Consider the following 56,198-nt stretch of genomic DNA (forward strand, 5'->3'; position numbering starts at 1 on the left):
AGCTCGGCGGCGAACCGCGCGAAGCGGCCGACGCGGCGCGGCGCATCGCCGCCGGGGACCTGACCGGCGGCCAGCGCCTGCGCCGGCGTGGCGCGCGCGGGCTGCTGCAGGACCTGGCCGCGATGCGCGACGCGCTGGCCGCGATGCTCGCGCGCATTCAATCGTCGGCGCGCCAGATCCATGGCGCCAGCGAGCAGATCGCCGCCGCCAACCGCGATCTATCCGAACGCACCGGGCGCCAGCTGGCGGCAGTCGACGAGGCAGCCACCAGCATCGGCGAGTTGCGCGGGCTGGTCGAGCAGATTCACGTGCGGGCGCACGAGTCCAGCGCGATGGCCAGCCAGGCGCGCGACGCCGTCGGGACGGGCAGCGCGGTGGTGCGCAGCATGCGGGCGTCGATGGATGCGGTGCAGGCGCGCTCGCGCGACATCTCCGAAGTGGTCGGCGTGCTGCAGGGCATCGCGTTCCAGACCAATCTGCTGGCGCTCAACGCGGCCGTCGAAGCGGCGCGGGCCGGCGCCGCCGGCCGCGGTTTCGCCGTGGTTGCCAACGAAGTGCGCGCGCTGGCCCAGCGCAGCGCGCAATCGGCCCGCGATATCGGCGGGCTGCTGGGCGAAGCGACGCGCGACATCGAGGCCGGCGCCAGCCTCAGCGGCGAGGTCGAACAGGCGATGGCGGCGATCGAGCAGGCGGTGGTGCGCAGCCATACGCTGGCGGAACGGCTCAATGGCCTGGCCGAGCAGCAGGCCGCGGGGATTGCGGTGGTCGACGGCGCCGTCGCGCGCCTGGACGGCACCAGCCGGCAGAACGCGGAACTGGTGACCACGGTGGCACGGCAAGCCGAAGCGCTGGACTGGCAGGCCGGCGAACTGGCGGCCGATGTGGGGCGCTTCCGCTTCTGAGCCGGTTCCGCCGGTCCCGCCGGTCCGGCCGTTCCGGTCGTTCCGGTCGTTCCGGTCGCCGCGGTCATTCTCGAAGTTCTGCACTGCAGAACGTCGATTCTGCATTGCGGTTGACGACACCATCGAACGGTGCAACCATCGCGGATAGACCAAGCCGGCCACCACGCCGGCAACGCCATTCCGGAGACTTCGATGAGCAGCACCTTCCGCGCCGATTCCGGCGACGCCTCCCGCCCCGGTTCGCAGCCCGCCACCGCCACCCCGCCGTTCGTGCCGCCCTATGCACGGCTGCACCAGGTCATCGCGCCCTGGGTCGCGGACCGTCCCGACGTAGTCGCGCTGATGGACGGCGAACGTTCGATCCGCTATGGCGAGCTTGACAGCGCGGTGCGCCAGACCGCGGCCACACTCGCGAAGGCCGGCGTGCGCGGCGGCGACCGCGTGGTGCTGGTGACCGAGAACAGCGTGGGCTGCGCGGTGCTGATCCTGGCGCTCAGCTCGCTGGATGCCTGGGCGATTCCGGTCAACGCCCGCCTGTCGGCGCGCGAGATCGACAACATCATCGAGCACGCGGGCGCCCGCCTGGCGCTGTACCTGGACAACGCCTATCCCGAAGCACGCGAGCACGGCCTTGCGCGCGGCGCGCAGTGGGGCGAATGGCCGCATGTGGGCCGCCTGCTGATCGGCAGGCTCGATACCGGGGCGGTGCCCGAGCCGGTGCAGGCGGACGCGCGCGAGCAGGTCGCCGCGGTGATCTACACCACCGGTACCACGGGCGCGTCGAAGGGCGTGATGCTGACGCATTCGAACCTGATGTTCATCGGCCACAGCAACCGCGTGCAGGCGCGCGTGCAGCCCGGCGACCGCGTCTATGGCGTGCTGCCGATCTCCCACGTCTACGGCCTGTCGGTGCTGCTGGTCGGTCCGTTGTCCAACGGCGCCACGGTCTACTACGAGCCGCGCTTCCGTCCCGAGCGGCTGGCGCGCGCGCTGGTCGAGGAGAACCTGTCGGTGCTGCACGGCGTGCCGGCGATGTACGCCAAGCTGATCGAATGGGGCCGCAGCCAGCCCACGCCGCTGCGTGCGCCGGCGCTGCGCATGGCGCAATCGGGCGGCGCGCCGCTGACCGCCACGCTGAAGGCCGCCTTCGAACAGACCTTCGGCATCACGCTGCACAACGGCTACGGCATGACCGAAACCTCGCCGACGGTCAGCCAGACCCGCGTCGATGCGCCGCGCCGCGACTGTTCGGTGGGCCAGGCGGTGCCGGGCGTCGAGGTGCGGCTCGGCGATCCGCTGCCGGACGGCAGCGGCGAGCTGCTGGTGCGCGGCCCCAACGTGATGAAGGGCTACTACAAGCGCCCCGACCTGACCGCGCAGGCGATCGATGCCGACGGCTGGCTGCATACGGGCGACCTGGCCAGGATCGACGACGACGGCGCGATTTCCATCGTCGGCCGCTCGAAGGAAATCATCATCCATTCGGGCTTCAACGTGTATCCCGAGGAAGTCGAGCAGTCGATCAACGCCTACTCGGCGATCGTGCAGTCGGCCGTGGTCGGGCGCGCGGTCGAGGGCAACGAGGAGGTGATCGCCTTCGTCGAAGTCCGCGCCGGCATGGAGCTCGATCCGGCCGCGCTGAAGGCCTTCCTGCGCGAACGGCTGTCGCCGTACAAGATTCCGGCGGAAATCAAGGTGGTCGCGCAATTGCCGGCCGCGCCGTCGGGCAAGATCCTGAAGGCCCGACTGCGCGCGATGCTGGCGGCCGGCGAGTTTTGAGTCCGCACCTGGGGACCACCATGGCGAGCGACGATCAGGCGCACGGCATGCCGGCCGCCTCGGTGGACGAGGCCGAAGCCGGCCGGGCTGGCGCCGGCGACGATGGGCCTCGCCACAAGGAGGACCGCCACTTCGTCACCGCGCTGGCGCGCGGCCTCGATGTGCTGGCGTGCTTCCGCGGTTTCGACGCGCAACTGGGCAATGCAGAACTGGCGCAGCGCTGCGGCCTGCCCAAGTCGACCGTGTCGCGGCTGACCCATACGCTGACCGAGCTCGGCTATCTGCGCCTGGAACCGGACGCCGGCAAATACCGCCTCGGCAGTTCGGCGCTGGCCCTGGCGCCGACCGCCCGCGAAGGCGCCGATGTGCTGGCGGTGGCGCGGCCGCACATGCAGCGCCTGGCCGATCTTTCGCAGGGCGTCGCCTCGCTGATCCTGCGCGACCGCGGCCGCATGCTGATCTTCGAGAACTGCCAGGCCGAGAGCTATCTGACCCTGCGGGTGGCCGTCGGCACGCGCATCTCGGGCCTGACCACCGCGGCGGGCCGCGCCTATCTGCAGGCGCTGCCGGCTGCAGATGCGCAGCAGGCGCTGGCCGCGTTCCGCGCGAACGACACGCTGTCCGATGCCGATGCGCAGGCGGTGCTCGCGCGCAGCCGCGAGGAAGTCCAGCGCATCGGCTGCACGACCTCGTTCGGCGAATGGCTGCCGGACATCAATTCGATCGCGGCCGCCTTCCATCCGGGCCCCTCGCTGCCGCCGATGACGTTGAGCTGCAGCGGCCCCAACGCGGTCGTGCCGCCGCGGCATCTGCTGGACGTGGTGCGGCCCGTGCTGATCGAATGCGTCGCACGTATCGAACGCGAACTGGGCGGCGCGGGAGCGGACAGCGCAAGAACCGGCAGCGCAAACACCGGCGGCACGCGGCGGCGCTGAGCGAAGGCCGACCAGCGGCGCGCATCGAACGGGCTACCGTTTGCCACACTGACCGCACCAAATTCGCAAGCATGCCGGCAGCACGCCGCCATGATTCCGGTGTCCCGCAAAGCGATCGGCCGGCCTGGCGGGCACGGCCGATCGGAAGCGGCAATCCCGCGGCCGCGCGCCGACGCGGCCTTCACCGGACAGACCCTCGCATGCCCACTCCGCTCTGCTGTGCGCGCCGCTTCCATGCGGCGCACTATCCGACCCCACGCGATTTCTTCGACGCCGTCGCCAAAGGCACCGGCGAAACCACTCTGCGGCGGATCGTCGTGGATCGCGCTCCGTTCTTCGTCGGCGGCCGGGGCTACAGGCTCGTCGCCGAGAATGTCGAACGTCCAGGCAGCGGCCGGCATGCCGACATCCGGCTGGAGCGCAACTGGCGCGAATTCGGCTGGTTCCGCCGCGTCGTGCTGACACTGCTGAGCTGCGTCGTGCCGCGCGACAGGCAGCGCTGCGAGCGGCCCACTCGCGGTCAACTTTGCGCGGTGTCGCACACCATCGCGCGGCTGCGACAGGAGGCCAGCGTCGCGGTGCCCGTTGCGGCGCGTCCCCGGGACACGCCGCCGCAGGCGGTCGAGCCGGAACCCTGCGCCGCGGAACCACGACCGCCGATTTCTCCGGTGCTGACGCCCGAAGCCGGCCGCGCAAGGATCAGGTTGTTGCTCCAGCGCATCGACAAGGCCAACTGTTGCAAGCTGTTCGCGAACAAGTCGAAGTGGTGCAAGGTCGTTCGCGCGATCGCCGGCAACGACCCGCCGGAGTGCCACGACGTCGTCGCTGCAACGGTGCTGGCGCAGATGGCGGCCGTGGTTACCTACCTGCGTCGCCACCGCATGGGGAACGCATCGGCCTATGCCGAGGTGATGGGCATTCTGCAGGCGCTGCACGACGCGGCCGAAGCCAACGACGACAAGCTCGCCGACCTTGCCGCTCGCCTGACCGCCGTATGGAAGCAGCACTGGTGGCGCGGGGAGATTCCGCCGTATTCGGCGTTCGCCGCCTTCCGGCTGCCCGGCGCCGTGGCGCGGCGCATCGGCGCCTTCTTGCGCGCCGACGCGCTGCTCTTCGCCAATGAACTTTGCACGCTGGAGCTGCGCGACCGCCAGATCAAGCGTCTGATCGCCGCCGCGTCGGCAAAGCCGGCTCCCGCCGTCCCGGCCGACGGCGCCGACCGCGCCGCTCCCGCCGTCGCTCCGGCGGCCTCCTCGGCCGCTACGGCTTGAGCCGCATCGCCGGCGTGATCTGGCGCGGGTCGGTGCAAAGTTCGAGCAGCGCCGGCCTGCCGGCGGCACAGGCGCGGGCGAAAGCGTCGGCAAACCCGTCGGCACTGGTCAAGCGCTCCGCCCAGGCCCCACAGGCCTGCGCCAGCGCGACGAAATCCGGATTGACGATGCCGGTGCCGCTGACGCGTCCCGGATAGCGCCGCTCCTGATGCATGCGGATCGTGCCGTACATGCCGTTATTGACGACCAGCACCACCACATTGGCGCCCACCGCGGCCGCGGTGGTCAGCTCCTGCGGATACATCTGGAAGCAGCCATCGCCGGCGAAGCAAACCACGGTGCGTTCGGGATGGCGCAGCTTGGCCGAGATCGCGGCCGGCAGCCCATAGCCCATCGCGCCGCAGGTCGGCGCCAGCTGCGTGCGCGGCCGGCGATAGGCGAAGTAGCGATGCAGCCAGACCGCATAGTTGCCAGCGCCATTGGTGACGATCGCATCGTCGGGCAGCGTGCGGTTCAGATGGTCGACCACCGCCGTCATGTCGACACCGGTGGCATCGGCGTGCGGCGCGGCCGGCGCGACGAAGCCCTGATGGTCGGCGCGCGCCGCGGCGGTCCATTCGCGCCAGCGCACCGCGGCCGGCGCCTGCAGGCCGGCCAGCATCGCGGTGCCCGGACCGATGCCGGCGTGGATCGCCAGCTCGGGCTGGTAGACACGGCCCAGTTCCGCCGCATCGGCATGGATATGCACCAGCCGCTGGCGCGGCCGCGGCGGCTCGAGCAGCGTATAGCCGTCGGTTGCGACGTCGCCGAGCCGCGTGCCGAAGGCCACGACCAGATCGGCGCCGCGCACGCATTCGGCCAGGCGCGGATTGACGCCCAGGCTCAGATGGCCGACGTAGTGCGGATCGCGATTGTCGAGCACGTCCTGGCGGCGAAAGGCGCAGGCCACCGGCAGATCCCAGGCATGCACGAAGCGCGCAAACGCGGCCGCGTCTTCGTCGCGCCAGTTGGCGCCGCCGGCGATCACCAGCGGACGCTGCGCCGCCGTCAGCAGTTCGCACAGCGCAGCGGCATCGGCCGCGGACGGCGAGGCGACCACCGGCCGATACGCGCCGGTGTCGCGGCAGACCGCATCGCCATCGAGCACGTCTTCTGGCAGCGCCAGCACCACCGGCCCGGGGCGGCCCGAGGTCGCGACCTGGAAGGCGCGCGCTACCAGCTCGGGGATGCGTGCCGGGTCGTCGATCTCCGCCACCCATTTCGCCATGCCGCCGAACATCGCCGCGTAATCGACTTCCTGGAAGGCTTCCCTGCCGCGGTGCTCGCGGGCAATCTGTCCGACGAACAGGATCATCGGCGTCGAATCCTGCGCGGCAATATGGATGCCCACGCTGGCATGCGTCGCGCCGGGCCCGCGCGTGACGAAGCAGATGCCGGGGCGGCCGGTCAGCTTGCCGTCGGCCTCGGCCATGTTCGCGGCCGCGCCTTCATGCTTGCAGACGATCAGATCGATCGCGGGCTGATCGTGCAGCGCGTCCAGCACGTCGAGGAAGCTCTCGCCCGGCACGCAAAACACGCGCTCGATGCCGTGGATGCGCAGCGCATCGACCAGGATGCGGCCGCCGCTGCGCGGCACGGGCGGCTGCGTGGCGGCGGAAGGATCCGGGGCATCCGGAGACAGGGACGAACGGAGATCGGCGGTAGGCTGGGTCATCGGCGGGCTCATCGAATCGCATCGGAAACGGAAACGGAAGCGGCCCCATTGTGCAGGCGATCGCCCAACGGGGTACGAGACAGGACCGATTATCGCGCCAAAATTTCGGGCCGCCGCGGCGCACCGCCGCCCGGGCAATGGCCGCGCGACGGCACGGCGCTTATCATGACTGCCCCGGGCCGCGCCGATGCCGGCAGCAAGCACGGGCGACAACAGAACGACGAGAGCGAGACGATGAACGACGCGAAGACCGAACCCCTGCTTCCGACCGCGGACCTGCACCGATGGGTCGCCGAACTCTGGCTGGCCGCCGGCTCCGACGCGCGCGAGGCAACGCTGACCGCGGACCATCTGGTCGGCGCCAACCTGAGCGGGCACGACTCGCATGGTGTCGGCATGATCCCGAAGTACGTGCTGTCCTGGCAGGCCGGAGAACTGCAGCTGAACCGCCAGGTCAGCGTGGTGCAGCAGGCCGGCAGCCTGCTGAGCCTCGATGGCAACCGCGGCATGGGTCAGGCGGTGACCGAGCAGGCCATGGCGATGGCGATCGAACGCGCACGCGAGCATGGCGTCTGCGTGATGGGGCTGCGCCATTCGCATCATCTGGGCCGCGTCGGCCATTGGGCCGAACAGGCCTGCGCGGCCGGCATGATCTCGATCCACTTCGTCAACGTGCTGTCCAAGCCGATCGTCGCGCCGCATGGCGGCTACGAGGCGCGCTATGGCACCAACCCGTTCACGATCGGCGTGCCGGTGCCCGACGCGCCGCCGCTGGTGCTGGACTTCGCCACCAGCGCGATCGCGCTGGGCAAGGTCCGCGTCGCGCACAACAAGGGCGTGCCGGTGCCGCCCGGCTGCCTGGTCGATGCCGAGGGCCGCCCCACCACCGACGCCAGCGTGATGTACCCCGCCGATGGCGCCGCGCGCGGTGCGCTGCTCGGCTTCGGCGAGCACAAGGGCTACGTGCTGGCGATGATGTGCGAGCTGCTGGGCGCCGCGGTGACCGGCGGCCATACGATCCGTCCCGAGACGCTGACGCACCGCCACGCGGTCTGGAACAATATGCTGGCGATCGTGTTCGATCCGGCCCGGCTTGCCGACAGCACGGCGTTCGGCCACGAGGTGCAGGCCTTCGTCGACTGGGTGCGCGCGTCGCGCCGCCAGCCCGGCTGCGATGCGATCCTGCTGCCGGGCGAACCCGAACGCGAGGCGCGCCGCCGCCGCGCCGAGGCCATCCCGATCGATGCCGGCACGCTGGCCGAGCTCGACGACGCGGCGGCGCGGGTGGAAGCCGCGACCGGACGGTCGCCGGGTCCGTTGTCGCGGCTGTGCGGGCGCTGAGGTCTGCCGACGCTTCCTTTTCCAGACTGGCAAGCCATCGTCCGCTGTCTTTTTCGCTTCCCCTCTCTACCCAACGGAGCCCCCGATGCCCCATCTCGTCATCGAAATCACCGAAAACGCGCGCCTGAACTGCTCGCCCGAGGAACTGCTGGATCAGGCCAACGCCGCGCTGCTGGCCTCCGGCCAGTTCCAGGAGCCCGACATCAAATCGCGCTGCATCACGCTGCAGACCTATCGCCAGGGCACCGAACCGGTCGAACGCGCCTTCGTCCATGGCCGGCTGTCGATTCTCGATGGCCGCGATCTCGCGACCCGGCAGGCGCTGGGCCAGGCGGTCTGCGAGGTGCTCGCCGAAGCCGTGCGCTCCGGCGCGAACAACACGCCGGTGCAGATCAGCGTCGAGGTGCGCGAGATGGAGCGGGCCAGCTATGCGAAGCAGGTGATCGGGAGCTGAGGCTCCGCCCGCCACGATGGCCGGCGGCGTCCGCTACTGCGATCTGATCGGAGCTACCGTCGGAGATGCCGTCGAGGATGCCGCAGGGGATGCGGTCGCCGCGGCAGTCGCCGGCGCGGATCCCGGCGCCGGCGCAGCGCTTCCATCCAGCCCCAGCACCGACAACATCACGCCGGTCTGCCACGCGAAATACGGGTTATAGGTGAGCCGCGCGTGCACCTTGCCGGGCTCCCGATAGCCCCAGTCCGAATACCAGACCTCGCCGCCGTCGACGCAGCGCCGGTACTCGGCCGGCTCCTGCCCGTTCAGGCACAGGCGCAACGATCCCTGCCGGCCATAGAGCGGATTGGCGTCGGAAAACAGCACGCCCATGTGCGAGAACTGGCTGATGCGCTCGGCCGGCAAGCGGTCCGGACGGACCAGCACGCGGCCGGCACTGGCATCGACCACCGCATCGGCGCCTGCGTTGCCCTCCCCCGCCCCATACCAGATCAGCCGGCTCGACGGATGCGTGAAGCGCGTGCCGAACACCTGCCTCACGTAGTGCGAGTCGACCACCGAATCGTGCTCGGCGACGATCAGCAGCGCCGGCTTGTCGTAAGGCCGTGCATTCAGCGCGGCGCGCGCCGCGACATTGCTGCGGTAGTACCGGCGCCAGCCACGGCGTCAGCCACTCCCACCGGCTGCCGGAGCGCAGCGCCGGCGACACCAGCAGCAGCCCGGCGACCTCCGGGTGTGCCTGCGCATAGTCCAGCACCAGATTGGCACCGGTGGAAAAGCCGCCCAGATACAGCGGCCCCTCGCCGACGGTGTCCCGCAGCGCCGCGACCTGCTCGCGCAGCACGCGCTGCCAGTCTTCCAGCGTGACCCCCATCAGGTCCGCCGGCGCGGTGCCATGGCCGGGCAGCAGCACCGTGCGCACCAGCAGGCCGCGTTCGGCCAACCGCGGCGCGATATCGACGAAGGACCACGGTGAATCGCCGAGCCCGTGCACGAGCAGCGCGCCACCGCGGGGCGGGCCGGCCGGGCGCCATTCGCGCGGCAGATTCCATTCGGTCTCGGCGCGCATGTCGGCCGACACATAGCGGCGCCGGCCTTCGAGCGCGGCCAGCGCTTCCGCGCGATGGGCGGCGAAGGTCGGTGCGATCGAAGGCCGGGGCGCCACCGCCTCGTGCCGCGCGGTGACGCTGCAGGCCGAAGCGAGCACGATCAGCCCGGCGGCGACCGGGATAATCGCGGCGGTCCCGAGGCGGCGGACACGGCTTGCCATGCGCACGCTCCGCGGCGTGCGCGTGCTGTGCCTGCCGATCATGCCGTAGCCGCCTGTGCCAGCGGAGGCAGGCTGTCGGACGTCGGCGCCTGCGGCGGCAGTGCCGGCAGCGTCAGGCCGATGCAGACCACGCCGCGCGACTGGCGCGCGAACACGGCGCCGCCGTGCATCGTGGCGATCGCCTTGACGATGGCCAGGCCAAGTCCGTGGTTCTGACGGCTGTCGGCGCGCGCGGTGTCGACGCGATAAAAGCGGTCGAACAGGCGGTCCATCTGCGCGGTCGACAGCGGATCGGCCTCGTTGCGCACCGCGATGGTCACCGTGCCGGCATCGTCGCCGATCTCCACCGCAACCGGCCGGCCGCGCAGGCCATGCTGAAGCGCATTGCCGAGCAGATTGGTGATTGCCCGCTGCAGCAGCGAGGCGTTGACGCGCGCACGGGCGTCGCCGACGATCTCCAGCGTTGCGCCGGCGTCCTCGAACAGCATGTCGAGAAAGTCCGCGCTGCGCCGCACCTCGTGCGCGACCGACACCTCGACCAGATCGCGCGCCAGCGCGCCGCGGTCCGACTGCGCCAGGAACAGCATGTCGACGACGATGCGGCCGAGCCGCTCCAGGTCTTCCAGGTTCGACTGCAGGATGTCCTCCAGCTCCCGTACGCTGCGCGGGCGTGACAGCGCCACCTGGGTCTGGCCGATCACGTTGCCGAGCGGCGTGCGCAGTTCGTGCGCAACATCGGCATTGAAGGCCGACAGTTGCACGTAGGCGCGTTCGAGCTTGTCGAGCGCGCCGTTGAAGGCCAGCACCAGGCCCGACAGTTCGGCCGGCAGGTCGGTATCGGGCAGCCGCTCGAGCTTGCGCGGATTGAGCTCGCCGGCATGGCGCGACAGCGCCTCGATCGGCGCCAGCCCGACCTTGGCGATGCGCCAGCCCAGCACCGCCACCGCCAGCACGCCGAGCGCCGAGCAGACGATCAGCGCGATGCCCAGCACGCGGCTGGTCTGGTAGAACGGCGCCTGGTCGACCGCGACCACCAGCGCCAGCGCGGGGCGCTCGTCCAGCGCGGGAATGATCCGCTTGAGCATCAGGAAGCTGCGGTCGTCGAACTGCACCGTCCAGACGTCCGGCGCACGCTGCTCGGTCACCGCGTCGCGCGGAAACGGCTTGCCGAAGCGGAAGCGCGGGTCCGGCGTGTCGACGAAGTAGCGCAGGCTGTCGTCCTCCGGCGTCATGCCGGTCAGCACCGCGCCGAAGCGCTCCCATTGCGGCTGCGTGCCGTAGTGCGCCGCCTTCGGGCCGATCAGCTGGAAGCGCGCCTCGAGCTCCTCGAGCTGGCGCTTCTCGAGCTCGACGCACTGGACGTAATACATCACGAAGCCGGTGACCGAGAACACCAGCGCCGCCGCGAGAGCAAACATCGCGGCCAGCCGCGTGGCGATCGAACGGCGGCGGCTCATGCGACTTCCTCGGCGCGGCACTCGAGCACATAGCCCATGCCGCGAATCGTATGCAGCAGCTTGGGCTCGCCCGGCCAGTCGAGCTTGGCGCGCAGCCGCTTGATCGCGACCTCGACCACATTGGTATTGCAATCGAAGCTGATGTCCCAGACCAGCTCCGTGATCGCCGTCTTCGACACGATCTGCGACTGGCGCCGCGCCAGCACCGACAGCAGCGTGAATTCGCGCGCGCTCAGATCGAGCCGCCGTGTGCCGCGCATCGCGCGCCGCGACAGCAGATCGATGCGCAGGTCGCCGACCGTCAGCTGCGACGGCTCGCTCTGGCGGCCGCGGCGGGTCAGCACGTTCAGGCGGGCCAGCAGTTCGAGAAAGGAAAATGGCTTGGCCAGGTAATCGTCGGCGCCGGCATCGAAGGCGTTGAGCCGGTCGTCCAGGTCGTCGCGCGCGGTCAGCATGATGACCGGCGTCTGCTGCTCGCGCCGCAGCGACTTGAGCATCGACACGCCGTCGAGGTCGGGCAGCATCACGTCGAGCACGATCGCATCGTAGGGCTCGGTACAGGCCATGTGCAGGCCGTCGACGCCGTTGGTCGCGGTGTCGACCACATAGCCGTTTTCCGACAGTCCACGGCGCAGATAGTCGACGGTCTTGATCTCGTCCTCTACCAACAACAGTTTCATGTGTCCGGCCCTCCCGTATCCGGAAAACTCGCGGAAAACCCGCGGAAAGCTCGCGGAAAAAACGGCGGCAAGCGCGCGGCAAGGTCGTTGCCCGCCATGTCCGCGCCAACGGCGCGGGCCCGCCATTTCCGGACTATAGGTGAAAGCCGCCGGCCGAACCTGTCAGCGTTGTCAGCTTGCGGGCCGCACGCCGATGCTGTCCGGGGCTGGCATTGCCGCTGTCGCGTGCGATGCACCGCGCCGGCGGCATCCTGACGCAATTGTCAGGCTGGCGTCACCGCCGCGTCCGGCCCGGTTCGTAGACTGCTAACCGTGCTTGGCCAAGCCGTCTCCCCTCGTCAAGGTTCCCAGAACCGCCCCGGATCCCAATCTGAAGGAGTGTTGCCATGACTCGACCGACACCAATCGCCGTTCCTCACCGACCGTCCGGCGCTCCGCCCCGTCCGCGTCCGCCGCTGGCCGCGCAGCGGCTGCGTGCGTTGCGCCAGCGCTGGCAGGCGCGCCGCCGCGCAATGCTGGCCGCGCTGCTGCCCACCGTCGCGATGATGATCGGCGCAACCGTCTCGCTGTCGGCCAAGGCCGCCCCGCGCACCGCCGACCCGTACACCGACGGCGCGCGCAGCGCGACCCAGCGGTTCGATGTGTTCACCGAGGGCGCCAACCGGCTGGGCCCGCGCGACAGCTTCACGCAGGGCGGACATGCGCCGGACCATCGCGACCGCTTCAGCGACAGCGCGCATACGCAGGAAACGCCGGGCGACCATAGCGCCTGAGGCCGCCAGTACGCGGCCCCCCCCTGCTTGCCGCGAACGGCGGGTGGGGCAAATGCCTGGCAGTTAATTGCAAACAGCAAAGGCGTCGTGCCGCAACGCGCCAACGAAAAAGGGAGCCGCAAGTGGCTCCCTTCTTCACTGCCTGCCGCGTCAGGCGTTTGCCCGTCGCGGCCACGTCGATGACGGATTACAGCGCAGCGTCCTTCAGCTTCTTCAGCGGACGGACCTTGACCTTGACGCTGGCCGGCTTGGCCGGGAACCAGCGCTCTTCGCCAGTGAACGGATCCTTGCCGAAGCGCTTCTTCTTGGCCGGCACCTGTTGCGCGGTGATCTTCAGCAGGCCGGGCAGCGTGAATTCGCCGGCGCCCTTCTTGTGCAGCGCGCTGACGATGGTGTTTTCCAGATGGGCGAGCACCGTCTTCACGGCCTTCGGCTCGACTTGCGTCTGCGCGACCAGGTGAGCGACCAGGCTGGATTTGTTGAAGGTGTCCTTCAGCGGACGCGGGGTTGCGGTTGCGGGCGCAGCGGCCTTCTTCGCGGCAGCCTTCACGGGCGCCTTGGTTGCCGGTGCCTTCTTGGTCGCGGCGGTCTTGGTTGCAGCTTTCGCGGTCGATTTCGCTTTGGTCGCCATATTGGTCAGATAGAGTTGAACGGTTGGCGCCGCAAACCCCGCGAAAACAGCGTACGGCTGCGGCGGCCACCGAATCATAGCGGAAAGTGACGCATTTCCAAGGGGGTTTGGCCCGTTACCCCCCTGAAACCCCGTAAAAACCCGGTGAAAAGTCCCGCCATCTGTCGCGCCGATGCATCGACGCATGGGCGTGGCATCGCGCGGCATCGCTTCGGCCAGGCCGATGCGATGGCGATTCAATGCGCGTGCGCATCCATCCGGTCGCGCGTATCGCGTGCCAGCCCCAGCGCAAACGCTGTCTCGGCGACCAGGAACAGGGGCCCGATCAGCAGCCCCACGAGGTCATCGACGAAGGCCGGCTTGCGCCCTTCGTAATAGTGGCCGATGAACTGGATGACCCAGCCGAGCACGAACAGCCCGATGCCGATCGCCAGCCAGGCGGCCGTCGACAGCTGGCCCAGCAGATGGCCGGCGTAGACGAACAGCGCGAGGATCAGCGTCATCGCGATGCCGAAGCCGGCCGACAGCCGCAGATAGAACAGGCACGACAGCAGGTAGACCACGATGGCGGGCGTCAGTACCGCGGCACCGTCGCCGAGCGGCATCTGTGGCCGCGCCAGCAGCGTCGTGACGGCCAGCACGATCATCGGGATGCCGACGAAGTGCGTCGCCACGTTGCGGCGGTCGCGGTGATAGGCGGCGTATTGGGAGAGATGGTCGACCAGCGTTTTCATGGCGTCTCCTGCTGTCTGCGAACATGGCGAACGGCATGCCGCGGCGCGTAGCGAGCGCGTTACGGCCAGGCACGATCGATTTATAGTAATGGCCACGCCAGACGCGGTCTGTCCGAATTTTGACAGTCCGGCTTTCGCCCCCTGGCCCCACCGACGCAGCGCGGCCTCGGCTCGCACGTTGCGCTGCGTCGCGATGACGATGGAGACCACCATGGGCGTCCCGCCCCTCGCCTGCCCCACGCGCGCTCCCGCCGACGCCGCCGAAGGCGTCGATGCGCTCTCCCCGCTGCGCAGCGGAAGCTGGTTTCGCGGCCTGCCCGCGGACATGCGCGCGGCCCTGCTCGAGGCCGGCACGATACGCCGGCTCGAACCGGGCGAGGTCCTGTTCCAGCGCGGCGATCCGTTCGACGGGCTGTACGCGGTGATCGCCGGCGCGGTGCTGGTGCATGCGCACGATGCCGACGGCAAGGCCGCGCTGCTGGGTCTGCTCGAAGCGGGCGCATGGTTCGGCGAGATCTGCCTGTTCGACGGGCTGCTGCGCACGCATGACGCCCGCGCAGCGACGCGTGCGGCGGTCTGGCACGTGCCGCGCGCCCGGCTCGACGCCATGCTCGCCGCGCAGCCGTCGTGGTGGCGCGAGTTCGGCAAGCTGCTGGCCGGCAAGACGCGCGAGGCGTTCCGCTATGTCGAGGAGGCCCAGCTGCTGCCGCCGCTGGCGCGCACCGCGCGGCGGCTGGCGGCCATCGCGCGCTCCTACGGCGACACGCCCGCCGCCGCGCCAGATCGCACGCGGCAATCCCACCGCTCGATCCATCTGCCGCAGGAGCAGCTGGCGCAGATGCTCGGCCTGTCCCGGCAGACCGTCAATCATGCGCTGCGCGAACTGGAGGCACGCGGCCTGCTGAGGCTGCGCTATGCCGATATCGAACTGCTCGACCTGTCGACCCTGGAGACCTTGACGTGACCACACCGGTGAACCCGTCCGGCCAACCGGCCCTGGATGCCGCTCGGCTCGACGCCTATCTGCATCGCATCGGCCTGCAAGAACGCCCTGCGCCCAGCCGCGAGGCGCTCGACGCGATCGTCGCCGCGCATCTGCGGCGCATCCCCTTCGAGAATGTCGACGTGCTGCTCGGACGTCCGATCGATATCGCGCTCGACGCGGTCTTCGACAAGCTGGTGACGCGCGAACGCGGCGGCTACTGCTTCGAGCACAACACGCTGCTGGCCGCCGCGCTGACCGCCCTCGACTTCGAGGTCGTGCCGCTGGCCGCGCGCGTGCGCTACGGCGTCGACGAAGGCGTGCCGACGCCGCGGTCGCATCTGCTGCTGCGCGTGCGCGTCGGCCATCGCGACTACATCGCCGATGTCGGTTTCGGCGGCCCCAATCCGCCGTGCGCGCTGCCGCTGTCCGAACCGGCGCCCGAGGGGCTGCCGTACCGGCTGGTCGGCGCGCCGCCCGGCGCGGCATCGAGCGGCGCCTTTCATCTGCTCGATCTCGAACTGGCCACCGCCGACGGCTGGGCCAAGCTCTATCGCTTCGACCTGTCGCCGCAGGCCTGGATCGATTACGCGGCGCGCAACTGGTATGTCTGCACCCATCCGGACAGCGTGTTCCTGCATCGCCTGATGGCGGCGCGCACCGACGGCCAGGTCCGCCTGACGATGACCAACGGCGAGCTGACCGAGCGCGATGCCGATGGCGCCAGCCGCCACGTGCCGCTGGAAACGCCAGCGGAGATCGTCGCCACGCTGCGCGAACGGATCGGCGTGCGGCTCGACGACGAGACGGCGGCCGGCTTGCGGGAATGGCTGGCGCGGCGCGCCTGAGGCACGGGGGCGCGCACCGCGCACCGTGCAGCGCTCACCATGGACCATGCACGCCGTGAATCCCCCGCAGAAAGAATGCTGATAAGGGCCGAACAACGTGCGCCGGCCTGTGGACGCGGCCCGACCCACCGACCATAATGTGCCGATCGCCGCCGCCCTGGCATCGCGGGCGCGGCGCCACACCAACATCAGAATCCACCGGAAAACGGGATCGGTAGAGGAGACACCCCATGTCATTGTTCGATCTGAGCGGCAAGGTCGCCATCGTCACCGGCTCCTCGCGCGGCATCGGCCGTGCGATCGCCGAGCAGATGGCGGTCCAGGGCGCCAAGGTGGTCATTTCGTCGCGCAAGGCCGAGGCCTGCCAGGAAGTCGTCGACGCCATCAACGCGAAGCACGGCGACGGCACCGCGATCGCCGTGCCGGCCAACATCTCGTCAAAGAGCGATCTGCAGCACCTGGTCGACGAGACCAATCGCGTGTTCGGCAAGATCGACGTGCTGGTCTGCAATGCCGCGTCCAACCCCTACTACGGCCCGATGGGCGGCGTCACCGACGAGCAGTTCCGCAAGGTGCTCGACAACAACGTGATCTCGAACCACTGGCTGATCCAGATGGTCGCGCCGCAGATGATCGACCGCAAGGACGGCTCGATCATCATCGTGTCGTCGATCGGCGGCCTGCGCGGCTCGCCGACCATCGGCGTCTACAACATCTCGAAGGCCGCGGATTTCCAGCTCGCGCGCAATCTCGCGGTCGAATTCGGCCCGCACAACGTGCGCGTCAACTGCATCGCGCCGGGCCTGATCAAGACCGACTTTGCCCGCGCGCTGTGGGAAGACCCGGTGCGCTACAAGCAGTCCACCGAGAATGCCCCGCTGCGCCGCATCGGCGAACCGATCGAGATCGCCGGCGCGGCGGTCTACCTGGCCTCGAGCGCCAGTTCCTTCATGACCGGCCAGGCGCTGGTGGTCGACGGCGGCGTGACGATCTGAGCGGCGCCCCGCTCGCCGTCCGATGGCAACGCCGACCCTTGGCTCGCAGGGCAGTGCCGACGGCAGTTCGCCGGCCTGGCCGGCCATCTCGCTGGCCGAAGCCCATGCCCGCCTGACCGCTGCGGGCGCACCGTTCGAAACCGAGGTGCGCGAGATCCGCGGCATTCCGACCACGGTGTGGAAGCACGCGCCGCCGACGCTGCGCGACCTGTTCCTGCAGGCCCGCGCGCGAGGCGAGCGCACCTTCGTCGTCTACGAGGACCAGCGCGTCTCCTATGCGGGCTTCGCGCGCGCGGCGCTGGCGATCGCGCATGCGTTGATCGAGGACGGCGTGCGCCCCGGCGATCGCGTCGCCGTGGCGATGCGCAACCTGCCCGAATGGCCGGCCGCGTTCTACGGCGCGCTGCTGACCGGCGCCATCGCGACACCGCTGAACGCCTGGTGGACCGGCCCCGAGCTGCAATACGGCTTGAGCGATTCCGGCTGCAAGGCCGCGATCGTCGACCACGAGCGGCTCGAGCGGCTGCGCCCCCATCTGGCCGACTGCCCCGCGCTGGTGCGCATCCATGTCTGCCGTGGCGGCGGCGATGCCGGCGATGGCGCCATTGCCGTGGTTGGCGACCCGCGTGTGGTGCCGCTGGAGCGGACCACCGGCGACGTGATGGCCTGGGACCGGCTGCCCGAGCTGCCGTTGCCGGACGTGGCGATCGACCCCGACGACGATGCGACGCTGTTCTATACCTCCGGCACCACCGGCAAGCCCAAGGGCGCCATCGGCACGCACCGCAATGCGACCACGGTGGCCTTCTGCGGCGGCTTCGGCCCGGCACGCAATTTCCTGCGCCGCGGACAGCCGATTCCCGAACCCGACCCGCTGGCACCGCAGAAGTCGACGCTGCTGTCGGTGCCCTTTTTCCATGTGACCGGCTGCATGTCGGTGCTGAACGGCGCGCTGCACGCCGGCAGCAAGATCGTGCTGATGCGCCGCTGGGACGCGCTGCGGGCGATGGCGCTGATCGAGCGCGAGCGCTGCACGGTGGCCGGCGGCGTGCCCACCATCGCCTGGCAACTGGTCGAGCATCCCGAGCGCGAGCGCTTCGACCTGTCCTCGCTGGAGAACGTCAACTACGGCGGCGCGCCGGCTTCGCCCGAGCTGGTCCGCCGTATCGTCGAGGTGTTCCCGAAGTCGATGCCGGGCATCGGCTGGGGCATGACCGAGACGTCGGCCACCTTCACCAGCCACAACGCCGAGGAATATCTGCATCGGCCCGACAGCAGCGGCCCCGCGCTGCCGATCGGCGAGATGAAGGTCGTCGATGGCCGCGGCCGCGCGCTGCCGCCCGGCGAGGTGGGCGAGTTGATGGTGCGCGGCGCCAATGTCGTGCGCGGCTACTGGAACAAGCCCGAGGCCACCGCCAGCACCTTCGTCGACGGCTGGCTGCGCACCGGCGACATCGCGCGGCTGGACGAGGAAGGCTTTCTCTATATCGTCGACCGTGCCAAGGACATGCTGATCCGCGGCGGCGAGAACATCTATTGCATCGAGGTCGAGAGCGCGCTGTACGCGCATCCGGCGGTGATGGACGCGGCCCTGGTCGGCATTCCGCACCGCACGCTGGGCGAGGAGCCGGGCGCGGTGGTCGGCGTCAAGCCGGGCGCCAGCGTCACCGAGGCCGAGCTGCAGGCCTTCGTCGCGCAGCGGCTGGCGGCGTTCAAGGTGCCGGTCCGCGTGATCGTGCGCAACGAGACGCTGCCGCGCAATGCCAACGGCAAGATCCTGAAGTCGGAGCTGCGCAAGCTGTTCGACAATGGCGCGGCCGTGTAGCCGCGCGCAACGCGCCCCATCACGACCACCGGGAGCCCCGATCTTGGCCACTGCCGCTTCGCCAATCCGCGCCGCCTGGCGCGGCACGCTGTCCTTGTTCGTTGTCGCCGCCGCGCTGGCGGGTGCCGCCGGTTGCGCCAGCCAGGCGCCCATCAGCCGGGCCGGCCACGTGCCGGAACTGCGGCCGGGCGTCCTGGCCGGCTATCTGCAGGCGGACCAGCGTCCCGACAGCCTGCGGCTGGTGCCGCCACCGCCTGCGTCCGGCTCCGAGGCATTCGCCGCGGACGAGGAAGCCGCACGCGCGAACCTGGCCAGGGCCGGCAGCCCACGCTGGCAAGTGGCCGTGGAAGACGCCAACCTGAAATTCCCGCAGGCGGCCGAGACCTTCTCCTGCGCATTGGGCGTGCCGATCAACGAGCGCGATACCCCGCAGCTCTACATGCTGCTGCGGCGCAGCCTGGTCGATGCCGGCCTGTCGACCTATCGCGCCAAGGACCACTACCGGCGCCAGCGCCCCTTCCTCGTCAACCATCTGCCGACCTGCACCCCGGACGAGGCCGCCAGGCTGTCCAGGGACGGCTCCTACCCGTCCGGCCACAACGCGGCGGGCTGGGCCTGGGCGCTGATCCTGACCGAGGTCGACCCCGAGCGCGCCGACGCGATCCTGGCGCGCGGACTCGCCTACGGCCAGAGCCGCCTGGCCTGCAACGTGCACTGGCAGAGCGATGCGAACCAGGGCCGCGTCATGGGCGCGGCGACGGTCGCGCGCCTGCATGCCGATCCGACTTTCCGCGCCGACCTCGCCGCGGCCCGCACCGAGGTGGCGGCCGCGCGCGCCAAGGGCTTGAAGCCGGCGCGCGACTGCGCGGCCGAACGCGCTGCGCTCGGTCAGTAATGCCGCGCGCGCGTCAGCGCAGCGGGATCGGCGTGGCGGCCTCCACCGGCACCGCCGTCACGCTGTTCTTCGGACTGCCCGACACGATGCGGTCCGAATAGGTCAGGTAGACCAGCGTGTTGCGCTTGCGGTCGACCACGCGGACCACATGCAGCGTCTTGAACAGGATCGACATGCGTTCGGAGAACACGTTGTCCTGCTGGCGCAGCGGCCCCTTGAAGCCGATCTTGCCGACCTGGCGGCAGGCGATCGACGCCTCGGCCGGGTCCTCGGCCATGCCCAGCGAGCCCTTGATGCCGCCGGTGCGGGCGCGCGAGACGTAGCAGGTGATGCCATCGACTTCGGGATCGTCGTAGGCCTCGATCACGACGCGATCGGAACCTGTCACGCGGAAATGCGTGTTGACGCTGCCGATCTCTTCGGCATGCGCGGGCGCGACCGAGACAAACGCCAGCGCACCGACCAGCGCGGCAACCAGCGATGCCGCCGAACATGCGGTCATCGGACGACGGGATGCACGCGCCATGATCAGCTCACCGCGCCCTGGATCTGGTCGTGCCGGCGCTCCATCTCCTGGCGCAGCTGGCGGCGCAGTTGTGCGGCGGCGAAGCGCTGGCGCTCGACCTCGTCGCGCGGCACCAGCGTCGGCACCTCGGCCGGCTTGCCGTCGTCGTCGACCGCGACCATCGTGAAATAGCAGCTGTTGGTATGGCGCACGAGCTTGCTGCGGATGTTCTCGGTGATGACCTTGATGCCGATCTCCATCGAGCTGCGGCCGGTGTAGTTGACCGCGGCGAGGAAGGTCACCAGTTCGCCGACATGGATCGGCTGGCGGAACACCACCTGATCGACCGACAGCGTGACGACATAGCGGCCCGCGTAACGGCTGGCGCAGGCATAGGCGACCATGTCCAGATATTTGAGGATGGTGCCGCCGTGGACATTGCCGGAGAAATTGGCCATGTCCGGCGTCATCAGCACGGTCATCGACAGTTGATGCGAGAGGTCGTTCATCGGGAGCGGCGCGAGGAATCGGCGCGGGTGGGTTGAGAATGCGATGGAATCCGGCGGTGGCGCAATGCGCTTGCAGGATGCGAGTGTAGCGCGGCGCGGCGACGGCGGCGCCAAATGAAAAAAGCGGCCCACATGGGCCGCTCTCCCGGTTGGCATCCGCTGGATGCCCGCTCTTACTTCTTCTTGTTCACAGCGTCCTTGAAACCCTGGCCGGCAGAGAACTTGACCGTCTTGGCGGCCGGAATCTTGATCGTTTCGCCGGTGCGCGGGTTGCGGCCGGTGCGGGCGGCGCGCTTGCCGGCGCCGAAGCTGCCGAAGCCCACCAGCGTGACCGAATCTCCCTTGGCAACCGCCTTCTTGATGTTTTCCAGCGCGGCGTTCAGGGCGCGCTCCGCTGCAGCGTTGCTCAGTTCCGCGTCTGCGGCGATGGCAGACACCAGTTCACCTTTATTCATGGCTGTATCCCTTGTTGGTCGTCGTCACCGGTGACCAGCCTGAGCCGTTTCACCGACCGGCGCAGTCTAATCCGCCGCTTGCGCATTGGGCAATCCCCAGTCGCACCGACGCAACGAAAATGCCGGAAATCCTTCCGTCAAGCGGCTTTCGGGGAGATTTACCCCCTCAATTCCGCGCTTTGGCGCGGCGCCGACAGCGGGTTATCCCCAACCCGCGGGGCGACCGGCAAACGGCCGACGGCGGGACCCGCCTGCCCTCTTCTACTCGGCGGCGGCTACCGCGGCCGATCGGCGGCCGAGCATCCGCATCAGCACCGCCCCGATGCCGCCGATGGCCATCACCACGCCCAGCGGCAACGCGGTGCCGTCGTGCCACAGGCTGACCGCGGTGCCGGCCAGCGTGCCCATGCCGAATTGCAGCGTGCCCATCAGCGCCGACGCGGTGCCGGCGCGGTGGCCCTGATGCGCGAGCGACAGCGCCGATGCGTTGGGCATGATGCAGCCCAGCGCTGCCACGTAGACGAAGAATCCGATCAGCAGCACCGGCAGCGTCGCCACGCCGGCGAGATTGGCCAGAGCCAGCAGCAGGCCCGCTGCGCACGGCGCGGCCAGCGCGAGCCGCAGCACGCGATCGAGCGAACGGCCGCGCACCAGTGCGGCATTGAGCTGCGACATCGCGATCAGGCCGAAGGCATTGGCCCCGAACACGAAGCCATAGTGGGAAGGATCGATGCCGTGCAATTCGATCAGCACGAAGGGCGAGCCGGCGATATAGGCAAACATGCCCGATTGCGCAAAGCCGGCGCACAGCGAATAGCCAAGGAATTCCCGGTCGCGCAGCAGCGCGCCGTAGTTGCGGAAGACCTCGCCCAGGCGCAGCGGGATCGCGCGTCGCGGATCGAGCGATTCTTCCAGCCGGAAATGCACCAGCAGCAGGATCATCGCGCCGACCGCGGCCATCACCCAGAAGATCGCGCGCCAGCCGAGCGCGGTCAGGATCGCGCCGCCGAGGATTGGCGCCAGGATCGGCGCGAGACCCATCACCAGCATCAGCGACGAGAACGCGCGCGCGGACTCGTGCGCCTCGAGCCGGTCGCGCACCATCGCACGCGCCATCACCATGCCGGCGCAGCCGCCGGCGGCCTGCACGAAGCGCCAGGCCATCAGCGCCTGCGCGTCGCCCGCCAGCGCGCAGGCGACCGAGGCCAACACATAGAGGCTGAGCCCAACGTACAGCGGAGCCTTGCGTCCGAAGCGGTCGCTGACCGGACCGTAGAACGACTGCCCGATTGCCAGGCCGACCAGGAAGGTGCCAAGGGTCAGTTGCACGCTGCCGATATCGACGCCGAGATCGGCGGCCAACGTCGGGAACGCCGGAAGGTACATGTCGATCGACAGCGGCGCCAGCGCGGTCAGCGATGCGCAGATCAGCAGCCAGAGCGGGAAGCGCGGCGTCGTGGCCGCGCGGGAGGATTGGGTCATTGCAAAGGGGAAGATGTCGTCCGCGCCGGCATGCGACAGAGCAGCGAACAGCCGCGCGGCAAGGCACTGACGGACGAGGGAAACGACGTCAAGCGAAAGGCGCAATTGTTGCACACCGTGATGTATCGCGCGCCGGCGGGTTCCGCCTCAGGGGGCCGGCAGGTACAATGCACCCGGTCGACACACTGCCGGTCCATCTTCATCGCCGGTCTCGATCGCGGGACTTCAGCGCAGCCCCAGCCCCGTGCCGTTCCAGGCGTTCTTTCCCTGCATGCGAACCAAATCGAACCACACGACTGCATCGATCGCCCGAGGAATGTCGGCCTCCATCGGGATCGCTACCGCCACCGGATTGCTGTGGGCCTCGCCGGCCTGCGCGGCGCCGGTCACGGCGCGTACCATCGCGGCGCATCCGGCCGCGAGCGCGGCCGTGGTCGTCGATGAAGCCGATTCGCTGACCCGCATGCTGCGCGGCGCGGCCACCGGCCAGAACACCGGCGCGGCCGGCGTCCCCGAATTCCTGCGCAGCTCGCGCCGGCCCGACACGGTGCTGGCGCGCGCCTGCCGGCAGCTCAACGATGCGCTGCCGATCGAGATCGACAAGGAAACGCGTCTGCGCCGCTGCCAGGCGGTGCCCGGCAAACACATCCTGTTCCAGCTGGAATTGACCAACTACAGCGGGCCGATGCTCGATCTGGCCAGCTTCGAGGTCAGCTATGCCGCGCCGCTACAGCGCAATATCTGCGCGAACCGCGACGTCGAGATCCTGACCAAGCTGGGCGTCAGCATGATGTTCCGCTACATGACACGCAAGGCCCGCGGCGAACGCCGCGTCGGCGACGTCTATATCAACGGGCCGATCTGCACGGCGGCGTTGCGCTGAGACGATTCGTCCCGCGCTGGCACTTCCCGCGCTGACACTGTTTCGGCCTGGGGTGTTCTCCCTCCCCCCCTTCAGGGGGAGAGGGCTGGGGAGAGTGCTGGGGAGAGGGATGGTTTCAAGCGCGATCGCATCACGCATCACCATCGCCCTTGCCTTCCCCAACCCCTCTCCCGCAAGCGGAGAGGGGAATCATCGGCAAACGTGAATCACCGATCTTTCAAGCCGCCGCGCTGCCCCGCGGGCGCAGGGGCACGACGTTGGCCGCGCGGCGCAGCAGCGCGCGCGTGGCCTTCCAGCCGTCGTCGGCCAGCGGCGACGACCAGACCGCCTCGTGCAGGCGCGACAGCGCCAGTGGATCGTTCAGCAGCAGCAGCTTCTGCCTGGCGCTCAGATTGTCCGGTCCATTGGTCAGCGCCTGCTGCACCAGCACCGCATGCTGGCGCTGCGTGGCCGCGGGCTGCACCACGCGCGCGGTCGCGGTCGCGCACATCAGCGCATTGGTGACCGGATCGACCACCGCGTCGACGAAGCCCGGCGTGTCGCCGGCCTCCGCCACATGGCGCTGCGTGTCGACGATCTCGCGCGGCGGCTCGGCCTCCTCGGGAATCACGAACAGGCCGGCACGGCGCGTGGCACGGCCGAGGCTGACGCGCGAGAGCCAGACCGACAGCGGGATCGACAGCGCCAGCGCGCCGACGATCGGCAGCAGCCACCAGACGAAGCCCGGATCGAGCCAGTACACCAGCGCGCCCCACCCCAGACCCAGCACCGTGTGCCAGCCGTGGCGGCGCACCGCCTCGCCCCAGGTCGTCTCGGCGTCCTCGCGCGGCGGCGACTTCCACGAAATGCCCCAGCCGATATAGGCGGCCAGCACGAACTGCGTATGGAACAGCATCCGCACCGGCGCCAGCAACGCCGAGATCACGACCTCGATCAGCATCGACAGCATCAGCCGCAGCGCCCCGCCATAGCGGCGCGCCTGCTTCATCAGCAGCACCACGCCGAACAGCTTGGGCAGGAACAGCAGCGTCGCGGTCGCCGAGAACAGCGCCAGCGCCTTCTCCGGATGCCACTCGGGCCAGTTCGGATAGAACTGATACGGCTGCGAGAAGTATTCGGGCGGCACCAGCGCATGCTTGGCCAGCATCGCGGTCGACAGCAGCAGGAACAGGAACCACAGCGGCGCCGACAGATAGGCCATCACGCCGGTCAGGAACACCGCGCGGTGCACGGCGTGGAAGCCCTGCTTCATCCACAGCCGGAAGTTCATCAGATTGCCCTGGCACCAGCGGCGGTCGCGCTTGACCTCGTCGAGCAGGTTGGGCGGCAATTCCTCGAACGAGCCCGGCAGATCGTAGGCGATCCACACGCCCCAGCCGGCGCGGCGCATCAGCGCGGCCTCGACGAAATCGTGCGACAGGATCTCGCCGGCCAGCGGACCCTTGCCGGGCAGCGGCGCCAGCGCGCAATGCTCCATGAAGGGCTTGATGCGGATGATCGCGTTGTGGCCCCAGTAGTGCGATTCGCCCAGCTGCCAGTAATGCAGGCCGGCGGTGAACAGCGGCCCGTAGACGCGCGTGGCGAACTGCTGCACGCGCGCGTACATCGTCTCGCGGCCGGTCGCCAGCGGCGCGGTCTGGATGATGCCGGCGCCCGGGTTGGCCTCCATCAGCCGCACCAGCGTGGCCAGGCAATCGCCGCTCATCACGCTGTCGGCGTCGAGCACGACCATGTAGCGGTACTTGCTGCCCCAGCGGCGGCAGAAGTCGGCGACGTTGCCGGTCTTGCGCTTGACGCGATGGCGGCGCCAGCGATAGAAGATGCGGCCGAAGCCGTTGACGGCGCGGCAGGTCTCCATCCATGCATCGGTTTCCGCGGTGCGCAGATCGGGATTGCCGCTGTCGGACAGCACGAAGAAATCGAAGTGGGCCAGCTCGCCGGTGCGCTCCAGCGATTCGTAGGTCGCGCGCAGTCCGGCGAAGACGCGGGTCACGTCCTCGTTGCAGATCGGCATGATCACCGCGGTGCGGGCCTCGTCCGCGATCGGCGCGTTGCCGCTCGCGGAGCGCGAGATCAGATGGCGGTCCCCCCCCTTGGCCAGCACCAGGAAGCCCATCATCGCGGTCCAGAAGCCGGCCGAGACCCACGAGAACAGCACGGTGAACAGGCCCAGCGTGATCATCTCGAGGGTGTCGTTGCCCTTGTACGGCAGCACCGTCGACATGAAGTACGTCGCCATCATCGTCTGCACGATCACCAGGAACAGCAGCACCCAGCGGCGGTGCGCGCCGGCCGGATGCCACTTGCCCTCGGCATCGGGACCGTCGTGCAACGTATCCCATGTCTCGGGAACGGGCGGCTTGCCGAGCAGCCTGCGCACGCCGTTGCGAACGAAGGCCGCGACCAGGTGCGGCGGCCACGGCCGCGGCACCATCGACGCGCGTTTGGGCTCGGGGCCGGTGGCCACATGGACGGTGCCGTCGGCGCGCCGCTCGATCAGCGGTTCGCCGCCGATCTTCGGCTCGCCATAGGCCAGTTGCAGGCGCCGCTCGATCGAGCCGTAGGCCGCGCCCGCGGGCGAAGCCGCGCCGTCGCCGTTGGCCAGCGCCTTCTGCAGCGAACGCACGCCGGGATCGTCGCCGGTGGCATCGCCCTTGATGACGATGCCTTCATGCAGCGCGGTATCGGCGAGCAGGTCGCGGCGCTGTTCCGGCGATACCGGCAGGCGGTCGACATAGCGCTCGCACGCCGCCGCGGCCGAGCGCTGCTTTAGCCTGGGGGTAAGATGTAGCTCCATGTCTCTGACAGGGTTGTGTTGCCGTTGCGAAGATAGCCGCGCAACTCGACCGGCTTGTTCTCGTCCTTGCGGCGCAGGAACATCGTCATGCGCCAGCCACCGGTGGCCTCGTTGCGCTGCGTCGTCGTGCGCAGCAGTTCGGCGTTGCCATCGGCCGATACCACCGCATCCAGATGCGCGGCGGGATCGAGCTTCTTGAAGACGGGGCCTTCGAAGTCCACCAGCAGCGAGAAGCTGTTGTCTTCCTTGTTGCGGGTCAGCCCCTGCCCGCGGCGGGTCTGCGTGACCCACGACAGCGGCGGCATGCGCTCGCGATCCTTCTGCCACAGCAGCCGGTATTCGAGATCGAACGGCTGCTTCGGCTTGGGCGGATTGTCGGGGACCCAGTAGGCCACGATGTTGTCGTTGGTCTCGTCCGGCGTCGGGATCATCACCAGCTCGACGCGGCCCGAACCCCAGTTGCCCCGCGGTTCGACCCAGCCGCTCGGCCGGCGTTCATACCATTCGCCGATTTCCTGGTAGCTCGAGAACGAGCGGTCGCGCTGCATCAGGCCGAAGCCCTGCGGATTGGTCGCCGAGAACGAGGTCACCAGCAGGCGTTTCGGATTGACCAGCGGACGCCAGATCCATTCGCCGGTACCCAGCTGGATCGACAGGCCGTCGGAGTCGTGCACCTCGGGACGGAACTCCGGCGCGGCCGGCGGCTGGTTCTCGCCGAACAGATACATGCTGGTCAGCGGTGCCAGCCCCAGCTTGGTGACGTTCTCGCGCAGATAGAGGCGCGCCTTGACCTCGGTCTCGGTATCGGTGCCCGGCTTGATGACGAAGCGATAGGCGCCGCTCATGCGGCGCGAATCCATCAGCGCATAGATCACCAGCTGCTTGTCCCCGGGTGCGGGACGCTCGATCCAGTACTCGACGAAGCGCGGAAACTCCTCGCCCGACGCGAGCGCGGTGTCGACGGCCAGGCCGCGCGCCGACAGGCCGTACCACTGGTCCTTGCCGACGCCGCGGAAATAGCTCGCGCCGACGAAGGACACCACCTCGTCCTTGTGCTTGCCGTTGACCGGATGCAGCACGCGAAAGCCCGCAAAGCCCAGGCCCTTGAGCATCTCGGGGTCGAACTTGTGCGAGCCGTAGTTGAAGTCGGCCGGATTGAAGCGCATCTCGCGCACGCGGTTGCCGGTGACCTCGTTGATCTTGACGGGCTGGTCGAACACCATGCCCTCGTGGAAGAACGACAGCTCGAACGGCAGCCTGGTATTGCGCCAGACGAAACGTTCGGGCTTGTACTGGATCTCGCGATAGCGCGGATACGACAGCTCGCGCAGCTCGGTCGGCAGATGGGCCTTGGGCGCCTTGTACGGGGAATTGGCCAGCTGGCGCGCGCGCGCCGCCACGGTATCGAAGCTGAACGCATGCGCCGCCATCGCGAAGCAGGCCAGCGCACCGGCACACAGCCAGCGTCCCAGTCGCAGGCCGTCGAAGCGCGTCGGCGACATCGGCCGGCGCGAACGGGCGGAAAGCGGCGGAGAAATGGCGGAGTCGATCATGAATGCCGTCATCAAAGGCGGTAGTCGGTAATGCAATTGGTTATTCGGGAAGCCGCGGACAGTGGCGCGGAAACTCGTCGATGGCCAGGCCGGATGACCGGTGCCTGAGCCGCCCCGTGACGGACTATGCCGGGGGCTGTGACTTGGGTGACGCTTGGAAGGTATTGGATTTGCTGCAATGCGGGACAAAACCTTAACAAATTTGCCTACCAAAAGTCACGTTTCGATCACGCAACGGTTGCAACAATTTGAAACGATTGTTGATTATTCGTCTCTTGACTGCTCAACGTCGGGTATCCTCCTTATGACTCGAATGACGCCGGCATTGCACCGCAACAAACCGGCCGCCAGGCGGCGCACGCAAACGCCCTTCCGCCCCTGTCGTCCTGCGCACAGGAGCAGCGAATCGGTGACGGGATCGGATGCGCGCCGGACGGCACGCGGGTCGGTTGCGGATGCGGCCGTGGCTTCCGGCGGGAGGCCGGCACGCGAACGGGCCGCAGCGGGCGCGACGATTGAAACTAGGCCCGTGCCCTTGCCGCGTCAATCAGGCGCTGTCCGACAAAACGGTGCATTGGTGGGCCGGGACACGCACGCCGCCGTCCCGCCGCCTCGGCCGGTGCCCGCGCGCACTACAATCGACCGATCCGCCCGATGGCGACCCGATGTGCGATGGGTCTTGCCCGCGCCGCCCCCGCCGCCTCGCCTGCTCAGATGATCTCGCCCACCAAGGGGATGCCGATGCCGCATGCAGCGCCCGCCCGTCTGCCGCTGCCGCCGGAGCTTGCGCCACTGGTATTCGCGCTGGCCCTGGGCGCGCCGTCGCCGGCACGGGCTTACGTCGACCACTATCTGACCAGCACGATCGCCGGCACGATGACGCAGAGCGAGGCGCGCGCCTTCGCTTCCGCGGTCAACCGCGCCCTGACCGCGACCGAGGACGGCACCGCGGTGTCGTGGCGCACCCAGGCGACGCCGCGGCGCCCGGCCACCTACGCCCGGATCACGCCGCTGCAGAGCAAGACCGACCGCGGCCAGCCCTGCCGCCAGATCCGCAGCGAACTGAAGCGGTCCAGCAACGAGGAAAGCTGGACGGGCTGGTTCTGCAAGCAGCCCGATGGCCGCTGGCGGGCACGTGCCGTCGAGGACGAATAACGAAGGAAACAGCGGGGATGGAAGCAGCCGGCAATGACCTTGCCGGCTCCAGGGGAAGGCCGCTCAGCGGCGAGCGCGCACCACGGCGCTCAGCGGCACAGGCGTGCCATCACCTCGCCGGCCAGCGAGCCGGACGAGACCGGCCGCGGTGTCGCGCGCTGCGGCGAGCGGATCGTGTAAAGCGGCTCGCCGCGCGCGAATCGGCGGGGAAACAGCGTCTGTTCGACCACCGCATACATCGACGTCGCGCAGTCCAGCACCATCCGCCGCAGCGACGACTGGATCGGCTCGCCGCTGGTGGTGTGGATGGCGCCGCCGACCGGCGCGTTGCGCATCACGACCACACCGATGCGCGCGCCCTGGCGGCGCACCGAGCGCTGGTCCAGGTACGAGATCACGCCGTTGGCGCCCATCAGCGGCAGCCAGCGCTGCGGATCGGGCGCGGACGGGTCTGGCGCGGCCAGCGTCACGCAACCCTCGCGCGGTGTCGACCGAAACACGGTGCCGCCATTCGGTCCCTGGCATTGATAGAGTCCGCCCGCGGCGGCCGGGATCACCTTGCCGCCCGCGGTGTCGGCGTGGGCGTCGGCGCTGAATGCCGGCGCCAGCGTCAGCGAGGCGGCCAACAGCAGCGGCGCGAGCCAAGCGGAAGAACGCAAGCGAAGGGACATGGCGCCGGCGCTGAGGGCGCGGCGGCGCGGTGCGGGCGTGGCGACACGAGACGACATGATGCGGGGCGCGTTGGCAAGACAGGGACGGCCCGGGGACCGGCGGCAGGCGCGGCCGCGAGATGCACGGGCCGCGCGACAGCCGGTATTGTCGCACAGCGACGCGCCGCGGCGGCCGCAACGGTGCCGCCGGCGGCGGCATTCGATGCGGATCGCGCCGTGTATCGGGCCGTGTATCGGGCCGTGTATCGGGCCGTGTGTCGGGCCGTACTTTGCGCGGTGATTCAGGCCCCGGTCGGCGCCGGCCTCAGTGCCCCTGCTCGCGCCAGGCGACCAGCTCGGCGATGGTCAGTACCGGCAGATCGTGCTGCGCGGCGAAAGCCAGCGCCTGTTCGTAGCGTGCCATCGTGCCATCCGGATTCATCAGCTCGCACAGCACCGCGGCCGGCTTCAGGCCGGCCAGCCGCGCCAGCTCGACCGATCCCTCGGTATGGCCACGGCGGGTCAGCACGCCGCCGTCGGCGGCCACCAGCGGAAACACGTGGCCGGGACTGACGACCGCGTCGAGCCCGGCATCGTCGGCGATCGCCGCGCGGATCGTGGTGATCCGGTCGACCGCGCTGACGCCGGTGGTGACGCCGGTGCGGGCCTCGATCGACACCGTGAACGCGGTGCCGTACTGGCTGCGATTGTTTTCGACCATCGGCCGCAGCCCCAGCTGCGCGACCTTCTCGCGCGTCAGGCACAGGCAGACGATGCCGCTGCATTCGCGGATCAGCATCGCCATGTTGGCCGGCGTCAGCCGCTCGGCCGCGACGATCAGGTCGGCCTCGTTCTCGCGGTCGTGGTCGTCCATCAGCACCACGGGACGGCCTTCGCGCATGGCCTGCAGCGCCTGCTCGATGCGGGTCGGCAGATCGTGGGGAAGCGCCGGCACGATGGCGTCGGCAGGATCGGCGGCAGCCGGCGCGAACGCGGCGTGGTCGGCGGAAATATCGGCTTGGGAAGTGGACAGCGTGGACAGCATTGAAACGCTCCTTGCGTAAAGATCAACGGGCGTTTCAGGGGATTGGCGGCGCAAGCGGGAGCGCGCACGACGGCCGGCTCGAAGCGCCGACCTGCGTGATCGTCCGCGACGCTGTCCATTCGCGCATGGCCAGGCGACGAGCCGCCGGCCGCATGCAGGGGCACGCGACCGCGCAGCCCGCGCCGTTCCAGCCGAATCGCATGAGGCGGCAGTGAAGCGGCAGCGATGCTTGCTCGCCCATCTTCTTTCATCCGGACTATGACCGTCGGCCCTGGCCTCTCACCAGGTCTGCTGACCCCGCGCGCAACCATGTCGGATACAACGAAGACATGGAACGACGCGGGCGCTCGCGGGCTCGCCGGCCGCGTCGGAGAACGCGTCCGGCATACCGCCGGTGGGGACTTTCACCCCGCCCTGAAGACGTAACGAAACCGGCGAAACGCGCTTGCTCTTCGAGGAATCGTGGGCCGATTCCCAAAGGCGCAGGCCCGCGCCGGCGTTGCGATGTTATCACGCGATGCGGCGTAAGCGCCCGATCTGTACTACAACTAAACGACTTGCGCGGGCGCCGCGCCCGCCATGCGGACGCCGGAATCCCTCGAGCCGCCGCAGGCTTTCCGCGCTCTCCCCGCGTTTCCCGTTCCCGTTTTTCTTGCCGCGATCACGATGCCATTCGACGACGACCCGTTTGCCCGCCTGTCCCGCCGCCCTTCCCCATCCCGTCAGTCCATGCGAGCGCTGCGCTGGCTCGTCGCCCTGCCCCTGCTGATTGCCGGCACCGCGGCATGGGCCGACCCCACCGTGCAGATCGCCTACGGCACCGACAGCCGCACCGATGTGCGCAAGGTCGATATCGCCTTCGGCTGGGACTCCGGCTATGGCTGGGGCGACCCGACCGGCCTGCGGCTCGGCCTGCTGTGGGAGGTCAATGTCGCGCGCTGGGACAGCACCAGCGACGCCAACCCGCGCAACCTGTGGGAGATCGGCGCGCAGCCGGTGCTGCGGCTGGCCTGGCAGCGCCATCGCTGGGTGCCCTTCCTCGAGGCATCGATCGGCGTGCGCTTGATGAGCGGGACCCGGACTTCGGACAACCACACGATGTCGACCGCGTTCCAGTTCTCCGACATGGCAGGCGTCGGCATCGCCTTCGGCAAGGACCAGCGCTTCGCCGTCGGCTACCGCTACCAGCACATCTCGAATGCCGGCATCAAGAAGCCGAACCCCGGCTCGGACTTCCATACCGCCTATCTGCGCTACCGGTTCTGAACGGCGGCGGGCGCCGCGTCGTGCCCCAGCGCTTCGAGCGCGAGGCGCGACGGTTCGTCGGCGGGGAAGAAGCATTCGATCCGCAGTTCCTGCAGCGTGACGTCATGCGGATTGCCCAGCGTGGTCAGCGTCGAGAACAGCGAGGCCTGGAAGCCGTCGGCGCGCAGCACCACCGGCAGCACCGGCGGCAGCGGGCCTTCGCTGCCGTCGTCGTCCGCGTGCGGCACGCCGCCGGGGCCGATCATTTCCGGATGCCATTGCGCGATGCGGGCGAAGATCTCGCGCGCCACCCGGTCGTGCGCCTGCGCCTGCAGCTCCTGCCAGACGCGTCGCAGCAGATAGCGGCCGACCTGATGGGCGTTCTCGATCATTGGCCACAGCCCCTGCGGATCGAACACGGTCAGCATCAGGTTGATGCGCGGGCCGCCGCCCGCATCGTTGCCCAGGCCCTCGGGCAGCACCGCGACGGCGCGGCCGTCGAGCAGCACGTCGACCATGCGCCGATAGGCGCGGTTGGCATCGCTGATGTTCCAGAAGCGGTCCAGCACCACCGCCGGATACGGCTCCTGCTTGGCGAGGATCAGCGCGATCGCCTGGCGCACCATCTGCAGCGGCGGCTCGGCCAGCGCGTGCTCGCTGTAAGCGGGGGCGAAGCCGGCCGCCAGCAGCAGCCGGTTGCGCTGGCGCAGCGGCACGCCGAGCCGGTCCGACAGCGCGAGGATCATCTCGCGGCTGGGCCGTGCGCGGCCCGATTCCAGAAAGCTGATATGCCGCTGCGACACCCCCGCCGCAAGCGACAGCGCGAGCTGGCTGTAGCCGCGGCGCCCGCGCCAGTAGCGCAGCAGGGCGGGAAAGTCGAGGGCGGTTTCGGAGGCGGGGGTCAGCGTGTCCATGGCCGCATTACAGCATGCGGCGCGCGCTGTGGCGATAACCTGCCAGGTAATGAACGGCAGGCGTGCCACATGCCGATGTTATGCTTGACGGCTCGACAACACCCGCGCGCGTAGGGCGCGCACCCTGATGGAAATAGCCATCCTGCTGGCGCTGATCCTGCTCAACGGCGTGTTCGCCATGTCGGAGATCGCGCTGGTTTCGGCCCGCAAGGCCCGTCTGCAGAAGCTGATCGACGAAGGCGATCGCGGCGCGATCGAGGCGGTCAAGCTGGGCGAGGACCCGACCCGCTTCCTGTCGACCGTGCAGATCGGCATCACGTCGATCGGCGTGCTCAACGGCGTGGTCGGCGAGTCGGCACTGGCGCAGCCGCTGGGCCTGTGGCTGCAGGGACTGGGCATGGCGCAGCCGACCGCGGGCTATGTGGCCACCGCCATCGTGGTCGCGGGGCTGACCTACTTTTCCATCGTGCTCGGCGAACTGGTGCCCAAGCGGCTGGGCCAGCTGGCGCCGGAAACCCTGGCGCGCGCGGTCGCGCGGCCGCTGTCCTGGCTGGCGGTCGCCTCGACGCCGTTCGTCAAGCTGCTGTCGGGTTCGACCCGGCTGGTGCTGCGGCTGATCGGCGTCAAGAGCGGCACCGGCCCCGCGGTGACCGAGGAAGAAATCCACGCGCTGCTGGTCGAGGGCTCGGAGGCCGGTGTGATCGAACGCCACGAGCACACCATGGTGCGCAACGTGTTCCGGCTCGACGACCGCCAGCTGACCTCGCTGATGGTGCCGCGCGGCGACGTCGTCAGCCTCGACGTCGAACTGCCGCTGGAGGAAAACCTGCGCCGCATCGAGGAGTCGGACCACTCGCGTTTTCCGGTGGTGCGCGGCGGCATGCACGACGTGATCGGCGTGGTCAGCGCGCGCCAGCTGCTGGCGCGCAAGCTGCGCGGCGAGGCCACCGACCTGGCCGCGGTGATGCAGGCCCCTGTCTATGTGCCCGAGAGCGTCACCGGCATGGAGCTGCTCGAACACTTCCGCTCGTCGGGCGGACAGATGGCCTTCGTCATCGACGAGTACGGCGAGGTGCTGGGCATCGTCACGCTGCAGGACCTGATCGAGGCGATCACCGGCGAGTTCAAGCCGGACATCGCCGGCGACGAGTGGGCGGTGCAGCGCGAGGATGGCTCCTGGCTGCTCGACGGCCTGATCCCGATCCCCGAGCTGAAGGACCGCATCGGCCTGCGCAGCGTGCCGGAGGAAGACAAGGAGCGCTATCACACGCTGTCCGGCATGCTGTTGCTGCTGCTGGGACGGCTGCCGCAGATCGCCGATTCGGTCAGCTGGCTGGACTGGAAATTCGAGATCATCGATATGGACGGCAAGCGCATCGACAAGGTGCTGGCGAGCCGGCTGCCGGCCGAGGAAGGCCCGGAGCCGGATACGACGGGCTAGCCGTCCAGCCTGCGAGGCGAGCCTGCCCTCCCCCCTCTCCCGCAAGCGCGAGAGGGAGCAAGGTCGGAGGTACTGTTTGGCGATGTCGCTTGAATTTGCCGCCGCTGCTGCTCCGTTGCACGCTCCGTGCCGCTCGCGGGAGAGGGGTTTGGGGAGAGGGATTGGGGAGAGCGCCTTGGGCAGAGGGCTTGGGGAGAAGAAAGCCGCGACGCCCCTTCATCAAGCGGCAGCTATACTCGACGAACGCAGAAGCCGGAGAACCGCCATGTCCCGCCTGTTCCGCTCGATGTCCCGCGGCCCGCTTGCCGCGCTTGCCACCGCCGCCGCGTTCGCCGCGCTGCTGGCCGGCCCGGCCGCCGCGCACCACGGCTGGTCGAGCTACGACGACAGCAAGCCGATCACGCTGACCGGCAAGCTGACCGAGGTCAAATACGAGAACCCGCACGCGATGGTGCGGATCGACGCCAACGGCAAGCGCTGGCTGGCCGTGCTGGCGCCGATCTCGCGGATGCAGGCGCGCGGGGCGACCGCCGACAAGGTCGCGGTCGGCCGCGAGGTCACCATCGTCGGCTACCCCAGCAAGGAACACGGCGACGAGATGCGCGCCGAGCGGATCGTGCTCGACGGCCAGACCGTCGAACTGCGCTGACTGTCCCGCAGCGGGCGCCGTGGCATCGCTGACCGGGCTGGGCGCCACGCTGGCGTCGTTGCCGCTGTCGAGCGCGCTGCGCGCTTCGGCCTGGGCCTATCCGCTGGTCGAGATCGTCCACCTGGCCGGCATGGCGCTGCTGTTCGGCACCATCGCCGTGGTCGACCTGCGGCTGGCCGGGCTCTGGCGCAACCTGCCGGTGACGGCGCTGCTGCGCCAGGTGCTGCCGCTGACGATGGCGGCCTTCGTCGCGGTGGCCGTCAGCGGCGTCCTGCTGCTGCTCGCGCATGCCGACGAGCTGGCGACCAATCCGGCGCTGTATGCCAAGCTGGCCCTGATCGCGGTCGGGCTGCTCAATGCGCTGGCATTTCATCTGTGGCCGTACCGCGCCCTGCAGCGGGCCGACGGCCCCGCCGACTGGAACATCGGCGCCCGGCCGCCGGGCTGGGCGCGCACCGCGGCGGTGCTGTCGCTGCTGACCTGGACGCTGGTGATCGCCGCCGGCCGGCTGATCGCCTACGTCTAGCGCGCGCTCGGACGCCACTGGGTCCCTGCTTTGGTGGGGACGACGGGGACCCGGGCCGGTTCGTCATTGCCACCCACGCCGGCCCCGCTTCGTTACAAATAGCCACACTGCCCTGTGCGCAGCGGGCCGCACCGATTGTAAAATCGCCCCGTTCGCAACACCTCAAAAGGAGCGCAGTGTGAAAAAAGGTTGGATTTTTGGTGTGATGCTGGCTGTGCTGCTGACCGGCTGCAACACGATGGCCGGCCTGGGCCAGGACATCCAGCGCGGCGGCCAGAAGCTCGAAGGCGCGGCGGACCGTCACAAGTAAGCCCGCGCAGCCGGGCCGCGGCGCAAGCGGCCCGGCTGTCCGAGGGACCCGCCCGGCTCCGCGGGCGAACGCCGCCGGCCACCGGCCAGCGGCGCTTTCTCGGCGTCAGCGCCCTCGCTGCCGCCGCCGCAACGGCGTGGCAAACAGCTCGTTGCGCGCCGCCTCGGTGATCGCCGTCACGCAAGGATGCGTGATCCGGCGTTCGACCGAGATCGCGAAAAACTCCTCCACGACGTCGTACGTAGCGCCCAGCACGCGCACGCCGTACTGCTTCTCGATGTCCCGCTCGAGCACCGTGGGACCGACGAAGACACCCATGCCCCGCCGCCCGAACTCCTTGGCCAGCGCGCTGTCGTCGCACTCGGCGACCACACGCGGGCGCAGCGAATGCGCGTGCAGCCAGTTCCGCAGCCGCTTGCCGACAGCCGAATCCTCCGCCGGCATGACCAGCGGCGCACCGTCGAGATTTGCCGGAAAGCGCCCGCCGCGTGATTCGAGCAGCCCCGGCGCCGCGAAGAAGCTGACACCGCAACTGCCCAGGTGATGGTTGAACGCCGACACGCTGACGTCGGACGGAATCGGCGCGTCGGCAATCACGAGGTCGAGCCGATGCAGCGCCAGCTCGCCCAGCAGCATGTCGAGCTTCCACTCGCGGCACACGATGCGCACCGGCTCGGGCAGTTGCGTGGCGGGCTCGATCAGCCGGCAGGCAATCGTCTTCGGCACTGCATCGGCCACGCCCACGCGGAACTCCAGCAGCTTGCCCTGGCGAGGGTGATCCCGTATCGCTTCCTCGAGCTCCGCGCCCATCGAGAAGATCGCCTCGGCATAGCCCAGCACCATGCGGCCGGCATCGGTCAGTGCCAACCCGCGCCCGCTCTTCGCAAATAGCGCCATGCCAAGGGCCTCTTCCAGCGACCGGATCTGCGCGCTGATCGTCTGCGGGGCAACATGCAGGCGCTCGCTGGCGCGCAGCACGCCACCGAGCCTGGCCACCTGCAGGAAATAGTGCAGATGCTTGTAGTTCATCGGCTGTCCCCCGCTCGCCGCCAGCCGCGCGCGCGAGATTGTCAGGTTTTATCGGAGGATGGTATCCGAACAATCTGCTTTTCACGCATTGTTTCCGGGTCTAGATTTTTTCCATGCGCCACGGCCGCGCTTCGGCTCGCGCCCGCGTCAACGGCCGCCTTGGCGGCCTTCCGCCCGCCTCTCAGGAGACATCGACATGGCCACGCTCCTTCTGCCGTGCGACGGCTCGCCCAGCGCCCTGCTGGCCGTCCGCCACGCCATCGACGAGTTCCACCGCGGCGATGCCAGCCGGGTCCACCTGCTGAACGTGCAGCCGCCCTTCTCGGCCTACGTCGCACGCCACGTCTGCCGCGAGCTGCGCGCGCAATTCCAGCGCGAACGCGCCGACGCGGAGCTTGCCGAGGCGCGGCAGTTGCTCGACGCCGCAGGCGTGCCCTGTTTCACGCACCGCGAAGTCGGGGACACGGCCCAGTGCATCGCCGAATCCGCGCGCCGGCTGCACTGCGATCGCGTGCTGATCGGCACCACCCGCAAGGGCGCACTGGTCCGTGCGATCGAACATTCGCTGACGAACCGGCTGCTCGATTGCTGCACGGTGCCGGTCGAGGTAGTCGCCGGCGCGCCGGCAGGCATGATCGAGCGGATCGGCATCCCGGCCGGCGTGGGCGCCGGGGTGGCGCTGGTCTGGGCAAGCGCATCCTGACATGATCGTCGATTCCTTCGCCACCGCGCCCATGTGGGCGGGCTTCATCGCCTTCGTCATGGCGATGCTGGCGCTGGACCTCTTTGTCTTCGGCGGCAACAAGGCGCATCGCGTTTCCGTCAGGGAGGCCGGCGGCTGGGTGGCTGCCTGGGTGACGATGGCCTTCACGTTCGCGGCGCTGCTGTGGTGGTATCTCGATGCGCACGCCGGCCGGGAAGTCGCCAACGGCAAGGCGCTCGAGTTCATCACCGGCTATCTGATCGAACAGTCGCTGTCGGTCGATAACATGTTCGTCTTCGTCATGATCTTCAGCTACTTCGCCGTGCCCCCGGAGCTGCAGAGGCGGGTGCTGCTGTACGGCGTGGTGGGTGCCATCATCATGCGCGCCGGCATGATCCTGGCCGGCGTCTGGCTCGTGCAGGAGTTTGCCTGGATCCTCTACGTATTCGGTGCCTTCCTGGTCGTGACCGGCATCAAGATGCTGGTCTTCGCGGACCGGCAACCGGACCTGGAAAAGAATCCGCTGCTGCGCTGGCTGCGCCGGCACATGCGCATCACGCCCGCCTTCGAGCACGAGAAGTTCTTCGTGCGCATCGGCGGCGTGCGTTGGGCCACCCCGATGTTCCTGGTGCTGATCATGATCGAAGCGAGCGACCTGGTGTTCGCGATCGACAGCATTCCGGCGATCTTTGCCGTGACGACCGACCCGTTCATCGTCTTCACTTCCAATATCTTCGCGATCATGGGGCTGCGCGCCCTGTACTTTCTGCTGGCCGACATGGCAGGGCGCTTCCACCTGCTCAAGTACGGCCTCGCGGTCGTGCTGGTCTTCATCGGCGGCAAGATGCTGGCGGCGCCGTGGTTCCACATGCCGGTGCAGTGGTCGCTGGCCATCGTCGGCATCGTGATCCTGGTTTCCGTGCTGATCAGCCTGGTGCTCTCCGCCCGCAAGCTGGACCGCACCGCGACATGACGTGCGGCAATGTGCCGGCGCGCCGGGCTGGAGCAGCGCTTGCGCGTCAGAGCAACTCTTCCGGCGTAAAGGGAGCCAGCAAGTCGATCCAGAACCGTTGCGACCAGGTGGTATCGGGCTCGGTGTCCAGCACGACCGCCTGCTTGCCCTGCCCGTCCACCCATTGCAGCGCGTCGTCCTCCGACAGCTGCAGCCGCCAGCTGTTGACGCCGATGGCGCCCGAGAACAGCTGCGCCACCTGCCCCGCCAGCCGCTCGTTGCGCACGATGATGCCGGTCTCGGTGTTCTGCGTGATCGAGCGCGGGTCGAAGTTCATCGAGCCGACGAACAGCGTCCTGCGGTCGACCACCGCGGCCTTGACGTGCAGGCTGGCCTGCGAAGACTTGAAGTCCCCGACCGCGCGCTGCTGCCGATGCAGCCGGGACTTCAGCTCGTGCAGTTCGACGCCGGCGCGCAGCAGCTCCTTGCGGTAGCGCTTGTAGCCGACGTGCACGATCGGCGAATCGGTCGCCGCCAGCGAGTTCGTCAGCACGCGGATCTTGACGCCGCGCCGGGCCAGTCCGCTCAACCACTCGACGCCGCGCTTGCCGGGCACCAGGTACGGCGAAATGATGATGATCTCCTCGCGGGCCTCGTTCATCATCCGCGCGACCTCGTCGGCCAGCGTATCGTCGCTGTCCGGCAACTTGTCGGGTTCGACCTTGGCCGGGTTGTCGACCAGCACGCTGGCGCGCGCCCATTCGAAGTTCAGCCTGCCGCCGCGGGCGAGTTCGCGCGCGAGGAAGCTCTTGTTCGGATCGATCTTCTGCGGCGCCGTCATGCCGCTCGCCTCCAGCCGCTTCTGCTCGGCCTCGCGCTGCGCAGCCTCGTCGACCAGGGCCTGCTCGGGCGCGGGCGAAGCCGAACCGCGCGAACCGCCCGACCCCGATCCCCCTGTCCCACCGGACCCGCGCGCGGCGGACGCCTGCACGCCCGAACCCGGCGGCGTGCCCGCCGGCCCCGGCGCGGCCTCGTTCGGGTTGGCCAGCGACTCGACCGGAAAGGCGTACTGGCTGTTCCAGTATTCGTCGAAGCCCGCCGACAGCCGGCGCACAGCCGGACCGGCCACCACCACGTCGAGGTCGACGAAGTTGGTATCGGGCGCGCGCAGGAAATAGGCGTTGCCGATATTGCGGCCGCCGGTCATCGCCATCGCGTTGTCGGCGATGAAGACCTTGTTGTGCATGCGCCGGTTGACGCGGCGGGCGTCGCCGACCACGCTGATGAAGCGCGTCAGCTTGGAGAAGCGCCCCGCCGGAAACGGATTGAAGTAGCGGACCTCGATATTGGGATGGCGGGCGAACCGCAGGAAGGCCGGATCCTTGCCGTCGCTGTGCAGGTCGTCGACCAGCAGCCGCACATGGACGCCGCGCTCGGCGGCCGCGCGCACTCGGCGCAGGATTTCGCGCGACGATTCGTCGGCAGCGACGATGTAGTACTGCAGGTCGAGGGAACGGGTGGCGCGGTCGGCCAGCGTGATCAGCGTGCCGTAGGCGTCTTCGCCCGACGACACCACGTGGAAGCCGGACAGCGCCGGGTCCGGCGTACTGCTGGCGACGACCTGGCCCAGCGGGGTATCGGCCCAGCCGGCGAAGGCAGTCGAAGGCCGGCGCGGCACGTCCTGCGGCAGGCTGGCGCAGGCGGAAGCGCTGAGCGCCAGCGTCACCGTGGCAAGCCAGCGCAGCCAGCTTGCCGTGCGCGGCCCCGCTTTCCCACACGACACCGCAAGCGCCGTCATGCCGACTCCATCAGTCCCGATGCTGTCAGCTTAGGCGGCACCAACGGCGCGGACAATCGGCCTTTGTCCGACAGTCCGAAAGCGCGGGAGGGAGCCGGTGCTCAGCCGCGCCGCAGCGCCGCCGCTTCTTCGGCCAGCGCGCGGATGCGCGCCCAGTCGCCGCTGGCGACCGCGTCCCTGGGCACGACCCAGGAGCCGCCGACGCAGACGACGTTCGGCAGGGCCAGATAGCCCGGCGCGCGCGCCGCGTCGATGCCGCCGGTCGGGCAGAAGCGCAGCCGCGGAAGCGGCCCGTTCAGCGATTTCAGCATCGGCATGCCGCCGGCGGCCTCGGCCGGGAAGAACTTCAGGAAGGTAAAGCCGGCCTCGAGCGCGGCCATCGCCTCGCTGGCGGTGGCCACGCCGGGCAGCAGCGAAATGCCGGCATCGCGCGCGCCTTCGGCGAGCCGCGGCGTCAGCCCGGGCGACACCGCGAATTGCGCGCCGGCGTCGCGCACCGCATGCAGCTGCGCGACGTCGAGCACGGTACCGGCGCCGACAATGGCCTGCGGCAAGGCGGCGGCGACCGCGCGCATCGCCTCGAGCGCGACCGGCGTACGCAGCGTGATTTCGAGCACCGGCAGGCCGCCGGCGACCAGTGCCTCGGAGACGCGCAGCGCCTCGTCGACGGCGTGGAACTCGAGCACGGGGATGACCGGCACGCCGGCCAGGCGGTCGATCAGCGAGGGAGATTGGCTAGGCATGGCGTTATCGGGAAGAAAGTCGGTACGGGTTGAAGGAAAGCGCTGTCCGTCGTCGCACGGCAGGACGCGACACGGGGACCGAAGCGCGGACCGTTGCCGTCATCGGATCACCGAGACCGATTCGGCCAGCCGCGCCAGCACCGTTTCCGCCGACGGGATCGGCGCGACCGCGCCATAGCCGGTGGTCGACAGCGCGGCGGCCACGTTGGCATAGCGGGCCGCCTCGAAGGGATCGTCGCCGGCCGCGAGCCGGGCGATGAAGCTGCCGCCGAAGCAATCGCCGGCGCCGGTCGCGTCGAGCGGCTGCACCGGGTAGGCGGGCACCAGTGCGCGCGCATCGGGGGTCGCAACATAGGCGCCCTCCTCGCCGAGCTTGAGCGCGACCAGTTTGACGCCGCAGCCGAGCAGATGGTCGACGATCGCGTCGCGGTCGTCGAGCCCGGTCAGCACCGTGACATCGTCCCAGCTCGGCAGACAGATATCGGTCATGCCGAGCGCCTCGCGCATGATGCCGCGCGCGCGGGCCAGCGACCACAGCCGCAGCCGCAGATTGGTGTCGAGCGAGACCTTGACGCCGGCCTTGCGCGCCAGCTCCATCGCCGCAAGCCCCGCGTCGCAGGCGCTGTTGCTGATCGCCAGGCTGATGCCCGACAGATGCAGATAGCGCGCTTCGGCGATCGCCTGCTGCGGCAGGTCGTCATGGCTGTAGCAGCTCGCCGCCGAGCCCGCGCGCAGATAGTCGAAACGATGGCCGTGGTTGTCGTGGCTGACGAAGTAGACGCCCGTCGGCGCCCGCGAATCGGTGCGGACATGGCGGGTATCGACGCGCTCCTGCGTCCACAGCGCCAGCAGCCGTTCGCCGAAGCTGTCGGCGCCCACCGCGCTGATGAAGCCGGTCTGCGCGCCCTGGCGCGCGGCGGCAATGCAGAAGTTCGAGGTGTCGCCGCCGAAGCCCTGCAGATAGCGCTCGGGCGCGTCGGGCTGCTGGTTGAACTCGACCAGCGCTTCGCCGAAGGCCAGGATATCGATGCTCATGGTGCGACCGCCGATACGGTAGAAGAAAGGGAACAGAGAGCCGGCAAACGGTCAGAAGAAGGTCTGCACGATATCGACCACGCGCAGCTCGTCGTCCAGCACCGGGATATGCCGCCACTTGTCGAAGGTCAGGCAAGGATGCGAGATATCGAAGGCGATCATGTCGCCGACCCGCACGTCATCGCCCGGCGCGATCCGCAGGTAGGCGTGCTGGTCCATCATGCCGGTCACTTCCCAATGGGACGGCGCATCGGCCGGTGCGGTTCCCCGCGCGTCGGCCGGCGCGCTTTCCGGCGCGCTTTCCAGCGCGCTTGCCGGCGCACTCGCCGACCGCGGGCGGAAGTGCCGCGCGGGAATCGGCATGCCGGCATCGAAGGCCGCGTCGCGCTTGCCCATGCCGACGATCGCGCGGTCCGGCTCCGGGATCGACTGCACATAGGCCCACAACTGCAAGGCGGGCAGCAGGCCCTCCCGCATCCTTTGTGCCACCGGATTGCTCGCGAGGATGCGCTGCTGCGCCTGCCGGTAGATGCCGACGTCGTGCGTCAGATAGCATCCCGGACGCAGCACGATGTCGATGGGCGCGCCGATGTCGGCGCCGGCGAATTCCTCGGCCACCACGTCATACCAGGCCGACCCCGCGCCGGACAGCACCACCGGACGCGATTCGATCCGTGCGCCGAAGCGGCCCTGCCCGGCCAGTTCGCGCGTGGTCGCCACCGTGCGGCGCAGGAAGGCGCGGATATCGGCCTCCTGCTGCAGCACGCCCTCGTAGATCTCCACACCGGCCAGCGTCAGCGCATCGGTCCAGCGGTCGAGCGCGTCCAGCACCTGCTGCTGCTGCGCGGCGTCGCGCACGCCGGTGCGGCCGCCCTCGACGCCCAGTTCGAGCAGCACCTGCAGGCGCTGGCCGCGCCCGCGGAAAAAGCCGCCGAGCCGATCCACCAGCTCGGCCGAATCGACCAGGCAGAAGAACTCGAAAGCGGGATCGCGCAGCAGGTCGGCGACGATCTCCATATTGCGCCGGCCCACCAGCTGGTTGGCCATCAGCACGCGCTTGACGCCGTGCGCATGCGCCGCCGCGGTCTGCTGCGCGGTCGCCAGCGTGATACCCCAGGCGCCGGCCTCGAGCTGCCGCGCGAACAGCTTGGGCGCCATCGTGGTCTTGCCGTGCGGCGCCAGCTTCACGCCGTACTCGTCCATGAACCGGCGCATCCAGGCCAGGTTATGGGCCAGCCGGGATTCGTACAGCACCGCGGCCGGCAGGCTGACCTCCTCTTCCAGCAGCCGCCAGCCGGTGGCGGCCTCGGCCGGTGCCAGCGGCGCCTCGAGCTTGCCAAGCGCCTTGTTCAGCGGATCGATGATGCCGCTCTGGTACTTTATATCACGCATGTCCTGATCCGCCCTTCCGCGCCTTTCCGCGCCCCAACGCGGCCCTGTGGCGCCGCATCGAAATTTTCGATTGACGTAATGATAGCGGCGAAACTACGATATTTCACCTTTGTTATAAAGTAACACGCCGCGATGCCGCGCCTCCGCCCGGGGCGGGACGCACCATCCGGCACCCCTTCCGCCAAGCCCATGCCCGCTGCCTTCGACATCCTGACCCGCATCGCCGAGCGCGGCCCGACGCTGCGGCTGGCCGAGCAGAAGGTGGCTCAGCTCATCCTCGAAGACGTCGCCGGCGCGGCGTCGGCGAGCATCAATGCGCTGGCGCGCAAGGCCGGCGTCAGCGAGGCAAGCGTGACACGCCTGGCCAAGGCGCTGGGCTGCCGGGACGTGCGCGACCTGAAGCTGCGGCTGGCGCGCGCCACCGCGGTCGGCCAACGCTTCCTGCAGCACGAGCCGGGCACCGCTGACGCGGATGCGGCCCCGCCCTCGCTGGCCGATCGGCTGCATGGCGACGTGGTCGCGGTGCTCGAGGCCAACCGCCAGCTGATCGACGAGGCCCAGATCGAACGCGCCGCGCGCCTGTTGCAGGACGCGCGCATGGTCTACGCTTTCGGCATGGGTGGCGGCTCGACGTGGCTCGCCGACGAGGCGCGCTATCGGCTGGCGCGACTGGGCCGGCCGGTCGCCAGCTATCAGGACGCGGTGCTGCAGCAGATGGTGGCCGCCACGCTGGTCAAGGGCGATGTGGTGCTGGCCTTCTCCGTCAGCGGCAGCGTGCCCGAGATGCTGGCCAGTTGCGATGTCGCGCGCGAATACGGCGCGCGGGTGATCGCGGTGACCGCGCTGGGCTCGCCGCTGGCCGCGCGCGCCGACGTGCTGCTGCCGGTGCGCGCGCTGGAAACCGATTTCATCTTCAAGCCGTCGGCCTCTCGCTATGCGATGTTGCTGGTGCTGGACGTGCTGGCCACGCGGCTGGCGCTGCTGCAACAGGACGACAGCCAGGAACGGCTGCGTCGGCTCAAGTACGTGCTCGACGCGCATCGGGGCAGCGGCGAGCGCGGCAACGCGGCGCTGCGCGACAGCCGTCAGCCGCTCGGAGACTGACCATGGCAGCGAGCCCGGACACCGCCTTCGCCTATGACACGCTGATCCGCGGCGCCACCGTGATCGACGGTTCGGGCGCCGCCGCGCGCGTCGCCGATGTCGCGCTGCGCGAGGGCCGCATCGCGCGCATCGTCGACATCGATGCCGACGGCGGCGACGCGGAGCAACGCATCGCCTCCGCTGCCGCGGCCGACGTCATCGATGCCGCCGGGCTGGTGCTGGCGCCGGGCTTCATCGACGTCCACACGCACGACGACACCAACGTCGTGCGCCAGCCCGAGATGATGCCGAAGCTGTCGCAGGGCGTGACCACCGTGGTGGTCGGCAACTGCGGCATCAGCGCGGCGCCGGTGACGCTGCGCGGCGAACCGCCCGATCCGATGAACCTGCTGGGCGATGCGGACGCGTTCCGCTATCCCAGCTTCGCGGCCTACGTCGATGCGATCGCGGCCGCGCGTCCCGCGGTCAACGTGGCCGCGCTGGTCGGCCACACGGCTCTGCGCAGCAATCATCTGGACCGGCTCGATCGGGCCGCCGGCGCGGACGAGATCGCCGCGATGCGCGCGCAGTTGCAGGAGGCACTGGACCACGGCGCGCTCGGCCTGTCGACCGGGCTGGCCTACGCCAATGCATTTGCCGCGCCGACCGAGGAAGTGCTGGCGCTGGCCGAGCCGCTGGCGCACGCCGGCGCGCTGTACGCCACGCACCTGCGCAGCGAATTCGCCGAGATTCTCGACGCGATGGACGAGGCCTTCCGCATCGGCCGCCATGCGCGCGTGCCGGTCGTGATCTCGCACCTCAAGTGCGCGGGCGTGGACAACTGGGGCCGCAGCGGCGCGGTGCTGGCCGCGCTCGATGCCGCGCAGCGCTGGCAGCCGGTGGGCTGCGACTGCTATCCCTACACGGCCAGTTCGTCGACGCTGGACCTGAAACAGGTCACCGGCGACTTCGACATCATGGTGACCTGGTCCGAGGCGCATCCCGGCATGGGCGGACGCCTGCTCGCCGATATCGCGGCCGAATGGCAGGTCGACCTGCACGAGGCGGCGCGCCGCCTGCAGCCGGCGGGCGCGGTCTATCACTGCATGGAAGACGCCGACGTCGACCGCATCCTGGCCCATCCGGCCACGGTGATCGGCTCGGACGGGCTGCCCAACGATCCGCTGCCGCATCCGCGCCTGTGGGGCGCGTTCCCGCGCGTGCTGGGGCACTACGCGCGCGATCGCGAGCTGTTTCCGCTGACGATCGCGATCGCCAAGATGACCGGCATGTCGGCCGAGCGGTTCGGCCTGGCCGGCCGCGGCTTCGTGCGCGAGGGCCATTGGGCCGACCTGGTGCTGTTCGATGCCGCGACGATCCGGGACGCGGCCACCTTCACCGAGCCGATGCAACCGGCCGAGGGCATCGCCGCGGTGTGGGTCAACGGCACGCTGTCATGGTCGCGGCGGCGCGCCACCGGCGCGCGCGCCGGCCGCTTCCTGCCGCGCGGCGAACCGGCCCCGGCCGTGGCGGACGCCATCGCGGACACGTAAGTCCGCGCCCTTCCTTCCCCGTTTTTTGCAGCTCACCGTTTCCCGTATTCAGTTCGAAGGAGTCTTCATGGATATCCAACGCTTTGGCGTCGAAGGCGGCACCGGCACCGGCGGCCAGCACATGCCGTTCGCGCGCGCGGTCGCGGCCGACGGCTGGCTCTATGTGTCCGGCCAGGTGCCGATGGTCGATGGCGAGGTCGTCGACGGCGGCATCGTCGCGCAGACCCACCAGGCCATCAGCAACGTGCTGGCGATCCTGGCCGAGGCCGGCTACGGCCCCGAGCACGTGGTCCGCTGCGGCGTCTGGCTCGACGACGCGCGCGACTTCGCCTCGTTCAACAAGATCTTCAAGCAGTATTTCGGCGCCAATCCCCCGGCCCGCGCCTGCGTGCAGTCCAGCATGGTGGTCGACTGCAAGGTCGAGATCGACTGCATCGCCTACAAGCGGCCGGGCGGCTGATTCGGCCGGCTTCGCCGCCACTTCCCTCCCTTTCCCAACCGGGCCGCGCCAGCGGCCTCTTTCATACGCCGCGGCGCCGACCGGCCCCGCGCACCCCAAGGAGACAACATGGTCCCAGTCACCGGAACCACGCTGTTGCTGTATGCGCTGATCGCCGTGATCGCGCTGGTCGTGCTGATCGCGCGATTCAAGCTGAACCCCTTCATCACGCTGGTGGTGGTATCGGTCCTGCTCGGCTTCTCGGTCGGCATGCCGATGAACGAGATCGTCAAGTCGTTCGAGGCCGGCGTCGGCGGCACGCTGGGCCATATCGCGCTGGTGGTCGGCCTGGGCACCATGCTCGGCAAGATGATGGCCGAGTCCGGCGGCGCCGAACGGATCGCGCGCACGCTGATCGCCTTCTTCGGCGAGAAGCACGTGCACTGGGCGATGGCGACGATCGCCTTCATCGTCGGCCTGCCGGTGTTCTTCGAGGTCGGCTTCGTGCTGCTGATCCCGATCGCCTTCAATATCGCGCAGCGCACCGGCACCTCGATGGTCAAGGTCGGCATCCCGATGGTGGCCGGCCTGTCGGTGGTGCACGGCCTGATCCCGCCGCATCCGGCGGCGCTGCTGGCGGTCACCGCCTACGGCGCCGACATCGGCCGCACCATCCTGTATGCACTGATCGTCGGCATTCCCACCGCGGCAATCGCCGGTCCGATCTTCGCGACGCTGATGGACCGCCATATCAAGCTGCCCGCCGACAACCCGCTGGCCGCGCAGTTCATCGAGGAAGCGGACGACACCGCGCCGGCGCAGGCGCTGCCGGGCTTCGGCATTACCGTGTTCACGATCCTGCTGCCGGTGATCCTGATGCTGATCGGCAGCAGCGCCGACCTGGTGACGATGCCGAAGACCTGGGCCAACGACTTCCTGAAGCTGATCGGCAATTCGGTGATCGCGCTGCTGATTGCCGCGCTGGTCAGCTTCTATACCTTCGGCAAGGCGCGCGGCTTCAATCGCGAGGCGATCCTGCGCTTTACCAACGAATCGGTGGCGCCCACCGCGATCATCACGCTGGTGGTCGGCGCCGGCGGGGGCTTCGGCCGCATCCTGCGCGATTCGGGCATCTCGAACTCGATCGTCGAAGTGGCCACCGGCGCCAACGTGTCGGTGCTGGTGCTCGGCTGGCTGGTCGCCGTGATGATCCGCGTCGCGACCGGCTCGGCCACCGTGGCGATGACCACCGCGGCGGGCATCGTCGCGCCGATCGCCGCCAGCGTGCCGGGCACGCGCCCGGAGCTGCTGGTGCTGGCCACCGGCGCCGGGTCGCTGATCCTGTCGCACGTCAACGATGCGGGCTTCTGGCTGGTCAAGGAGTACTTCAACATGACGGTCGCGCAGACCTTCAAGACCTGGACCGTCTGCGAGACGATCATCTCCGTGGTCGCGCTGCTGCTGACGCTGGGGCTGGCGGCCGTGATCTGAAGGCCGCGGCGGCGGCGGTGCCAAATTGGCGCGTCTTACCTACAATGGCCGGGAAGTTGCCGGCTTGCCAGGAGACGCCATGGCCATCGATCGTCGCCGCTTTCTTGCCTGTTCCGCCGCGCTGGCGGGCACGCTGACGTCCGCCGCACAGGCCCAGCCCGGCCCCGCATCCGGCGCGCCGGCCACGCCGGCTGCAGGCGCCGGTGCGGTCCCGCTGCGGCGCGCCATCCCGGGCACGCGAGAAACGCTGCCGGTGATCGGCCTGGGCACCGCCGACACCTTCGATGCCGGCACGCAAGGCCTGCAGCAGAGCCCGCTGTCCGAGGTGATGGCGCTGCTGCTGCGCACACCGGGCGCGGTTCTCGATACCGCGCCCAGCTATGGTGCGGCCGAGGCGGTGACCGGTGAATTATTGCGCCTGCACAATGGCCGCAAGCAGGTCTTCCTCGCCACCAAGATCTCGGCCTCCGCCAGCAGCGCGCCCGCGCAATGGGCGCGCTCGCAGCAGGAGCTGGGCACCGACACCGTCGACCTGCTGCAGGTCCACAACCTGATCGACTGGGAAGAGAACCTGCGTTTCCTGCGCCGGCTGCAGGAACAGGGCAAGACCCGCTATATCGGCGTCACGCACTATCGCGCCGACGCGCACGAGCGGCTGGAGCAGATCGTGCGCAGCGAGAAGATCGACTTCGTGCAGGTCAACTATTCGCTGGGCGAGCGCGAGGCCGAACGGCGGCTGCTGCCGCTGTGCCGGCAGCGCGGCATCGGCGTGCTGATCAACCGGCCGTTCCAGGACGGATGGCTGTTCCGCGCGGTGCAGGGACGCCAGCTGCCGCCGTGGGCGGCCGAGCTCGATTGCGGCAGCTGGGGGCAGCTGTTCCTCAAATTCATCGTCAGCCATCCCGCGGTGACCGCGGCGATTCCGGCGACGTCGAATCCGCGCCATATGCGCGACAACCTCGGCGCAGGGCTCGGCCGCATGCCGGACGCGCAGCAGCGCGAGCGCATCGCGGCGCTGCTGACCTAGCGCCGGCCCGCCGCCCGCTTCCGGCATGGCAGCCGCCCCGCCTCCGCAATCCGGTCCCATCCCCGGCGGCCGTCCCGGCGCGCTTGGCATCCGCCCGGGCGAACACACGGCCGTGGCCGCCGCCTTCGGCTTCTTCTTCTGCCTGTTCGCCAGCTACTTCATGCTGCGGCCGGTGCGCGAAACGATGGGGATTGCCGGCGGCGTGCAGAACCTGCAATGGCTGTTCACCGCGACCTTCGTCGTGATGCTGGCCGCGATTCCGCTGTACGGCCTGTGCAGCTCGCGCCTGCCACGGCGGCGCTTCGTGCCGTGGGTCTATGCCTTCTTCATCGCCAATCTGCTGGCCTTCGCGCTGGCCACGCGGGCGCGGCCCGACGATGTCTGGCTGGCGCGGGTGTTCTACGTGTGGCTGTCGGTATTCAATCTGTTCGTGGTGTCGGTCGCGTGGAGCCTGATGGCGGACGTGTTCCGCCCGGAACAGGCGCGCCGGCTGTTTCCGGTGATCGCCGCCGGGGCCAGCGTCGGCGGCCTGGCCGGGCCGCTGCTGTCGGGATGGCTGGTCGGACCGATCGGCCTGACGGGCCTGATGCTGCTGTCGGCAGTGTTGCTGGCGGCGACGCTGCCGGGCTGCGCGTGGCTGTTCCGCTGGCGGGCGCGGGCCGGAGCCGGGGCTGCGGCTGGAACCGCGGCTGGGGCCGGAGCCAGCGCGGGAGCCGGAACGCCGGCTGGGCCTGGTATTGGCGCCGGACCCATCGCGCAGGGCGATGCCGCGGCGGGTCGCATTGCCGCGCACCATGCCGGCGCCGCCCGCGACGATCCGCGCGACCCCATCGGCGGCAGCCTGCTGGCCGGCCTGACGCTGATCGCGCGCTCGCGCTATCTGCTCGGCATCGCGCTGTTCGTGATCCTGCTGTCGACCGCCAGCACCTTCCTGTACTTCGAACAGGCGCGGCTCGTCGCCGAAACCTTTCCCGATCGCACCGAACAGACGCGCGTGTTCAGCGCGATCGACGCAATCGTGCAGGCCGCCACCATCGCGATCCAGCTGTTCTTCTCCGGCCAGGTGGCGCGCCGCTACGGCGTGACCGCGCTGCTGACCGTGGTGCCGCTGGCGGTGGCCGGCGGCTTCGTGCTGCTGGCGCTCTGGCCGGTGTTCGGCGTGCTGGCGGGCGTGATGGTGCTGCGCCGCGTCGGCGAGTATGCGATGGTCCGCCCCGGCCGCGAGATGCTGTTTACCGTGGTCGATGCCGAAACCAAGTACAAGGCCAAGAACGTGATCGACACGATGGTCTACCGCGCCGGCGATGCGGTCAGCGCCTGGGTCAAGACCGGCATCGACGCGCTGGCCGGCCATCCCGCGGTGGTCGCCATCACCGGCGCCGTGCTGGCGCTGGTCTGGGGTTTGCTTGGCTGGTGGCTGGGCCGGCGCCACCAGGGTGCCGACGACCTGCCGGCGCGTAGCGCCAGCCCGCGGGCGCCGGCATCGGCCCGGATGCCGGGCCGCTAGCCCACGCATTCGGCCAAAATGGCGGCATGCGGGGCCAAGCGGATGGGCTGGCCCGCCGGCCCGATGCCGCAGGCATTACAGTGTCGGCCGAACCGGGCAATGCCGCGCCGTGCCTGTACGGCCGGCGCGCCCGCCATCGATCGAACCCGGCCAAGCGCTCCCCCCGCGCGGCCACCGAAGGAAGCCGCCATGAAAACCAAAGCCGCCGTCGCCTGGAAAGCAGGTGCCCCGTTGACCATCGAGGAAGTCGATCTGGCCGGACCGCGCGCCGGCGAGGTGCTGGTCGAGATCAAGGCCACCGGCATCTGCCATACCGATTACTACACGTTGTCGGGTGCGGACCCCGAGGGCATCTTCCCCGCGATCCTGGGCCATGAGGGCGCCGGCGTGGTGACCGAGGTGGGCCCGGGCGTGACCTCGCTGAAGCCCGGCGACCACGTGATTCCGCTTTACACGCCCGAATGCCGGCAGTGCAAGTTCTGCCTGTCGCGCAAGACCAACCTGTGCCAGGCGATCCGCGCGACCCAGGGCAAGGGCCTGATGCCGGACGGCACCTCGCGTTTCTCGCTCGACGGCAAGCCGATCTTCCACTACATGGGCACGTCGACCTTCGCCAACCACATCGTGGTGCCGGAGATCGCGCTGGCGAAGATCCGCGACGACGCGCCGTTCGACAAGGTCTGCTATATCGGCTGCGGCGTGACCACCGGCGTGGGCGCGGTGCTGTTCACGGCGAAGGTCGAGGCCGGCGCCAATGTGGTGGTGTTCGGCCTGGGCGGCATCGGCCTGAACGTGATCCAGGGCGCGAAGATGGTCGGTGCTGACAAGATCATCGGCGTCGACATCAATCCGAACCGCGAGGCGCTGGCGCGGCAGTTCGGCATGACGCATTTCGTCAATCCGAACGACGTCGACAACGTGGTCGACCACATCGTGCAGCTGACCGACGGCGGCGCCGACTATTCGTTCGAATGCATCGGCAATACCAAGGTCATGCGCCAGGCGCTGGAGTGCTGCCACAAGGGCTGGGGCAAGTCGATCATCATCGGCGTGGCCGAGGCCGGCGCCGAGATCTCGACCCGGCCATTCCAGCTGGTGACCGGGCGCGAGTGGAAGGGCTCGGCCTTCGGCGGCGCACGCGGCCGTACCGACGTGCCGAAGATCGTCGACTGGTACATGGACGGCAAGCTGAACATCGACGACCTGATCACGCATACGCTGCCGCTGGAGCGGATCAACGAGGGCTTCGACCTGATGAAGCGCGGCGAGTCGATCCGTTCGGTGGTGCTGTACTGAAGGCCGGAGGCGCGACGCTCATGCTCGAACTGCTCTCCGAGCACGGCTGCTTCGGCGGCGTGCAGCGCTTCTACCGGCATGCGTCGACCGCGGTCGGCCTGCCGATGCGCTTCTCGGTCTTCCTGCCGCCGGCGGCGCTGGCCGGCGTCGGCACGCCGCGGCCCGCGCTGTTCTACCTCGCCGGCCTGACCTGCACCGAAGAGACCTTCATGATCAAGGGCGGCGCGCAGCGGCTCGCCGCGCAGCTCGGCCTGATCCTGGTCGCGCCCGATACCAGCCCGCGCGACACCGGCATCGCCGGCGAGGCGGACGAATGGGATTTCGGTGCGGGCGCGGGCTTCTATCTGGACGCGACGCAGGCGCCGTGGAACGCGCACTGGCGCATGGAAAGCTATGTCGCCGGCGAGCTCTACGATCTGGTCGTCGGCGAACTGGGCGCCGATCCGCAGCGCATCGGCATCTTCGGCCATTCGATGGGCGGACACGGCGCGCTGGTGCTGGCGCAGCGCCATCGCGAGCGCTTCCGCTCGGTGTCGGCGTTCGCACCGATCGCCGCGCCGTCGCAATGTCCATGGGGCGAGAAGGCATTCGGCCGCTATCTCGGCGGCGATCGCGCGCAATGGCTGCAGTACGACGCCAGCGCGCTGATGCGCGCGCAACCCGCCGCGCCCTTCCCCGGCGGCATCCTGATCGATCAGGGGCTGGCCGACAAGTTCCTCGCCGACCAGCTGCATCCCGAGGCCTTCGAGGCGGCCTGCGCCGCGGTGGGCCAGCCGCTGACGCTGCGGCGGCACCAGGGCTACGACCACGGCTACTACTTCATCGCGACCTGGATGGAGGACCATTTGCGCCATCATGCGGCGCAGTTGCAGGCGCCCTGAAGCGCCGGGCCTGGCGGCGCGGCCCGGTCGACCTCAGGCCGCCGCGCCGAAGCGCTGCCGATAGTCGCGCGGCGTGATGCCCAGATGGCGCAGGAAGGCGCGCCGCAGCGCTTCGTCGGAGCCGAAGCCGCTGCGCGCGGCCACCGCCTTCAGCGGCAGCTCGCCCTGCTCCAGCAGGCGGCGCGCCGCCTCGAGCCGCGCCGATTCGATGAAGGCGGTCGGACTGGCGCCGGTCTCGCGGGCGAACACGCGGCGGAAATTGCGCTCGCTCATCGCGGCCCGCGCCGCCATCTCGCTCATCGTGAACGCGCGCGTCAGGTCGCGCAGGATCCAGTCCTGCACCTCGCGCACGCCGGCGTGGCCGGTGGTCTGGCTGGCCAGATGCACGCTGAATTGCGACTGGCCACCGGGCCGCTTCAGGAAGACCACCAGCTCGCGCGCCAGATCGAGCGCGATCTCCCGCCCCAGATCCTCCTCGACGATCGCCAGCGCCAGGTCGATGCCGGCGGTGACGCCGGCCGAGGTCCACAGCGTGCCCTGACGCACGAAGATCGCATCGGGATCGACCGCCACCGCGGGATAACGCTGCCGCAGCAGCGGCGCGACGCTCCAGTGCGTGGTCGCCCGCTTGCCGTCGAGCAGGCCGGCGGCGGCCAGGAAGAACGATCCCGAACACAGCGCCACCAGCCGGCCGATGCGCGGCGCCACCGCGCGCGCCCACGGCACGATCTCCTCGGCGTCGCGCAACGCCCCTTCGATATCGCGCGCGCCGACGATCACCGCGGTATCGGGCAGCAGCACCGTGTCGAGCCGCGCCGTGGCTTCGAGCGTCATCAGCGTGTCCGAGCGCACCGGGCCGACGCGCGTCGACACGATCCGGGTGCGATAGGCGGGCGGCTGGCCGCGCCGGGCCAGCTGCAGGTTCGCATAGTCGAACACCGTCATCGGTCCGACCGCCTCCATGGCCTTGAAGCCGGGATAGACGACGAGATCGATCTGATGGGGTGCGGGGGACGGCTGGGACATGAAGCGGGAACGGCGCGCGGCTGGCGGGAACGACCCGCGCAAGTGACCGCGCTCTTTGGAAAAAGAACGAAGGCAACAGTGTAAACGACGCCCCGTTGCCGGCCGTGCGAGGCGCCGGGCCGCGCCTGCTTGCTATCATGAACTGCAGACCGTTGCGCCACCGATTCTTCCGATCACCCCTGACCCCTTCGCCGCGAGCCGCCCGTGCCCCATGAAGTCAGCCTGATCACCACCATCGCCGCCGGCCTCGGTCTGGCGCTCGTCTTCGGCTTCATCTGTGCCCGGCTCGGCGCGCCGGCGCTGGTCGGCTACCTGCTGGCCGGCATCGTGATCGGGCCGGCCACGCCGGGCTTCGTCGCCGACATGGCGCTGGCCGGCCAACTGGCCGAGATCGGCGTGATGCTGCTGATGTTCGGCGTCGGCCTGCACTTCTCGCTCGAGGACCTGCTGTCGGTACGCCGAATCGCGCTCCCGGGCGCGATCGTGCAGATCGCCTTTGCCACCGCGCTGGGGGCCGGGGTGACCACGCTATGGGGCTGGCCGCTCGCCGATGCACTGGTGTTCGGGCTATGCCTGTCGGTCGCCAGCACCGTGGTGCTGCTGCGCGCCCTCGAGCAGCGCGGCACGCTGGATTCGGTCAATGGCCGCATCGCGGTCGGCTGGCTGGTGGTCGAGGACCTGGTGACGGTGCTGGTGCTGGTGATGCTGCCCGCGCTGGCGGAGGTGCTCGGCACCGTTCCATCGGGCCAGGCTGCCGCGATAGCGGCCGGCGGCAACGGCGCCGCGCCGGCCGCGGGCAGCGCGTCGCTGTGGGCGACGCTGGGCGCCACGCTGGGCCGCGTCGCCGTCTTTGTCGCGCTGATGCTGCTGGTGGGCCGGCGCCTGTTTCCGTGGCTGTTGTGGCAGGTCGCGCGCACCGGCTCGAACGAGCTGTTCACGCTGTGCCTGGTCGCGGCCGCGGTCGGCATCGCCTACGGCTCGGCGGTGCTGTTCGGCGTCTCGTTCGCGCTCGGCGCCTTCTTCGCCGGCATGGTGCTGCGCGGCTCGGCTCTGAGCCATCGCGCCGCGCAGGAAACGCTGCCGCTGCGCGACGCCTTCTCGGTACTGTTCTTCGTCTCGGTCGGCATGCTGTTCGATCCGCGCGTGCTGCTCGACGCGCCGCTGCAGGTCGCGGTCACGCTGGCCATCGTGATCGTCGGCAAGTCGCTGGCCGCGCTGGCGCTGGTGCTGGTGATGCGCTACCCGCTGAACACCGCGCTGACGGTGTCGGCGAGCCTCGCGCAGATCGGCGAGTTCTCGTTCATCCTGGCCGGCCTTGGCGTCACGCTCGGCATGCTGAGCGCGCAGGGACACAACCTGGTGCTGGCGGCTTCGCTGATCTCGATCGCGCTGAACCCGCTGGTATTTCGCGCGGTCGAGCCGCTGCAGCGCTGGATTCGCGCGCGTTCCCCGCTGGCGCGCAAGCTCGAGCGCAGCGCCGACCCGCTGGCCGAGCTTCCCGCCACGGTCGACCAGGCGCTGCTGACGCGGCAGGTCGTGCTGGTCGGCCATGGCCGCGTCGGACGCCGCATCGCCGCGGCGCTGCGCTCGCATGGGGTGCCGGTGGTGGTGGCCGACCAGAACCGCGAGATCGTCGAAGCGCTGCGCGCGCAAGGCGTGCCGGCGGTATCCGGCGATGCGGCCGAACCGGCGGTATTGATCCAGGCCCATATCGCCCGCGCGGGCGTGCTGGTGATCGCCACGCCCGATACCGTCGGCGTGCGGCGGATGGCCGAGATCGCGCGCACGCTCAATCCGGGCATCCGGATCCTGGTGCGCACGCACAGCGAGGACGAGGCGGCGCTGCTGCGGCAGGACCGCGTCGGCGAAGTCTTCCTCGGCGAGCACGAACTCGCAGCGGCGATGATCGAGCGCGTGTTGCAGACCGCGCGGCAGGACGCGGCCGCGCTCGATGCAAGCGCGAACAGCGGCGCCACCATCGGCGCCACCGGCAGCACAGGCAGCGGCAGCCAGCGCGCCGGCGCGCCGCACTGAAGCGTCGGGTCGGCCGCGACGTCAGCCCGCAGCGGCCTGCATGCCGCGATAGACGCCGGGCCGCAGCCCGGTCCAGCGCCGGAACGCACGATGGAACGCGCCGGGCTCGGCAAACCCGATCTCGGCCGCGATCTCGGTGATCGGCAGATCGGTATGGCTCAGCGCCTCGATCGCCAGATCGCGCCGCAATTCGTCCTTCAGCTGCTGATAGGTGGCGCCCTCCTCCATCAGCCTGCGCCGCAGCGACGAGGCCGACAGATGCAGCGCCGAGGCCAGCGCCTCGAAGGTTGGCCACATATCGGGCCGCGACTGCCGCAGCAGCCGGCGCACGCGCGCCACCACGCTGCTGCGGTCCGAGTACTTGACCACCACGTTGTGCGGCGCGTCGCGCAGGAAGGCCTTGACGCTGCGCTCGTCGTGCCGCACCGGATGGTCCAGCCACGCGGCGTCGAAGATCAGCGCAGTGCCGGGCGCATCGAACGCGAGCTGGCGCGAATACATGACGCGGTACTCGGCGCTGTAGTCCGGCTCGGAATAGCGGAACGCGGCCAGCCGCACCGGCACCCGCCGCCGCGCCAGCCAGCACATCAGCCCGTGCAGCATG

At 69.5% G+C, this 56,198-nt stretch carries 52 protein-coding genes, 1 pseudogene and 1 riboswitch (1 of these 54 running past the window's edge); of the genes and pseudogenes, 30 read left to right on the forward strand and 23 right to left on the reverse strand.

Going from position 1 to position 56,198, the window contains the following annotated elements:
* The 4 genes from F7Q96_RS21410 to F7Q96_RS21425 all read left to right on the forward strand — a co-directional run.
* Positions 1-902: methyl-accepting chemotaxis protein (locus F7Q96_RS21410; protein ID WP_249041699.1), on the forward strand; the 902-nt coding region annotated here is incomplete at its 5' end.
* Between the two features lie 192 nt (positions 903-1,094).
* Entirely contained in the window at positions 1,095-2,681 is a 1,587-nt protein-coding gene (locus F7Q96_RS21415; protein ID WP_082371716.1) for a class I adenylate-forming enzyme family protein, read from the forward strand.
* 20 nt (positions 2,682-2,701) lie between these two features.
* A complete protein-coding gene (locus F7Q96_RS21420) occupies positions 2,702-3,616 on the forward strand; it encodes an IclR family transcriptional regulator (protein ID WP_226995055.1) in 915 nt (304 codons plus the stop codon).
* 200 nt (positions 3,617-3,816) lie between these two features.
* Positions 3,817-4,887 (forward strand): hypothetical protein, encoded by a 1,071-nt coding sequence (locus F7Q96_RS21425; protein ID WP_053823722.1) that lies wholly within the window; start codon positions 3,817-3,819, stop codon positions 4,885-4,887.
* Here F7Q96_RS21425 and F7Q96_RS21430 read toward each other — a convergent pair.
* Positions 4,877-6,601, reverse strand: a complete 1,725-nt coding sequence (locus F7Q96_RS21430) for a thiamine pyrophosphate-binding protein (RefSeq protein ID WP_082371715.1) — start codon at positions 6,599-6,601, stop codon at positions 4,877-4,879. The two genes, F7Q96_RS21425 and F7Q96_RS21430, sit on opposite strands and share 11 nt — an antisense overlap.
* Positions 6,602-6,835: 234 nt before the next feature.
* On the opposite strand from F7Q96_RS21430, the gene F7Q96_RS21435 reads away from it, so the two are divergent.
* Together F7Q96_RS21435 and F7Q96_RS21440 are read left to right on the forward strand one after the other, a co-directional pair.
* On the forward strand, positions 6,836-7,942 hold the full coding sequence (locus F7Q96_RS21435) for a malate/lactate/ureidoglycolate dehydrogenase (RefSeq protein ID WP_053824584.1): 1,107 nt from the start codon (positions 6,836-6,838) through the stop codon (positions 7,940-7,942).
* Positions 7,943-8,027: 85 nt separating this feature from the next.
* Positions 8,028-8,396, forward strand: coding sequence for a 5-carboxymethyl-2-hydroxymuconate Delta-isomerase (locus F7Q96_RS21440; RefSeq protein ID WP_053823721.1), 369 nt, complete (start codon positions 8,028-8,030; stop codon positions 8,394-8,396).
* Positions 8,397-8,429: 33 nt separating this feature from the next.
* Here F7Q96_RS21440 and F7Q96_RS27265 read toward each other — a convergent pair whose 3' ends face one another.
* The 4 genes and pseudogenes from F7Q96_RS27265 to F7Q96_RS21455 form a co-directional block, all read right to left on the reverse strand.
* Entirely contained in the window at positions 8,430-8,954 is a 525-nt protein-coding gene (locus F7Q96_RS27265; RefSeq protein WP_249041703.1) for a hypothetical protein, read from the reverse strand.
* Between the two features lie 148 nt (positions 8,955-9,102).
* Positions 9,103-9,708, reverse strand: a pseudogene (locus F7Q96_RS27455) (alpha/beta hydrolase); the annotation flags it as partial.
* Positions 9,705-11,123, reverse strand: coding sequence for a heavy metal sensor histidine kinase (locus tag F7Q96_RS21450; RefSeq protein ID WP_053823720.1), 1,419 nt, complete (start codon positions 11,121-11,123; stop codon positions 9,705-9,707). The gene F7Q96_RS21450 and the pseudogene F7Q96_RS27455, both read right to left, overlap by 4 nt.
* The gene (locus F7Q96_RS21455) at positions 11,120-11,803 is read right to left on the reverse strand and encodes a heavy metal response regulator transcription factor (protein WP_006580091.1); all 684 of its coding nucleotides are present in this window, start codon (positions 11,801-11,803) and stop codon (positions 11,120-11,122) included. The genes F7Q96_RS21450 and F7Q96_RS21455 overlap by 4 nt, the downstream gene beginning before the upstream one ends.
* Before the next feature lie 386 nt (positions 11,804-12,189).
* Here F7Q96_RS21455 and F7Q96_RS27275 point away from each other — a divergent pair, with 386 nt between their 5' ends.
* Positions 12,190-12,576 carry a hypothetical protein gene (locus F7Q96_RS27275; RefSeq protein ID WP_226995053.1) on the forward strand — a complete coding sequence of 129 codons (387 nt, stop codon included), beginning with the start codon at positions 12,190-12,192 and terminating at the stop codon, positions 12,574-12,576.
* A 187-nt stretch (positions 12,577-12,763) separates the two neighbouring features.
* On the opposite strand, the gene F7Q96_RS21465 is transcribed toward F7Q96_RS27275, so the two are convergent.
* Both F7Q96_RS21465 and F7Q96_RS21470 read right to left on the reverse strand, forming a co-directional pair.
* Positions 12,764-13,207 (reverse strand): HU family DNA-binding protein, encoded by a 444-nt coding sequence (locus tag F7Q96_RS21465; protein ID WP_023264950.1) that lies wholly within the window; start codon positions 13,205-13,207, stop codon positions 12,764-12,766.
* Between the two features lie 236 nt (positions 13,208-13,443).
* The gene (locus F7Q96_RS21470) at positions 13,444-13,941 is read right to left on the reverse strand and encodes an Mpo1 family 2-hydroxy fatty acid dioxygenase (RefSeq protein ID WP_053823719.1); all 498 of its coding nucleotides are present in this window, start codon (positions 13,939-13,941) and stop codon (positions 13,444-13,446) included.
* 211 nt (positions 13,942-14,152) lie between these two features.
* On the opposite strand from F7Q96_RS21470, the gene F7Q96_RS21475 reads away from it, so the two are divergent.
* The 5 genes from F7Q96_RS21475 (at position 14,153) to F7Q96_RS21495 (ending at position 19,486) form a co-directional block, all read left to right on the forward strand.
* Positions 14,153-14,905 (forward strand): Crp/Fnr family transcriptional regulator, encoded by a 753-nt coding sequence (locus F7Q96_RS21475; protein WP_082371860.1) that lies wholly within the window; start codon positions 14,153-14,155, stop codon positions 14,903-14,905.
* Positions 14,902-15,771 carry an arylamine N-acetyltransferase family protein gene (locus F7Q96_RS21480; RefSeq protein WP_226995052.1) on the forward strand — a complete coding sequence of 290 codons (870 nt, stop codon included), beginning with the start codon at positions 14,902-14,904 and terminating at the stop codon, positions 15,769-15,771. Before F7Q96_RS21475 ends, F7Q96_RS21480 begins: the two co-directional genes overlap by 4 nt.
* Before the next feature lie 230 nt (positions 15,772-16,001).
* Entirely contained in the window at positions 16,002-16,766 is a 765-nt protein-coding gene (locus F7Q96_RS21485) for an SDR family oxidoreductase (RefSeq protein WP_053823718.1), read from the forward strand.
* A 22-nt stretch (positions 16,767-16,788) separates the two neighbouring features.
* On the forward strand, positions 16,789-18,591 hold the full coding sequence (locus F7Q96_RS21490; RefSeq protein WP_053823717.1) for a class I adenylate-forming enzyme family protein: 1,803 nt from the start codon (positions 16,789-16,791) through the stop codon (positions 18,589-18,591).
* 43 nt (positions 18,592-18,634) lie between these two features.
* On the forward strand, positions 18,635-19,486 hold the full coding sequence (locus F7Q96_RS21495; RefSeq protein WP_344233023.1) for an acid phosphatase: 852 nt from the start codon (positions 18,635-18,637) through the stop codon (positions 19,484-19,486).
* A gap of 13 nt (positions 19,487-19,499) precedes the next feature.
* Here the strand turns inward: F7Q96_RS21495 and F7Q96_RS21500 are convergent, their stop codons facing one another.
* From F7Q96_RS21500 to F7Q96_RS21515, 4 genes are all read right to left on the reverse strand, one after another.
* Entirely contained in the window at positions 19,500-19,988 is a 489-nt protein-coding gene (locus F7Q96_RS21500; RefSeq protein WP_053823716.1) for a CreA family protein, read from the reverse strand.
* A gap of 26 nt (positions 19,989-20,014) precedes the next feature.
* Positions 20,015-20,500, reverse strand: a complete 486-nt coding sequence (locus tag F7Q96_RS21505) for an acyl-CoA thioesterase (RefSeq protein WP_006577832.1) — start codon at positions 20,498-20,500, stop codon at positions 20,015-20,017.
* Positions 20,501-20,673: 173 nt separating this feature from the next.
* Entirely contained in the window at positions 20,674-20,955 is a 282-nt protein-coding gene (locus F7Q96_RS21510; protein WP_006577833.1) for an HU family DNA-binding protein, read from the reverse strand.
* 261 nt (positions 20,956-21,216) lie between these two features.
* Complete coding sequence (locus F7Q96_RS21515; RefSeq protein ID WP_053823715.1) at positions 21,217-22,437, reverse strand: Bcr/CflA family multidrug efflux MFS transporter; 1,221 nt, start codon at positions 22,435-22,437, stop codon at positions 21,217-21,219.
* A 316-nt stretch (positions 22,438-22,753) separates the two neighbouring features.
* On the opposite strand from F7Q96_RS21515, the gene F7Q96_RS21520 reads away from it, so the two are divergent.
* Positions 22,754-23,320: a hypothetical protein gene (locus F7Q96_RS21520; protein WP_053823714.1), complete on the forward strand. Its 567-nt coding sequence runs from the start codon at positions 22,754-22,756 to the stop codon at positions 23,318-23,320.
* Between the two features lie 217 nt (positions 23,321-23,537).
* On the opposite strand, the gene mdoH is transcribed toward F7Q96_RS21520, so the two are convergent.
* Together mdoH and F7Q96_RS21530 are read right to left on the reverse strand one after the other, a co-directional pair.
* Positions 23,538-26,117, reverse strand: a complete 2,580-nt coding sequence (mdoH, locus tag F7Q96_RS21525; RefSeq protein ID WP_151023263.1) for a glucans biosynthesis glucosyltransferase MdoH — start codon at positions 26,115-26,117, stop codon at positions 23,538-23,540.
* Positions 26,090-27,619 (reverse strand): glucan biosynthesis protein G, encoded by a 1,530-nt coding sequence (locus F7Q96_RS21530; RefSeq protein WP_269465302.1) that lies wholly within the window; start codon positions 27,617-27,619, stop codon positions 26,090-26,092. Before F7Q96_RS21530 ends, mdoH begins: the two co-directional genes overlap by 28 nt.
* Positions 27,620-28,324: 705 nt before the next feature.
* Between F7Q96_RS21530 and F7Q96_RS21535 the strand changes: the two genes are divergently transcribed.
* A complete protein-coding gene (locus F7Q96_RS21535) occupies positions 28,325-28,825 on the forward strand; it encodes a hypothetical protein (protein WP_249041700.1) in 501 nt (166 codons plus the stop codon).
* An 89-nt stretch (positions 28,826-28,914) separates the two neighbouring features.
* On the opposite strand, the gene F7Q96_RS21540 is transcribed toward F7Q96_RS21535, so the two are convergent.
* On the reverse strand, positions 28,915-29,496 hold the full coding sequence (locus F7Q96_RS21540) for a surface-adhesin E family protein (RefSeq protein WP_053824578.1): 582 nt from the start codon (positions 29,494-29,496) through the stop codon (positions 28,915-28,917).
* A gap of 304 nt (positions 29,497-29,800) precedes the next feature.
* On the reverse strand, positions 29,801-30,520 hold the full coding sequence (gene ribB, locus F7Q96_RS21545) for a 3,4-dihydroxy-2-butanone-4-phosphate synthase (protein WP_053823713.1): 720 nt from the start codon (positions 30,518-30,520) through the stop codon (positions 29,801-29,803).
* 235 nt (positions 30,521-30,755) lie between these two features.
* A riboswitch (FMN riboswitch) is annotated at positions 30,756-30,946 on the reverse strand.
* Positions 30,947-31,186: 240 nt separating this feature from the next.
* Here ribB and F7Q96_RS21550 point away from each other — a divergent pair.
* A complete protein-coding gene (locus tag F7Q96_RS21550; RefSeq protein WP_226995049.1) occupies positions 31,187-31,786 on the forward strand; it encodes an acyloxyacyl hydrolase in 600 nt (199 codons plus the stop codon).
* Here F7Q96_RS21550 and F7Q96_RS21555 read toward each other — a convergent pair.
* Positions 31,774-32,679 carry a helix-turn-helix domain-containing protein gene (locus F7Q96_RS21555; protein WP_053823710.1) on the reverse strand — a complete coding sequence of 302 codons (906 nt, stop codon included), beginning with the start codon at positions 32,677-32,679 and terminating at the stop codon, positions 31,774-31,776. The genes F7Q96_RS21550 and F7Q96_RS21555 overlap by 13 nt on opposite strands.
* A 127-nt stretch (positions 32,680-32,806) precedes the next feature.
* On the opposite strand from F7Q96_RS21555, the gene F7Q96_RS21560 reads away from it, so the two are divergent.
* From F7Q96_RS21560 to F7Q96_RS21575, 4 genes are all read left to right on the forward strand, one after another.
* A complete protein-coding gene (locus F7Q96_RS21560) occupies positions 32,807-34,120 on the forward strand; it encodes a hemolysin family protein (RefSeq protein WP_053823709.1) in 1,314 nt (437 codons plus the stop codon).
* 265 nt (positions 34,121-34,385) lie between these two features.
* Entirely contained in the window at positions 34,386-34,769 is a 384-nt protein-coding gene (locus tag F7Q96_RS21565) for a DUF6152 family protein (protein ID WP_390885723.1), read from the forward strand.
* Between the two features lie 19 nt (positions 34,770-34,788).
* Positions 34,789-35,295, forward strand: coding sequence for a DUF6644 family protein (locus F7Q96_RS21570; protein WP_053823708.1), 507 nt, complete (start codon positions 34,789-34,791; stop codon positions 35,293-35,295).
* Between the two features lie 178 nt (positions 35,296-35,473).
* Positions 35,474-35,605, forward strand: a complete 132-nt coding sequence (locus F7Q96_RS21575; RefSeq protein ID WP_006578423.1) for an entericidin A/B family lipoprotein — start codon at positions 35,474-35,476, stop codon at positions 35,603-35,605.
* Between the two features lie 105 nt (positions 35,606-35,710).
* On the opposite strand, the gene nhaR is transcribed toward F7Q96_RS21575, so the two are convergent.
* On the reverse strand, positions 35,711-36,634 hold the full coding sequence (nhaR, locus tag F7Q96_RS21580; RefSeq protein ID WP_053823707.1) for a transcriptional activator NhaR: 924 nt from the start codon (positions 36,632-36,634) through the stop codon (positions 35,711-35,713).
* A gap of 196 nt (positions 36,635-36,830) precedes the next feature.
* Here nhaR and F7Q96_RS21585 point away from each other — a divergent pair, with 196 nt between their 5' ends.
* Both F7Q96_RS21585 and F7Q96_RS21590 read left to right on the forward strand, forming a co-directional pair.
* Complete coding sequence (locus F7Q96_RS21585) at positions 36,831-37,337, forward strand: universal stress protein (protein WP_053823706.1); 507 nt, start codon at positions 36,831-36,833, stop codon at positions 37,335-37,337.
* 1 nt (position 37,338) lies between these two features.
* A complete protein-coding gene (locus F7Q96_RS21590; protein WP_151023266.1) occupies positions 37,339-38,310 on the forward strand; it encodes a TerC family protein in 972 nt (323 codons plus the stop codon).
* Between the two features lie 46 nt (positions 38,311-38,356).
* On the opposite strand, the gene F7Q96_RS21595 is transcribed toward F7Q96_RS21590, so the two are convergent.
* The 4 genes from F7Q96_RS21595 to F7Q96_RS21610 all read right to left on the reverse strand — a co-directional run bounded on the left by F7Q96_RS21595 (position 38,357) and on the right by F7Q96_RS21610 (position 43,257).
* Entirely contained in the window at positions 38,357-40,087 is a 1,731-nt protein-coding gene (locus tag F7Q96_RS21595; protein WP_053823705.1) for a phospholipase D family protein, read from the reverse strand.
* 101 nt (positions 40,088-40,188) lie between these two features.
* Positions 40,189-40,830 carry a bifunctional 4-hydroxy-2-oxoglutarate aldolase/2-dehydro-3-deoxy-phosphogluconate aldolase gene (eda, locus tag F7Q96_RS21600; protein WP_053823704.1) on the reverse strand — a complete coding sequence of 214 codons (642 nt, stop codon included), beginning with the start codon at positions 40,828-40,830 and terminating at the stop codon, positions 40,189-40,191.
* A gap of 99 nt (positions 40,831-40,929) precedes the next feature.
* On the reverse strand, positions 40,930-41,865 hold the full coding sequence (locus F7Q96_RS21605; protein ID WP_053823703.1) for a sugar kinase: 936 nt from the start codon (positions 41,863-41,865) through the stop codon (positions 40,930-40,932).
* A gap of 51 nt (positions 41,866-41,916) precedes the next feature.
* Entirely contained in the window at positions 41,917-43,257 is a 1,341-nt protein-coding gene (locus F7Q96_RS21610) for an amino acid deaminase (protein ID WP_053823702.1), read from the reverse strand.
* A 189-nt stretch (positions 43,258-43,446) separates the two neighbouring features.
* Here F7Q96_RS21610 and F7Q96_RS21615 point away from each other — a divergent pair, with 189 nt between their 5' ends.
* From F7Q96_RS21615 to fghA, 8 genes are all read left to right on the forward strand, one after another.
* Complete coding sequence (locus F7Q96_RS21615) at positions 43,447-44,361, forward strand: MurR/RpiR family transcriptional regulator (protein ID WP_053823701.1); 915 nt, start codon at positions 43,447-43,449, stop codon at positions 44,359-44,361.
* A gap of 2 nt (positions 44,362-44,363) precedes the next feature.
* Positions 44,364-45,893, forward strand: a complete 1,530-nt coding sequence (locus tag F7Q96_RS21620) for an N-acyl-D-amino-acid deacylase family protein (RefSeq protein ID WP_053823700.1) — start codon at positions 44,364-44,366, stop codon at positions 45,891-45,893.
* A gap of 67 nt (positions 45,894-45,960) precedes the next feature.
* Positions 45,961-46,353: a RidA family protein gene (locus tag F7Q96_RS21625; RefSeq protein WP_053823699.1), complete on the forward strand. Its 393-nt coding sequence runs from the start codon at positions 45,961-45,963 to the stop codon at positions 46,351-46,353.
* Between the two features lie 108 nt (positions 46,354-46,461).
* Positions 46,462-47,823 carry a GntP family permease gene (locus F7Q96_RS21630; protein WP_053823698.1) on the forward strand — a complete coding sequence of 454 codons (1,362 nt, stop codon included), beginning with the start codon at positions 46,462-46,464 and terminating at the stop codon, positions 47,821-47,823.
* 79 nt (positions 47,824-47,902) lie between these two features.
* Positions 47,903-48,850 carry an aldo/keto reductase gene (locus F7Q96_RS21635; RefSeq protein ID WP_053823697.1) on the forward strand — a complete coding sequence of 316 codons (948 nt, stop codon included), beginning with the start codon at positions 47,903-47,905 and terminating at the stop codon, positions 48,848-48,850.
* Between the two features lie 25 nt (positions 48,851-48,875).
* Positions 48,876-50,357, forward strand: a complete 1,482-nt coding sequence (locus F7Q96_RS21640) for an NTP/NDP exchange transporter (protein ID WP_053823696.1) — start codon at positions 48,876-48,878, stop codon at positions 50,355-50,357.
* A gap of 189 nt (positions 50,358-50,546) precedes the next feature.
* Positions 50,547-51,653, forward strand: coding sequence for an S-(hydroxymethyl)glutathione dehydrogenase/class III alcohol dehydrogenase (locus F7Q96_RS21645; protein ID WP_053823695.1), 1,107 nt, complete (start codon positions 50,547-50,549; stop codon positions 51,651-51,653).
* 20 nt (positions 51,654-51,673) lie between these two features.
* The gene (fghA, locus tag F7Q96_RS21650) at positions 51,674-52,534 is read left to right on the forward strand and encodes an S-formylglutathione hydrolase (RefSeq protein WP_053823694.1); all 861 of its coding nucleotides are present in this window, start codon (positions 51,674-51,676) and stop codon (positions 52,532-52,534) included.
* A 33-nt stretch (positions 52,535-52,567) separates the two neighbouring features.
* On the opposite strand, the gene F7Q96_RS21655 is transcribed toward fghA, so the two are convergent.
* Entirely contained in the window at positions 52,568-53,560 is a 993-nt protein-coding gene (locus tag F7Q96_RS21655; RefSeq protein ID WP_053823693.1) for a GlxA family transcriptional regulator, read from the reverse strand.
* Between the two features lie 204 nt (positions 53,561-53,764).
* Here F7Q96_RS21655 and F7Q96_RS21660 point away from each other — a divergent pair, with 204 nt between their 5' ends.
* Positions 53,765-55,594, forward strand: a complete 1,830-nt coding sequence (locus tag F7Q96_RS21660) for a cation:proton antiporter domain-containing protein (protein WP_082371714.1) — start codon at positions 53,765-53,767, stop codon at positions 55,592-55,594.
* A gap of 21 nt (positions 55,595-55,615) precedes the next feature.
* On the opposite strand, the gene F7Q96_RS21665 is transcribed toward F7Q96_RS21660, so the two are convergent.
* A protein-coding gene (locus F7Q96_RS21665; protein ID WP_053823692.1) for an AraC family transcriptional regulator crosses the window boundary here: on the reverse strand, positions 55,616-56,198 show its 3' portion. Its footprint extends 455 nt past the window's final position; the window shows 583 of its 1,038 coding nt (coding positions 456-1,038); its start codon lies off the right edge, out of view — the gene reads right to left on this strand; its stop codon occupies positions 55,616-55,618.

The organism is Cupriavidus gilardii (assembly GCF_008801915.1).
Classification (GTDB): Bacteria; Pseudomonadota; Gammaproteobacteria; order Burkholderiales; family Burkholderiaceae; genus Cupriavidus; species Cupriavidus gilardii.

Coding starts and splice junctions, on each gene's coding strand:
- F7Q96_RS21415 (WP_082371716.1), top strand. CDS start 1,095: ATGAGCAGCACCTTCCGCGCCGATTCCGGCGACGCCTCCCGCCCCGGT.
- F7Q96_RS21420 (WP_226995055.1), top strand. CDS start 2,702: ATGGCGAGCGACGATCAGGCGCACGGCATGCCGGCCGCCTCGGTGGAC.
- F7Q96_RS21425 (WP_053823722.1), top strand. CDS start 3,817: ATGCCCACTCCGCTCTGCTGTGCGCGCCGCTTCCATGCGGCGCACTAT.
- F7Q96_RS21430 (WP_082371715.1), bottom strand. CDS start 6,601: ATGACCCAGCCTACCGCCGATCTCCGTTCGTCCCTGTCTCCGGATGCC.
- F7Q96_RS21435 (WP_053824584.1), top strand. CDS start 6,836: ATGAACGACGCGAAGACCGAACCCCTGCTTCCGACCGCGGACCTGCAC.
- F7Q96_RS21440 (WP_053823721.1), top strand. CDS start 8,028: ATGCCCCATCTCGTCATCGAAATCACCGAAAACGCGCGCCTGAACTGC.
- F7Q96_RS21450 (WP_053823720.1), bottom strand. CDS start 11,123: ATGAGCCGCCGCCGTTCGATCGCCACGCGGCTGGCCGCGATGTTTGCT.
- F7Q96_RS21455 (WP_006580091.1), bottom strand. CDS start 11,803: ATGAAACTGTTGTTGGTAGAGGACGAGATCAAGACCGTCGACTATCTG.
- F7Q96_RS27275 (WP_226995053.1), top strand. CDS start 12,190: ATGACTCGACCGACACCAATCGCCGTTCCTCACCGACCGTCCGGCGCT.
- F7Q96_RS21465 (WP_023264950.1), bottom strand. CDS start 13,207: ATGGCGACCAAAGCGAAATCGACCGCGAAAGCTGCAACCAAGACCGCC.
- F7Q96_RS21470 (WP_053823719.1), bottom strand. CDS start 13,941: ATGAAAACGCTGGTCGACCATCTCTCCCAATACGCCGCCTATCACCGC.
- F7Q96_RS21475 (WP_082371860.1), top strand. CDS start 14,153: ATGGGCGTCCCGCCCCTCGCCTGCCCCACGCGCGCTCCCGCCGACGCC.
- F7Q96_RS21485 (WP_053823718.1), top strand. CDS start 16,002: ATGTCATTGTTCGATCTGAGCGGCAAGGTCGCCATCGTCACCGGCTCC.
- F7Q96_RS21490 (WP_053823717.1), top strand. CDS start 16,789: ATGGCAACGCCGACCCTTGGCTCGCAGGGCAGTGCCGACGGCAGTTCG.
- F7Q96_RS21500 (WP_053823716.1), bottom strand. CDS start 19,988: ATGACCGCATGTTCGGCGGCATCGCTGGTTGCCGCGCTGGTCGGTGCG.
- F7Q96_RS21505 (WP_006577832.1), bottom strand. CDS start 20,500: ATGAACGACCTCTCGCATCAACTGTCGATGACCGTGCTGATGACGCCG.
- F7Q96_RS21510 (WP_006577833.1), bottom strand. CDS start 20,955: ATGAATAAAGGTGAACTGGTGTCTGCCATCGCCGCAGACGCGGAACTG.
- F7Q96_RS21515 (WP_053823715.1), bottom strand. CDS start 22,437: ATGACCCAATCCTCCCGCGCGGCCACGACGCCGCGCTTCCCGCTCTGG.
- F7Q96_RS21520 (WP_053823714.1), top strand. CDS start 22,754: ATGTCGGCCTCCATCGGGATCGCTACCGCCACCGGATTGCTGTGGGCC.
- mdoH (WP_151023263.1), bottom strand. CDS start 26,117: ATGGAGCTACATCTTACCCCCAGGCTAAAGCAGCGCTCGGCCGCGGCG.
- F7Q96_RS21530 (WP_269465302.1), bottom strand. CDS start 27,619: ATGTCGCCGACGCGCTTCGACGGCCTGCGACTGGGACGCTGGCTGTGT.
- F7Q96_RS21535 (WP_249041700.1), top strand. CDS start 28,325: ATGGCGACCCGATGTGCGATGGGTCTTGCCCGCGCCGCCCCCGCCGCC.
- F7Q96_RS21540 (WP_053824578.1), bottom strand. CDS start 29,496: ATGTCCCTTCGCTTGCGTTCTTCCGCTTGGCTCGCGCCGCTGCTGTTG.
- ribB (WP_053823713.1), bottom strand. CDS start 30,520: ATGCTGTCCACGCTGTCCACTTCCCAAGCCGATATTTCCGCCGACCAC.
- F7Q96_RS21550 (WP_226995049.1), top strand. CDS start 31,187: ATGCCATTCGACGACGACCCGTTTGCCCGCCTGTCCCGCCGCCCTTCC.
- F7Q96_RS21555 (WP_053823710.1), bottom strand. CDS start 32,679: ATGGACACGCTGACCCCCGCCTCCGAAACCGCCCTCGACTTTCCCGCC.
- F7Q96_RS21560 (WP_053823709.1), top strand. CDS start 32,807: ATGGAAATAGCCATCCTGCTGGCGCTGATCCTGCTCAACGGCGTGTTC.
- F7Q96_RS21565 (WP_390885723.1), top strand. CDS start 34,386: ATGTCCCGCCTGTTCCGCTCGATGTCCCGCGGCCCGCTTGCCGCGCTT.
- nhaR (WP_053823707.1), bottom strand. CDS start 36,634: ATGAACTACAAGCATCTGCACTATTTCCTGCAGGTGGCCAGGCTCGGT.
- F7Q96_RS21585 (WP_053823706.1), top strand. CDS start 36,831: ATGGCCACGCTCCTTCTGCCGTGCGACGGCTCGCCCAGCGCCCTGCTG.
- F7Q96_RS21590 (WP_151023266.1), top strand. CDS start 37,339: ATGATCGTCGATTCCTTCGCCACCGCGCCCATGTGGGCGGGCTTCATC.
- F7Q96_RS21595 (WP_053823705.1), bottom strand. CDS start 40,087: ATGACGGCGCTTGCGGTGTCGTGTGGGAAAGCGGGGCCGCGCACGGCA.
- eda (WP_053823704.1), bottom strand. CDS start 40,830: ATGCCTAGCCAATCTCCCTCGCTGATCGACCGCCTGGCCGGCGTGCCG.
- F7Q96_RS21605 (WP_053823703.1), bottom strand. CDS start 41,865: ATGAGCATCGATATCCTGGCCTTCGGCGAAGCGCTGGTCGAGTTCAAC.
- F7Q96_RS21610 (WP_053823702.1), bottom strand. CDS start 43,257: ATGCGTGATATAAAGTACCAGAGCGGCATCATCGATCCGCTGAACAAG.
- F7Q96_RS21615 (WP_053823701.1), top strand. CDS start 43,447: ATGCCCGCTGCCTTCGACATCCTGACCCGCATCGCCGAGCGCGGCCCG.
- F7Q96_RS21620 (WP_053823700.1), top strand. CDS start 44,364: ATGGCAGCGAGCCCGGACACCGCCTTCGCCTATGACACGCTGATCCGC.
- F7Q96_RS21625 (WP_053823699.1), top strand. CDS start 45,961: ATGGATATCCAACGCTTTGGCGTCGAAGGCGGCACCGGCACCGGCGGC.
- F7Q96_RS21630 (WP_053823698.1), top strand. CDS start 46,462: ATGGTCCCAGTCACCGGAACCACGCTGTTGCTGTATGCGCTGATCGCC.
- F7Q96_RS21635 (WP_053823697.1), top strand. CDS start 47,903: ATGGCCATCGATCGTCGCCGCTTTCTTGCCTGTTCCGCCGCGCTGGCG.
- F7Q96_RS21640 (WP_053823696.1), top strand. CDS start 48,876: ATGGCAGCCGCCCCGCCTCCGCAATCCGGTCCCATCCCCGGCGGCCGT.
- F7Q96_RS21645 (WP_053823695.1), top strand. CDS start 50,547: ATGAAAACCAAAGCCGCCGTCGCCTGGAAAGCAGGTGCCCCGTTGACC.
- fghA (WP_053823694.1), top strand. CDS start 51,674: ATGCTCGAACTGCTCTCCGAGCACGGCTGCTTCGGCGGCGTGCAGCGC.
- F7Q96_RS21655 (WP_053823693.1), bottom strand. CDS start 53,560: ATGTCCCAGCCGTCCCCCGCACCCCATCAGATCGATCTCGTCGTCTAT.